The sequence below is a fragment of the Stenotrophomonas sp. FBCC-B152 genome (assembly GCF_059134105.1).
Map to the genome: position 1 here is coordinate 782,898 of NZ_CP101442.1, position 55,682 is coordinate 838,579.

Below are 55,682 nucleotides of genomic sequence, written 5' to 3' on the forward strand. Positions count from 1 at the left end.
TCCGGCAAAGACGGGGACGAAGGCCTGCGAAGCGAGAATGACATCGTTGACCTGGTCCGCCGACTTCTGGACCGGCGCAAATCGGTAGACCTGCATTTCGAGTTTTAACCAACCCCATCCACCCACAAGCACCTGCTTAAGAGGCGCAGGCGTTTGAAAAAGATTTGAGGCAACACCCCATGTCAAAGTATTCCGATCTCATCCAGGCCACCGCCGAGCGCATGCTCGACCTGATGAAGCAGGGCACCATCCCCTGGCGCCGGCCCTGGAACGACCCCGACGCTCCGCAGAATGGCTTGATCAACGGGCCCTGGAACCCGACAACGGGCAAGGCCTATCGCGGCTCGAACACGCTCATTTTGCGCGGGGCCCAACTGGTGCATGGATACGAGGACAGCCGTTGGCTGACTTATAAGCAAGCGGCCGGCATCGGAGGGGCTCAGGTCAGGCGCGGCGAGAAGGGCCAGCAGATCGCCTACTGGGATTTCAGCAAGACGGCCAAGGCGGAAGACGGTGAGCAGCCCGCCGTTGGAGGCGAAGAGAAGGGCTATCGCGGCCCATCAGTATTCGTCGCCACGGTGTTCAATGCCAGCCAGATCGACGGCATGCCCGAGCCCCCGCCGCCCTTCATCATGCCCGAGTCGGTCCGCAACTTGCGCGTTCGCGAGTTGCTGGATAAGCACCAGCCCAACGTCAACCACGACGGAGGCAACCGGGCTTTCTACTCCATCGCCGCGGATTCGATTCACCTGCCGAAGCACCACACTTTCAGCGATGACGTGAGCTACCAGGCCACGCTGCTCCACGAACTGGCCCATTGGACCGGCGCGAAGCACCGGCTCGACCGCGACCAGACCGGTCGGTTCGGCAGCCAGGACTACGCCAAAGAGGAACTGGTAGCCGAGCTCTCAAGTTTGTTCATTTCCGAGCGCCTCGGGATCGGGGTGGGCAGGGAACACGAAGGGCAGCACGCCGCCTATCTGCAGAGTTGGATGAAGGCCCTGGCCGACGACCCCAACACCCTGTTTCGTGCAGCGTCCCAGGCTGAGAAGGTCATGACCTTCCTGGATATCCCGGCATTCGAGCGAGAGCCCTTGCCAGTCGTCAGAAAAGAACAGGAAGCCGAAAAGCCCGCTTCAACCCAGGTGGCCGAGAGCTCGGCAAAGGGCGGGGCGCGTGGGCGAAAGAAGGAACGCGAGCGCGACGTGGCTTGAAATATTTTCCAAGCTCCGGACCGTCGACTGCTCAGACGGGTCACCCTTGACGGTGTAAGGATCTTTGCTACAAAGGAAGAGTTAGGACGAATCCTGGCCGGGGTGGAAAGAATACTTAGTTAAAAGACCTGAGAAATCACTAACTAAGCTGCGTTTTTTCTCAAGCTTCTTACGCTTGCATCAAAGAGGGAATGGCGAAAGGGCGGCTTAGGCCGCCCTTATCATCTCTTTTCTATCCCATCCCTTGCGCAACTCCATTTGTTTGTTATGGGTGTATCTACTTACACAAAAAAGGGGGATTCATGCGCATTGTTACTGTTTCGGCTATCGCCGGTGCTTTGCTTGTTCTGGCTGGCTGCTCGTCCGAAAAGACGGCAGGTTCGCCCCCTTCTGAAGACCCACAGGTTGGCTACGTGGTCCTGTCTGTGGAACCGGTAGAGAACACCACTGAAAGCGTGCGCTCGCACCAGGCCGTCGGGGTAGAGGGCGTCTGGCCGCCAGGTTTTGATGGCGGCTTGGTCCTTTACCGCCTTATTGGACCGAAGGATGTCGAAAGGGCGATTGTCCAGCCAGCCTTTGCTAATGGGCGGCCAGCGCTCCAACCCAATGACGGTGTCTTCGTCCATGGATCTGGCCCCTTTGCATCCGTCGTCACCGCACCCATTGGGCCGACCCCAGCGCCCTTCATCCGCACGGATCGGCCATCAGGCCCAGGGGCACTGGTGAAGGTGATGCGTGCAGAGGAAGCCGGTGACAAAATACAGGTCGCTTACCTGGATATTGATGGCGCCCGCGTGAAGGAGCTCGTTGTGAGCAAGTCCGGTCAACTGACCGTGGACTACTTTCGCTCCACATCCTTCGCCTGCGTATACGGCTCTGGAGCGTCGGCCAAGATCTATCCCCACTGGTCCAATCAGTTGAAGTGTGGCTGAAGGAGGGAGGCGGCGAAAGCCGCCTTTTCCCTGTCTGAGCCCTTGCGCAACTCCACCTCTTTGTTATGGGTATATCAACCCACACGAAGAAGGAGCATCCATGCGCGCACTCATCCTTTCCCTGGCCCTCGCCAGCCTGCTCCCGCTCACTGCCTCGGCCGCGGATAACACGTCGGCCCGCCGATACGGCACCAGCGAAACCTTGTCCGTTCAGAACGCCCGCCTGGGCGAGGTGTTGATGGTCCGCAGCGTGGACATCAAGAGCGACAAGCGTCTAAACGCCGGTTCCGCAATTGGCGCCGTCGTAGGTTACGCGTCCGTGCGAGACGTGAACAAAAACTATCGAAACGCTTCTCGTATTGCGGCCGGGACCATCGGCGGGGTGGCTGGCACTGCGATCCAGAACGGCTTGAGCAGTCGCCGGGGTGTGGAGGTATATGTCCGGGACGTGGAAAGTGGAAAGGTCTTTGCCATCGTCCAGGCAGACGACTTGCCGGTCCGCGCCGGGGATAAGGTGTTCCTGACTGGAAAGGGCAGCAAGACCCGGGTTGTTCCGGTTGAGGGGCAACGCTGATGACGTGGAACGCATTTTCTCGTAAGCGCTCCGCTGCCTCATTGACCGTCGAAGACTTCAAGCAATGCGGGCATCTAATCCTGGATGGCATGGACTGCTCCCCTGCGCAACCTCATGAGCCGCACCACCTGCCAATGGCGTGGAATCTGAAGCCCAGCCAGTGGGGCCAACCTCTCACTTTCCAGGCGCACCCGCTGAGGAGTCGCGGGGCAAGCCGCCGATGATGAGCGCGCTTCTGCTTGTGGTGCTGCTGGGGCTGATGCTCACGGTGCCGTATTGGACCCTCAATCGCTTCAGGAACGCGAAGGCTGCATGGATACGCGTGCGCGCAGGAGAGCGACACGGCCGAACCTACGGCCGCTTCGTTATCCAGGCCGGCTTATTTGGGGTGGGAGTCATCTTCCTGGCGATGGTTGCGGCGGTGGGCAACGGTGCGTGGCCGGTTGGCCTCTTCCTGCTTCTGGCCTGCTTGGGTGCATGCGTTGCCGCACGTGGAGCGAGGCAATGAGCCGCGAGCGCTCCACCTTGTTTGCGCCAAGCGCGCTGTCGAATAGCGGCGGCATTGAGTTGCTGCCCATGCCTCCAGACATTCAGGCCATCTACGACGCAGGCCAGCGCAACACGCCTTACAGCGCCGACGTGGACGAAGCCCTGGCCGCCCACCGCCGAGCCCACGGCGAGCCGGAGCAACTCCTGCATGCCCAGCGCGTGGACCCCTGCGATGCCATGCCCAGCCACCCGGCAGAGCGCTACCGGGCTTACGTGAGCCAGCGCCGTTACGCGGTTCGCGCCTACTTTGAGGCAGGCAAGCACCCTGAAGAAATGGCCCGGGTGCTGGCGGTGCCTGTCCACACGATCCGCAGCGACCTGGCAACCATGCGCTTGCGTCACCAACGCCTCCCGTCTCCTAGCCTCGCCAAGTTTTCACCTTCAGCAATTCAAGGCTTGCTGGACCAGGGACTCACACAAGGCAAGTTAGCGAAGCGTCTCGGGGTGTCCCATCAAGCAGTCAGCCAGTTCTGCTTGGCGAACGGCCTTACCAATCCTGCCCAAGCGCAACGCCGAAAAAAGAAATCCCAGCGGCAGAAAATGGTGCGCCTCTTAAGTGCCAAAGGCCTTTCAATCAGCGAGATGGCGGAGCGCTTGGGCGTTCCCACGCATGTGGTGTCAGGTGACCGCGTGAACTTGAAACTGCCGCGCCGCAAGACGCCGATTGACGAGTTCACTCTGCTCGGCTTGAGCCGTGCGGAGGTGCAAGGCCTGTTGGTGCGGTTTGAGACCGTCGGTGCGGTAGCGCGCCACTTGAAAACCAGTTCTGCCCAGGTCTCTCAATACCTGAAGCGAGCGGAGCTCAAGGCACCCCGCGATGACCGGGGAAAACACCGGTTGAAGCGATGACCTGGATCTTTGCCCCATGACCCCACGTAGCCGCGGCCTGGGTAGTCACTGCCCGCAGCACGTCCAAGCCCTATTGGACCAGGGCCTCACTCAGCGCGCCCTGGCCGAACGGGTGGGCGTCACGCACCAAGCCGTGAGTCGCTTCGTGCGCCGGCACAGCCTGCTCTGTTTGGGCCGGCAGGCCTACAGATCCCGTCTATCCCATCAGGTCGCCGAACGCAGAAGGCAGGTGCAACAGCTGCTCCAGGGCGGGCTGACGTCTACGCAGGTGGCGGCCCATTTGGGGATTTCCAGTGCCACCGTCAGCTTGGACCGCCGGACGCTCGGCGTTGGCCGCGCATTCAAGGGACCCGAGGGGCGGAGCTTGCGGGGACTGGGCCGCGCCCAGGTCCAGACGCGCTTGAGGGCCATCAGCAGGGCTCAGTTGGCTCGGGAGCTGGGGGTGAGCAGTTCGGCGGTCTACCGCTTTTGCCGACACGCCGACCTGCATGCCCGAGTGGACCGGAGCCGCGCCGCTAGCGCCTGTTCTAATTCTGTTCCGGCCCGAAAAGCTTAGAGCACAAGGAGGACGCCGCGAGTCAGCGCCTTAGGGGGTGCTCTCCGAGTCTCAGGCACTGGCCCCATCGGCTATCGCTGGCCGATAATATCAACCCAGAGGCAGCTCTCTCGCTTCCCCTGCAATCGGCGCCACCCAGTGGCGACACCAACAGAAGCGCGAATGAACGCAGTAGAGATCGAAGAAGCCCTATCAGCCTTGGCCATCGAGTCCTTCGATGGCGGAGAGTTTCCTTTCGCCTTCCTGATGGCATTCGGCAACAAGGACGCGACCATCAAGCGCCTGCGGAAGGGCGACAGCAATGCTTCGGACGTGCCCGGTGGGGTGCTTCAGCGTAACAACATCCACATTGCCACCTGCGCGCCGGGCGAGGTCCATGCAACCCTTCAGGCCCTGCGAGAAAGCCCAAAAAGCCAGACCGCCAAGCCCAAGTTCCTGCTGGCGACGGACGGGCAGACGCTGGAGGCCGAGGATTTGGCAAGCGGCGAGGTCTTGGCCTGTGAGTTCGAGCAGTTTGCGGATCACTTTGGGTTCTTCTTGCCCCTGGCTGGGATCTCCACCGTTAAGGAGATCAAGGACAACCCCGTGGACGTGCGGGCCACCGGGAGGCTGAACAAGCTCTACGTTGAGTTGTTGCAGAACAACAAGGACTGGGCGGACGAAGAAAGGCGTGCGGACATGAACCATTTCATGGCACGTCTCGTATTTTGCTTTTTTGCAGAAGACACCGACATTTTTCAGGGGACGAGCCTGTTCACTCGCACCTTGGAGCAAATGACCGAGCGCGATGGTTCAAACACCCATGAGGTCCTGAGCACCATCTTTCAGGCCATGAACATTGCGTTGGCGGATCGCCCAGAGGCCAAGCTCCCGCGATGGGCAGAGCAGTTCCCCTACGTCAACGGCGGCCTGTTCTCGGGTAGCACAGATGTGCCGAAGTTCACCCGCACCGCGCGCTCCTACCTTCTGCGGACCGGCGAACTCAACTGGAAGCAGATCAACCCCGACATCTTTGGGTCAATGATCCAAGCTGTAGCGGACGACGAAGAGCGCGGGGCGCTGGGCATGCACTACACCAGCGTGCCGAACATCTTGAAAGTCTTAAATCCATTGTTCTTGGACGACCTTAGAGGCCAGCTTGACGCCGCAGGTGACAACAAGGCAAAGCTACTGAATCTGCGGAAACGTATGGCGCGCATCCGGGTGTTTGACCCGGCGTGCGGAAGTGGAAATTTTTTGGTTATCGCTTACAAGCAGATGCGGGCGATCGAGGCCGACATAAACCAGCGAAGAGGGGAGTCTGACTTGCGCACGGAGATCCCCTTGACGAATTTCCGTGGCATCGAACTACGAGATTTCCCGGCGGAGATCGCACGGCTGGCGCTGGTTATAGCGGAGTTCCAGTGCGATGTCCTATTCAGGGGGCAGAAGGAAGCGCTGGCATCGGTGTTGCCTCTGGACTCAGAGAACTGGATCGTTTGCGGGAATGCTCTTCGACTGAACTGGCTTGAGGTGTGTCCCCCCGTTGGGGCGGCGGCTGTGTCTGCCGGCGTTGACCTTTTTGAAGATCAGCTGGGAAGCCCGAAGATAGGATTCGAAAATGAGGGCGGCGAAACCTACATTTGCGGTAATCCGCCCTATTATGGCAGCCGTAAGCAAGAGGTCGCTCAGAAGGCTGATATTCAGGCTCTTTGTGGAAGGAGCGTCAAGAAGTGGAGGTCGCTTGACTACGTGTCTGGCTGGTTGATCTGCGCTAGACGTTACATGAGAGTCGCCAAGGCTGATGCCGCATTTGTGGCGACAAGTTCTATTTGCGAAGGCCTTCATGCGTCAATACTTTGGCCTGAGCTTCTCGACGATGGGGTATACCTTCACTTTGGATTTCGTCCGTTCCGATGGGCAAATCTAGCGGCCAATAATGCCGGCGTAACTGTTGTGATTGTTGGATTTACGAATGTAGAGGGTCGGCGGCGTCGCCTATTCTTGGAGGGCGGCGTGGTGCAGCAGGTCGAGTCGTTGACGCCATATCTTTCGCCTGGAAAGACAATCTATGTTCACTCTAGCCCGCATCCGCTGTCTTCCATGGCGAAGATGGTCATGGGGGGGATGCCCCGTGACGGCGGAGGTCTCATCATGAGTGCTCATGACGCTGCGGCGCAGATAAGCAAGGATAGCAACGTCGCAAAGTTCATTCGGCGATACCTTGGATCGGATGAGCTGATTAACGGCTCTGTGAGATACTGCCTGTGGATTGAAGACCATCAATTGGATACAGCCCGGGCAATTCCTGCAGTTGCTGAGAGGTTAGATGCTGTAGCTGCGTTTAGGCGCGCGAGCACGCTTGACTCAACGCGGGAGTTCGCAGATAGGCCCCACCGATTTGTGTATTTGGCCGGTCGTTCGAGTGGTCATTCGATCGCTGTGGCAGCTATATCCTCTGAAAGAAGGGAGTATCTTCCGGTGGATATTTTCAATAGCAATGTAGTTTTATCGAATAAATGCTTTGTTTTGTATGATGCAGATATTTGGGTGCTATCTATTCTTGCTTCTCGCCTTCACCTGGCATGGGTGGCTTCGGTCTGTGGCCGCTTAGAAACGCGATATAGCTACTCAAATACATTGGGGTGGAACACGTTTCCGGTTCCGGCCTTGACGGCGCGGCAAATGGATGAGCTGACCGACTGTGCCAAAAGTATTTTGATGGCACGTGAGAACCATTTCCCTAAGACGATCGCTGATCTCTATGAGCCGGATGAGATGCCAGAAGACCTGCGTCGAGCCCACGAACGAAATGATGAGGTCCTGGAGCGCATCTATATCGGTCGTAAATTCAAGAACGACACCGAGCGGCTTGAAAAGCTGTTCGACCTCTATACCAAGATGACGGCCGCCGAGGCCAAGCCGAAGAAGGGAGCGACCCGCAAATGAGCACGGAAGCCAATCCGACCAACCATCACACCGTCCCGGCTGTCTCCATTGCCACGGCGCGGACAGGCGTTTCGAGCAAAGTTAACTTCTTGGGTATGCGCCCGATGCAAGAGCTTGCTTACGCCAAGCGCGGAGAGCAGTTCTTGCTGATCAAATCGCCACCCGCCTCCGGCAAGTCGCGTGCGTTGATGTTCATTGCGCTGGACAAGATCGAGAACCAAGGCCTCAAGCAGGCGCTGATTGTGGTTCCTGAAAAATCCATCGGCGGCAGCTTCGCTGACGAATCACTCACCGAGCAGGGTTTCTGGGCCGATTGGGTGGTGCGGCCCCAATGGAATCTTTGCAATGCGCCCGGCGAAGACAACGGCAAGGTCGCTAAGTCAAAGATCAAGGCGGTGGGACAGTTCCTCACCAGCACTGACAAGATGCTGGTCTGCACGCATGCCACGTTCCGGTTTGCAGTGGAGGAGTATGGCATCGAGGCCTTCGACGATCGCCTTATCGCCATTGATGAGTTCCACCATGTCAGCAGCAACCCGGACAACAAGCTGGGTAACCAGCTTGGCCAGCTGATCACGCGCGATCGGGTCCACGTGGTCGCCATGACGGGTTCTTATTTCCGGGGTGACGCGGTCGCCGTGCTGTCTCCGGAGGACGAGAACAAGTTCGAAATGGTGACCTACACCTATTATGAGCAGCTCAATGGCTATACCTACCTTAAGTCGCTAGATATCGGCTATTTCTTCTATACCAAAAGTTATTTGGACGCGATCATGAAGGTGTTGGATCCTTCCTTGAAGACCATCATCCATATCCCCAACGTCAACGCCCGCGAGAGCCTGAAAGACAAGCATAAGGAGGTGGACGAAATCCTGGGGGCATTGGGTGAGTGGAAGGGGCGCGACGAGATTACCGGGTTCCACCTCATCGAGCTGGCCGATGGCCGCATACTCAAAGTTGCTGACCTGGTTGACGACAGCGACGCTGCTCGGCGTTCAAAGGTGCTTTCGGCTCTGAAGGACCCGGACCAGAAAAACAATAGGAACAATGTCGACATCATCATTGCCCTGGGCATGGCCAAAGAAGGGTTTGACTGGATCTGGTGCGATCATGCGCTGACCATTGGCTACCGCAGCAGCCTGACGGAGATCGTTCAGATCATTGGTCGAGCGACGCGGGATGCTCCTGGCAAGGAACGTTCTCGCTTCACCAATCTCATTGCTGAACCCACCGCGGACGAGGGGTCAGTGGTCGATGCAGTGAACGACACATTGAAGGCCATTGCTGCCAGTCTGCTCATGGAGCAGGTGTTGGCACCTCGGTTTGAGTTCACGCCGAAGGACCAAGGGCCCAGAGAGGGCTTCGACTATGGCGATGAGGGCTATCAAGAGGGTAAGGCGAACGTAGGCGTCAATGCAAAGTCCGGGCAGGTCCATGTAGAGGTTAATGGTTTGGCTACGCCCAAGTCCGCCGAGGCCTCTCGCATCTGTCGGGAGGATCTGACTGAGGTCATTACGGGCTTCCTTCAGAGCACGGCGCTGGAGCGCGGGCTGTTTGACAAAGAGAACACCTTGCCTGAAGAGCTCACCCAAGTGCAGTTAGGCAAGATCGTGCGTGATCGTTACCCGGAGCTGAGCGACGACGACCAGGAGGCGGTGCGCCAGCACGCCATCGCTGCGCTTAACCTCACCCAGCAGGCCAAGTTGGTGCTGGCGGACTCCGACGCCAAGGGGGAGCAGGGCAACACCTCCCTGATCGAAGGAGTGCGCAAGTTCGTCAATGTGAGGGACTTGGACATCGACCTCATTGACCGGATAAACCCGTTTGATGCGGCCTACGCGGTTCTGGCCAAGGCAATGGATGAGAAGGTGCTGCGACAGGTGCAAGCAGCCATTGCCGCCAAGCGCCAGGCCATCTCTTATGAGGATGCCATGGACTTGGCCAAGCGGGCGGTGGCGTTCAAGAACGAAAGGGGCCGCCTACCTAATATCGGGTCTGCCGACGCCTGGGAGCGCCGGATGGCAGAGGGCGTGGCTGCGTTGCAGACGCACATCGCCAAGAAGAAGGCCGCTGAAGCGCGCGGAGGGTCCAATGGCTGACATGGAAGGCGAGGCGCTACTGGCGGCACTAGGCATCGAGGCTGCGCCCGTCAAGGCCAGCCACCACACGCCTCAAGAAGAACGCCTCATAGCAGGGTTCGAAGACATCCTGCGCTTCGTTCAGGAGCAGGGCCGTGCGCCGCTGCACGGCGAAGATCGAGGCATTTTTGAGCGGCTCTACGCGGTGCGGCTTGATAAGTTGCGCGCATTGACTGCCGCACACGCGTTGTTGGCGCCCCTAGATACGGCGGGGTTGCTGGCGGCGTCTGGCAGCAGTGGCGCGTCAGCTTTGGAAGACGGGCTCAGCGACACTGACGTGCTCGCCGAGTTGGGCTTGAATGATAGCGCCGATGACATCACTCAGCTAACCCATGTCAGGTCCTACGAAGAGCGCAAGGCTGCCGAGGAGATTGCGACGCGGCAACGCTGCGAGGACTTCGAGCGTTTCAAGCCGTTGTTCGATCGCATCCAGGGCGACTTGGAGACAGGACTGCGCAAGACGCTCCGGTTTGGCAGGGATGGGAGCGTCGAGCCCGGGAACTTTTTCATCCTGGGCGGGCAAGTCGCCTACGTCGCGGAGATGGGCCAGGCGGTTCGGACGCCGAACGGAGAGTCCAACGCGCGGCTCCGGGTGATCTATTCAAATGGCACGGAGAGTGACCTGTTGCAGCGGTCGTTGCAGCGAGCGCTCTACAAGGACAAAACAGGGCGGCGCATCACCGATGATGAGGCGGGGCCTCTCTTTGGCGAAACGCTTGAGCCTGATGACATCGTCAATGGCACGATCTACGTTTTGAAAAGCCTGTCCGATCATCCCTTTGTCGCTGAAAACCGCGACGTGATTCATAAGATCGGTGTGACCGGCGGGAAGGTGGAGACCAGGATCGCGAAGGCTGAGAGAGATCCCACCTACATGCTGGCGAAGGTGGAAGTGGTTGCTACCTATAAGCTGTCCAACCTCAGCCGGACGAGGTTGGAGAACATTTTTCATCGCATCTTCCAGTCTGCCAGGCTAGATCTGACCATCCCTGATCGATTCGGTGCTCCAACAAAGCCGCGCGAGTGGTTCATGGTGCCCTTGTTCGTCATTGATGAGGCGGTCCGTCGCATTCAGGACGGTTCAATCACTGAATACGTCTACGATCCGGGATCCGCTCGGCTAGTGAAAAATCGATAGTCGCGTTTAGATCGCAGGAGGGAAAAGTGGCTCGCAAGGGAACGGGGCATCACAAGGGCCGGGGGATCCCCTAAAGGTGAGTTTCCTCAACCGGCTGTCGTTCTACCAGGCTCGACCAATCAACCGTGACGCCATGCGAGTGGTCGAGCCGCACGACGCGTCCCGCAAGCGGGCAGCGGAACCGGCCAAGCGAGATAGCGTAATTAAGCCGAGTAGGACGGCCAGAAACAGTTCGGGCTTGGCCATGCAGCACGTCCAGCGGCAACTTTTTAAGGCGGGTGGCACGATTGTTCCACTAAAGGGAAGCTCGCGGCAGTAGCCAGTCCACAAGGAACTTCATTGCCACGAGTGTCCTCAGGGAGGGGGTGGCATCGGCGGATCTTCCCGGAGTCTGTGACGAGGCAGTGGGGTCAGGATGGGCTCCCGCGGCGGCCGGCGCGCCGTTCGGCGCTACCTCACTCGGACCAATTGATCCCATCGCGTGGTGTAGGCAGGTGACAGCGCGGTCTGGTTCATGGCCCATACTTGCCTGCGCTGCTCGCCTCCGCGCACGCGCTCGGCAGACGACGCAAACGCCATCGCGCCACGACCAAACTTGGCGTTTGCGCGATCCATGACGTCCATCAATGCTTGTGACCGCGGGTCCACCTGGGCGAACAGATCGCCTTGGTGGACATCCCTTGCAGTCAGGTCCAGCAGCCCGATGCCCGCCTTCTTGTAATGGTAGCCTTCCTGCCACATCGCCTTGGTCAGGGCTTGAACCACCACGAGCACCTCGCGGGTGTCCGTGGTCGGCGATATGAAGTTAAAAGCCTTGCTGGGATGGAGTTGGGGTGCCCCGGGCTTGAACGGGTTTGTATGGAGAAACACCCAGACCCCACCGGCCTGCAGCGAGCGCCCCCGGAGCTTCTCGCAGGCCCGCTGGGCGAAGGTGGCGACGGCTTGTTGGAGGTCTTCCAAGGCCACGACCTCTTTACCGAACGAACGGGACACGACGATCTGCTGCCGGTCCGGCTCCACTTCTTCCAACGATGAGCAGGCGATGCCCAGAAGCTCGCGCTGGGTGCGGGCCAACGTCACGCCATACCGCGCCCGCAACGTCTCGCTGTCCGCGTGGACCAGGTCAGCCGCGGTAAGCACGCCCTCAATCCCCAGCCGGGCAGTCAGCTTGCGGCCCACGCCCCAGACATCTTCGACGGGAAAGCGTTCGAGCAGCGCGGAGCCAGGCAGGGCGGTCACGACGCCGTGCACCGTCTTCTTGGCGGCCTTGTTGCCCAGCTTGGCCAACGTTTTCGACGGGCCGATGCCAACGCAGCACGGAATCCCGGTCCACTGCAGAATCCGCGCGCGGGCCTCGGCAGCCACGCGCTCGTGGTCGGCTCTGGGGATGCCATCGAACGAGACGAACGATTCATCGATGCTGTAGACCTCAACGTGCGGAAACAGGTCCCGGAGGATTGAGACCACGCGCCCCGACAGATCGCCGTAGAGGCCAAAGTTGGCTGAAAGCACCTTCAGCTGGCGACGGACGTCGGAGGGGACTTGGTGGATCGGCTGACCCATCCCGACCCCCAGATCCTTGGCCTCTTGGCTGCGGGCAATGGCGCAGCCGTCGTTGTTTGACAGGATGACCACGGGCCTGCCGCGGAGGGATGGGTTAAAGACCCGTTCGCAGCTGGCGTAAAAGTTGTTGCCGTCGACGAGACCCAGCATGTCAACGTGTCCTCGGATCCACGTCGTGCCACTGCCTGATTTCTTGCTCCAGGCCATCCCAAGTAGCTTGGAGTTGTTGTGTGTCGCCGTTGAAAAGGGGCTGGTCCAAGTGTGCGAATTGGTCGAAGGACGGGTGCGGAAGAACGCTGCCAATGCCGCTGAAGCAAAACCACTCGCCCACCAGTTGCGCGATCTCAGCCAGCTCCTTGATGGCATCTTTTGCGTCGTCCAGATTCCAGCGCGGAAGCACTCGGCCCGTCCGGCTGAACTCTGTGGCCGCGTGGGCGATCTCTACGTTAACGTGTTCCACGACACCATCCAGGCGCGCTAAGCGGCGCTCCAACGCGTCAAACACGTCTTCTCGAATCAGGTCATCAGGAGTTGACGTGCCGGGCGTGGTCCCGCTAAGCCAGTCAAACACTGCATGCCGTTGCGCAGAGGGCTCGTATTGATGCTCCCGCGGAACCAGATGAACGTCGCCTGGTGCTTGAGCGCGCACGAACTGCCAATACTGTTCTTCAATGGCGACGTAGTTGTAGCCGAGGCCTGCGATGTCCTCTACGAACACCCGGCGCGTGATGCGTTGTCTAATCGCCTTCGCGTCCACCAACAGGCCCCCAACCGAGCACACCCCATACGCGCCGTGGATGGTGTCTCGCTCAGCCAGACGCCGAACGCCTTGCATGGTGCAGCTCCAGAAGCCCGAAACGAGCAGCTCCAGCACCATGGCGTTGAGTTGCTTCCCTTTCTCGCCGTCGGGCGCGTGGCGGACCATTTCCACGACGCAAGTGAACGCGGTCAGGTCCCACGCCAGCTTGGACAAGGCCTTCGAAATCGCGTTGTCGTCGGTGTCGTAGACACGCTTCCAAAGAGCTATTCGATCGCGCATCACGGCTCCTCGAACAGCGTCACGCCGTCGAGTGCGCCGAACCCGCTCTCGCGGCGCCACACGAGGGACAGCACCCCTTCAAAGCGTTCGAGCTCCCCTTCATCCGTGGGCGCTCGCCGGTAGGCATTTTCATCGTCGAGCACGTTCAGCACGCCAATTGCCGCCGAGCCGTCGACGGCGAACAGCAACTGGGCCTCGTAAATGCACGAGCCGGTCGAGGAACGCCAGCATCGCAAGGTGTCCCTACCGTCCATCCAAACCGCCCACCGGTCGTCCGTATCGCGGGGCCAAAGGCCCTCCCGCAGCAGCGCGAGGTCGTCGGCGGAGAATGCATGGCCGCAGCGGATAGGCCAGCGCGGGCCCTCCATTGCTGTGAGGTGACTGCAACGGGTTCGTAAGTCTTCCATGTCAGCGCCTGAGTTGTTTTCGGAAGGACCAGGTCACCACGCCCCAGACGTCCAGCTCAACGTCTTCTGGCACCAGTATTGCAGCATTGGCCGGGTTGCCGGAATGCAGCTCAAAGCGGCCGGCCCGCTGACGCAGCTGCTTGACGGTGAACCCTCCCTCCCACAACACCATCACCACATCACCCGGCCGCGGCCGTTTGCTCCGGTCGACCACTAGCGTGTCGCCTGGTCCGATGCCGAACCCTTCCATGGATTCGCCGGTATCGGCCTCGACAAAGAACGTGGCAACCGGGTTGTCGATACACCGCTGGTTGAGGTCCAGCAGGTCCGTGACGCCGAAGAAGTCCTCGGCTGGACTGGGGAAGCCACACGTGACGCGCACCGGCAGCACAGGGAGTGCCAGGACTTCGGCGGCCAGGTCGGCGGCGCCAAGGAAGCCGGGAGGGAAGGAGGAGGGGGTGAGCATGGCGGGAGTTTCCTGAAAGGCTGGCTCATCCAGTGAGACCACAACGGGGCGTCAGTCTAGCGGGCTGTTAGTAGTATTGCTAACGTGCCGTGTTGGATTTCCTGAATGCGCTTACGGCAAGGGCGCTCCCTTCTCTCGACACGCCGTCTCGGGCCGCTTGGGTAGGATTGCCTGGACCGCGTGCTGGGAGGACCAGATGTGCTATTCCGCTGAAGTGTGGGCCGATTACCACAAATACGTTCGCGCCTATGGTGCGGACATCGACATCGATGCATTCGTCGAGCTTTACCTGCGCCGGGCAGCGGATCCCAAGATCAAAATCCCCAAAGGGATGGACCAGGGGTTCCTCCATCCGCAAACGCCTGGCGCGACGGAGATTCAGGCGCTGATCCAGTCCTACAACACCACTTTTGTGCAAAACAGCGAGCAAGAGCTGTTCAAGCAGGCCAAGCGGCTGGCCGACGCAGAGCGGGTGTTGGCCGGCTCCAAGCCGACGAAGAAAGCCGCGAACGATCAACGCATCGCGGGCAACAAGGTCAAGCAGCTGAAACGCTGGATAACGGACGGCATCCGCACGGTGCCCGTTCCCGAGCGCGACGACCGCATCTTCCCGGACTGGTATGCCCCCGTTCTCACCGTGGAGGACGGCAGGCCGATCGTTCGGCCGATGCGCTACCACTGCCGACCGGCGGGCATGGACCCCGGCATCGACAGAACCAAACGCGGGCAGGTCTCGGGCACCTACAACGCCCGCCGGGACAACCTCACTCGGTTCTGGCGGCACCAGTTCGGGCATACGCACGGCTTGATGGTGGCGCGTGTGTTCTACGAGAACGTCGATGATGGGGCAGGCGGCAGCCAAGAACTTCAGTTCATCCCGAGCACCGCAGAGAACCTGCTGATCGCGTGCCTGGTGTCCCACTGGACCGATCCGGCCGGCCTGCTGCCCGATCTCTGGTCCTATGCGGCGGTGACCGACGACCCAGAACCTGAGGTCGCGGCTGCGGGGCACGATCGCACCATTGTCAACCTCAAACCGGAGAACGTGGACGCTTGGTTGACCCCGGAGGGCCGCAGCGTCGAGGAGTTGCTCGCTCTCATGGACGACAAGCAGCACCCCTACTACGAGCACCGCAAGGCTGCGTAAGGCGCTGATCTCCAGGGCTGTCGTGGTCGAAGAACTTCCCCAAGGCCTTTGTTACAGCCGTATCGCTTCCATGAGGCCCAGAGCTCATCTCGGCCTCGGCCTATTCAGGCTTCCTGTGTTGCACAGCGTGGGGCCCGAAGACAGAATGAGCCATCCTGCTCCTGGAAAAGCCGTCATGGGCACTCAGAAGCCTCCGGAGTCTTTACATCGGGTATTTCTCTCTTTTGACGGTCACGAGTATTCGGCCACGATCTGGCGCGGCGGAGGGTTCCAATGGCGCCTGCTGTCCGTTGAGGTTCCGGCAGCGGGGTGCCAGGAAGTGGTGCTACCGGATTTCGAATCGTGCCGCCTGGCGCTGCACGCCGCTGAGGAAATCGCGCGAAAGATAGTGGAAGGCCGATCCGGCGCTTAGGGGTTACCTAAACGGGTAACATTGGCTGGAGATCCAACGTCACATGCTCTAGGGGGAGCGCACATGGCGATTCGAACGTTGATTTTTCTTCTTGGTTTCATCGTCCTGCCGTTCACCGCTACTGGCTCCCAGCTGTTCGCTGTGACTCCCATTGGCACACCCGAGGCGGTGTTCTCAGGGAAGGCATCGGCGGCGGTGTCACGCCTGTCCAGCAAATGCATGGATGTCCAATGGACGGTGGTGAGTAGCAGCGATACGGAAGTCGTTTGCGAGTCGCCGTTGAGCACGGGTCAGTCCATCATGGGTCAGATGCTGCTCGGGAACAGTTACTCCACGCCTCCTCGGCGCTTCTTCCGCTTCAACGTGAGTGAGCTGTCCGGAGTCTCGCGTGTGCAGGTGTCGGGCTGGATGGAAACCCAGATGGCCTTTGGCCAGATGCAGCGTGCTCCTTTCTCAGGGGCGGACTTCCACAACAGCATCATGAACTTCCTGATGAGTGCGGGAGGCGCGTTCCCCGCAGGGACGACCTTCCCCAACCACACCGTGCTGGGAGTTCTAGGGAAAGTCGCTCCGCGCGGCAGGGCTGCTGTCTACGAGGTGGCTGAGGTGACGCCTGGTGGAGCCGCGGACCGAGCGGGCCTCAAGGCAGGAGACGTCATCACCTCCGTGGCCGGAAAGAAGTTCAAGACCGATGGTGACTTCCTGGATGGCTTGGCAAAGGCAACCAAGGCGCCGACCTACCAACTCGATGTCACGCGCAACGACGCTGCAATGTCGCTCACCGTCGACCGGGTATACCGTCCCACGGCCACTCAGGTCGTCGGCGTCGCGGAGGAGCCCGCCCCGGTGCCCGCTCCCCTAGCAGCAGCCCTTTCGGTTGCCGATGAGTTGGCCAAGCTTCTGAAGCTCAAGGAGCAGGGTATCCTGACGCAGGCCGAGTTCGATTCGCAAAAGAGCAAGCTATTGAACCAATGAGCATTCCGTCCGCCCATTCCGTAGCCCGGGCCGGACGGTGGTTCCGATCATCAGAACCCTGACGCGAAGCGATGGACCATTTTGAAGGCGTGGTGTTGGACTACTTACGGGCTGATCGGGCGCTGTTCGTCAACGGCCAATGCTGTATCCAGCTCAACGAGGGAAAGAACCCCGACACCAGCGGGCCGCATTGGTATTGCGACGCCCTCGCAGTGAGTTTCAAAGAGCAAGCAGCCTACCTCTGTGAGATCACGTATGCCGCCCGTGCGCCGTCCCTGCTGGCGCGCTTGAGGGCTTGGGACGAACACTGGCCAGGCTTGCGCGCAGCGCTTTTCCGGGACAGCGGTGTGCCCTTGGCCTGGACGGCAAGGCCTTGGCTGTTTGTTCCGCAAGCTCATGCAGCTCGACTCCACGCCAGCGTCGAAGCGTTTGCCCACCTACCCAAACCTCGGATCACCTGTTTGGAAGAAGTGGTCCCTTGGCGATACCGCTCTTGGGATCGCGGGCCCTACGTCGACCCGGCGCCATAAAGGGCCCTCCGAGGAACGTTCGGCCGAGCCATTGCAGGGGGGCTCAGAAAGATGGGGGCCTGTCTCGCAAGCGCGTTATCGGATATAACCAAGGCGTCCTTTTCTGACCGAGTATCTCAATGGCCTTGACCACCCTCAAATCACTCGATGCTGAGATCAAACAGCTGGAAGCCCAGAAAAAACTGGTCGAGAAACGCGACGGAGAGGTGCCCAAGGCGCTCGCAGTGCTTCAGCAGTATGCCAAGGTCCTAAGCCCCGCCCAGCGGCGGCAGGTCGCCAAACTCATCGGGGAATCAATCGACGCCCAGCCGGCGCGTGCGCTCAAGGCGACCACTGGAGCCTTGAAGGGGCGCAAGCTCGGCAAGGTGGCTCCGAAGTATCGCCTTCCCAGTGGTGAGACCTGGGCGGGCCGTGGCCTGACCCCGAAGACTTTCAGCGCGTGGGCCAAGTCCGCCGACGGCAAAGCGTGGGCCAAGGCCAACCCGGGTGCTAAGTTCCCGCCGGCCGATGGCGCGGTGAAGAAGGCGGCGACAAAGGAAGCCAAGAAGCCGAGCAAGGCGGTCAAGAAGGCGAGCAAGGCCAAGCCGATTCGGAAGCCCGCCAAGAAGGGCTCGGCCAAGGCTGCTGGCTAACCCCATGCGCAAAGGCCTGGCCAATGCCGGCGCCAAGGCGGTGGTTGCGGCGCAGGCATTGCTGGATATCGCCAATGGAACGCTCTTGCAGGAAGAGGCAGGAGCGCGCCTGCGCACCCAGCTGGGACTCCATTGGTCCGCCTTGACGTGCGTCCAATACCTGTCAGGGAAGGAGGCCGTCGGCGCATTGACGGCCCTACCGGACGATTGGAACGAGCAGGGACGGACGAAGTCGGACCTCCTCCAAGCCGTGGTAATGGCCTTGGGCGTGGTCAGCGAGGCACGCGGCAGCCGCGGAGGAATGGCGTCTGGCAGCAAACTGGCCCTGCGGCTTCGGGAAGTGCGAGACGCGGCCGTGGGGGAGGGGGCGTGACACTGACTCTGACCCTCGCTGCCCCAAGCTATGCCCTCCTGCAGGCCGACACCACGTGCTGGAAATGTGGCGAGAGCACCCGGGTGGCGACGATATGGGTGCCGTCATTTACTGATACGTCTGATGTCGAAGGCCCGGAGGACGAGCCGGAGATTGGAGGGGCGGCGACCTTGCGCCACATAGAGGATCTGGACGACAACGTTACTGATCACGTGCGTGAAGTGGCGACTTGGCTCAAACCCGGGCACTCTGAAACCGCAGAGGCTACCTACTGGGCCAACCACTGCCCCCATTGCGATGCCCTTCAGGGGGACCACTTCGTGATGGGCGTCAACGGGCCGTTCTTCTTCCAGCACCGCGCCGAAGCAGATGCCTTGGAACTCATTCCCGGGCGGGGTCCACTGACGGCCAACGCCTCGGCTTCGCAGTCGGAGTGGATGGACTGGATTGCCTTGCGCCTGGGCCTGTAAATGGCACTGATGGTTAGCGCTCGGGTGGGGGAGCGAAGGTGGGGCGGGGCAATAGCACCGCTGCCCTTGGGCCCTACAGGCGCTTAAGTGTTATAGAGGACGCAGTGACCTCTCCAATCCAATCTTCCTGCGATGGAAGAAGGTGCGAAGGGACCCTGTTGGTGGCCCTGACGTTGTGGATCGTGGCGGCCAAGTGGACATGGGCAAGACGCTCCTTCGAGGGTGCAAGGAGGGCGGCTTCCTGCAGGTCCAATGCCCATACCGCCGAAACCGGATCGTAGGCAGGGTTGAGGAAGCTGTCTGCGGGCACACCCACGCATCCGCCCGCAGGCTTGACCTTTTGCAAGAGGGGCCGATGGGAGTGGTCGGCATGAACAACCTTTCCTGTAGCGGCGCTTAGGTGGAGCTGCTGTGGCCCGATGGCGTAGACCACTTCGCCCGCGACGGGCACCTGACTGATGCCTCCAAGTGAAGGACAGCGTCCATGGAGCAGATGCTGATTGATCGCGATGACGTAGGGTTCTCCCTGACGGACGATGCCTTGGGTCAAGTAACCAGGCTTGTTCCCATCCCTTCCAACGAGCTTCTCGTGCTTTTCCTTCAGCGCGCTCGTGTAGCGAAGAGCGATGGCCTCGTGCGGATACGTCCACACTCCCTCTTGATGAGACGGGCCTAACCAAGCCGGATCGATGCCCTTAGGTTCCGGCGTGACGAGCTCGACCCATACGGAGTAGCCGTCTTTCGATGCACGGAAGTCTGGACCAGCCCGGCCGCTGGTCAAAGAGAACCCGTGATCCCAGAGGTGCTTGGCCAGCAGCATTTCCGCAACCCTCTGCAGGTGCTCCAGGTCTGAGCCTTTAGCAAGCCGTTGAGCGCAGTGGGGATCGGCAAGGCCGCGCTGATGAAACTCGTCAAAAAGGTCCGACAGCGCGTTCAGGATGTTCAGCCGGAGCGCAGGCTCGGCCTGCGCCCACCGGTTTCCAGCACGGGCGAGAAAGGCTGTCTTCAAGGAGGCCGGCGGCTTACTCATGGTGCAGAGTATCCTTGGTGGAACATGGGTCGGAGGTCTTAGAACGGTCGTCGGTGGACGGATCGGTAGTTGAACTGTAGCTACTGGGAAATGGGTGTTGCGGACTTGGTTGGAAGGCTGGCAGATGCATGACGACCGCCTAGGTCATGGCAAATTTAGTTCCGATCCACCCAGGTGGTCGTCAGGCGTCGCCCCGCAGCGCTTGGCGCTCTTTGGTCAGTGCGATTGCCTCTTCATAGCTGGCGGCCTTGCCACTAATCAGAAGGTCCAAAGCGACCCAGTGCCGGGCGGTGTAGTAGATGTTTCCAAGTGGGAGCGGAGTAGCTGGCCGCATTGCAGGTCCCAGCGTGTAGACAAAGTGCGCCGTGGTCGTCGCGGGCCAAGTTGGATCGATCTCCTGAAGGTTATCAACCGTGTCAACGCGTTCAATGAAATGAACACTTTTGAACTCTGAGAGGTATCGGAAGCCGATATAGGCTGGAGGAATCAATGGCCAGCCATTTCCTCCGACGGGATGGAAATACCGTCCTTGATTGACCACCACATCGATCCACGTGGCATCAGGCGAGTTGGGCAGCAGTTCGCGACTGAGGGACACCACGTAGGCGAGCGAATCAAAGGCGTTTGAGGTCATTCCATACTCCGAAAGATGCAAGTTGAGTTGATGAAGCCATAGGCGCTCGACTTGGCTTTTGCTCGCCGCGTGCGCCCTTCTCGCCATCGCCCTAATATCTGTCCAGGAGAGGTGCTCAACAGGGATGCCATCCACGTCGGGAGGAAGGTGCCGAATGGCCCAATCCTTCCGAGCTGCGCTGATCGAAACAAAGCGCCTCTGCTGGACGTTGGAGCCAGTAAGACGTCCCGCATACCTCTCCAGTTGCTCCCTCGAAGCGACCTGCCAAAAGCGTTTCGCCTCGAAAATCAGGTGAAACGCGGTGCCTGACCGCACCTCTAGATCCGTGAATCCCCGGTCAACCGAGCAAAAGGTTTGACTCGACAACTCGATCTCCGCACACGGATCCAGGCCCATAGAGCAAAGCAGCTCTGCACAAAGCGCTGGCGATTGCTTCAGGCACCATCCCAAGGCATAGGTTCCGGCGTTCTCATCGCAACCAGCGAGTCCAAAACAACTGGCGGGCGTTTTTCCCCTGATCAGCATCCGTGCTTCCTTTCCTGATTGTGATTCCTAAAGGACCTGCCGATGTTGCCAGAACGGCAGGTTCTGAGGCCACCACTTTCCTCGTGCGACCCTTCGCATCACCAGCGTCCTGAACGCGTCGGGAGATGGTGCCTGGCCGAGGCGCTTGTGGCGGCCCTGGTTGCACCGGGCATGCGCCGCCACGACGTTCTCTGGCACGTGCTGCCCTCCGTCCTGTTGGGCCGTTAGATGCTCGGCAGTGCATTGGACTCCGCGCCCGTTGCTGCCCTTGAGCCCCAGCTCGTTTGGAGAGGCCAGCCACATCGGCAGGCCGCAGTAATAGCAGCGGCCGGACTGGGCGTGAAAGGCGGACGTGCGGATGGATTTGAGGCGCTTGGTCGTCATGGAAGGCTCCGGAATCGAAAGAGATTCCCGCGCCCCCATTGGGTGGACCTCGGGCACCCGGAGCCTATCGGCTATGCGGGCACAACACCGGCGCTTCTGCGACCGACATCCGCTTTATAACCGACCTTCGCCGACCCGTGCAATCCCCAACGTGCTTCGGAAATTGCCAGTTTTAGCAAGCCGCATCGGCCTAGCAAGCGCCATAAAAGGAGAGTTCCGCATGAGGGGCGCCAGATCGAAGATCCTCGATCCGCACCGCCCAGTAGAAGGGCATGGCGGTTGAAATAGCAGCCGCGGCCGCCTTCCCAGCCAAACCTACACACGACAGGGCTCGCTCAACTTTGATCCCCGCCGAGCGTTCACGTTAATCGCCATCTAGGGCGTAGGCGGCATGCACCAAGGCCAAGTGACTCAGGCCCTGCGGCGTGTTGCCCAGCCCCTGTTCCGCCTGCGGGTCCCACATCTCCGACATCAGCCCCAAGTCGTTCTGGACGCGGGCCAACAACGATTCGAACAACCGAGTGGCCTCGCCAGCCTCGCCCAACAGGCCGTAAGCCTCCACCATCCAAAACGCGCAGCTGATGAACGTGCCTTCGCACTCCTGCATGCCGCTGTAGCGCCAAAGCAGGTCCCCGCTCTCATCCGACAGCTCGCGCCGGATCGCCTCCCGCGTGGAGACGAATCGCTCCCGGCGCACCTCGGCAAGCCCGAAGCGCGACGCCAACATTATGCTGGCATCCAGCTGGTCACTGCCGGCGTGCATCACGTAGCTCTGTCGGCCCCCGTCCCAGCAATGCTCGTCGATCCATTCCAGGACGCGCTCCTTCTCGCGCTGCCAGCGTGGCAGACGTGCGGTGGTGATGTGTCCCTGCTCGGCCAGTTCGCAAGCCCGGCGCAGGGCCATCCAGCACTCCACTTTCGACATCGTGTAGTGCTGCGGGTCTTCCAGCTCCCAGAAGCCGTGGTCTTTCCGCATCCAGCTGTCGGCGCACTCGTCTGCCAGTTCGAACAAGAGCCGGGCAGTTGTGGGGTCGAGGATGTGGCCTGCTTCGATCATCCGGCTGGCCATTTCCAACACGTCGCCATAGGCGCACGTCTGCAGCTGGTCAGTAGCGGTGTTGCCGATGCGCACCGGTTGGCTGCTACGGTAGCCGGGCACATCAATGTAGCGCTCATCCTCCACGCGGTCGCCGCGCAGCGTGTAGCAAGGAGCAAGGCCCGGGCGATGGCGGCCAATGGTGGTCATCAGCCAGCTGAAACCGGCCTTGGCGTCCGGCAGGGCGCCCACGCGAAGGAAGGTCTTGATCACGTAGGCCGCGTCGCGCACCCAGGCATACCGGTAGTCCCAGTTCTTGTCCCCGCCGATGCGTTCGGGCAGCGAGGCGCTTACCGCTGCGGCAATGGCGCCGGTCGGAGCGAACCACAGGAACTTCAAAGCCAGCGCTGAGCGGATGACCTCGGCGTGGCGGCTTGCATGGCAGTGCAGATCATCCACCCACTGACGCCACTCTCGGTCGGAACGATCAATACGGGTATCGATGTCCTCCAGGGGCGGGACGGGGAGCACTTCGTCCTGGGAGACCAGCAGTGCCACGATTTCCCGTTCGCCGGCACGGAGGGTAAGGCTGCCGCGCACTTGGCGGTCGTCGCAGTGATCGATCTTGACCTGTTCGGAATAGCGCAGCATTGTCATTACGGGGCCGGCGTGATGAACACACCCATTGGGAGTGTCGCTCATCCATGGCGTGCAGGTTCCGGCACGTGTGCCAGGCTGGTAAAGCAGGTCAAAGGTGATCTCTCCATCGAGGCCTTCCAGTCGACGGGCCAGCTCCGACCAGGGTAACCGTCCGGCCGGGCCGCTGTTGAGCGACTCGGTCAGCCGGGCCAAGCCGGTTGCGGTGTGGACGAGGGTTTCCAACACGTTGCTTTGGTCGCGATAGCGCCGCTGGACCTGCTGAACGTCCCGGGCTTGCAAGACAAAGCGACCGCCAGCCGGGGCATCCAGCAGGCGGTCGAGCAAGGGTGGAGCGTCCATGCAGGGGGCGCACCACCAGTCAATGCTGCCATCTGGGGCGATGAGCGCGCTGGACCGCCCATCGCCAACGGCGGCGTAAGAGTGGATGGGGGCATACCCGTCCGCGTCGCGCTCCACAGGCAGGTTGTCGATATCTTCGGCCCCAGCGGTCACGGCAGCAGCATGCCGCCGGTGGCGCCGATGACCTCACCGGTGATGTAGCTCGATTCCTGTGTCGCCAGCAGCACATAGGCTGGGGCCATTTCCACCGGCTGGCCTGCCCGCTTGAGCGGGGTCTTCGAGCCGAACTCAGGGATGGCCTCCGGCGGCTGTCCGCCGGCCGGCTGCAGCGGGGTCCAGACCGGGCCCGGAGCCACGGCGTTAACGCGAATACCGCGCTCGGCCACCTGCTGCGCCAAGGCTTTGGTGAAGTTGACGATAGCGGCCTTGGTGGGGGCGTAGTCCAGCAGGTTGGGAGAGGGCTGGTAGGCTTGGATGGATGCTGTGTTAATGATGGTGGCGCCGGCAGGCAGGTGCGGCAGAGCGGCCTTGCACACCCAGAACAACGCATGGATGTTGGTGCGGAAAGTGGCGTCGAACTGTTCGGTGGTCAGATCCTCGATCTTTTCCACGGCCAACTGCTTACCGGCGATGTTGGCCAGCACGTCCAGTCCGCCGAGACCTTTGACTGCCTTCTCCACCAGGTCACTGCAGAACTGCTCATCCTGAAGGTCTCCAGGGATGGCGATCGCCTTGCGGCCTTCGGCTTCAATCAACGCCACCACTTCGGCCGCATCTTCTTCCTCTTCGGGCAGGTAGTTCAGTGCCACATCTGCGCCTTCCCGAGCAAACGCTATTGCTACCGCACGTCCAATGCCGGAATCCGCGCCGGTCACAAGCGCCTTTCGGCTCTTCATGCGGCCCAGGCCCACGTAGCTCTTCTCCCCATGCTCGGCGGCAGGCGTCAGCTTATGAACGGTGCCCGGCGGAGTCTGAACCTGCGCCGGGTAGGTGGGCTGCGGGAACTGGGTCAGCGGGTTCTGCATGTCGTATTGGTTGCGAGAAGTCATTGGAGTCCTTGGGGGAGGAGGGAGCCAAAGGCGTTATAGGGTGACAGCGCCGCCGGAGATGGTGAGCAGTGCGCCGGAGGTGTAACTGGCGCTATCTGCCGCGAGCATCACGTAAGCCGAAGCGAGCTCGGCTGGCTGACCTGGTCGACCGAACGGCGTCTGGCTGCCAAACTGCTCAACTTCTTCCGCGGCCATGCCGGCGGGAATGAAGGGTGTCCAGATAGGGCCGGGCAACACCGCATTGACACGAATCCCTTTCTCGGCAAGAAGACCGGCCAGGCCGATGGTCAGGTTGGCGAGCGCGCCCTTCGTGGCCGAGTAGGGCAGGATGTTGGGGGTGGGCTTTTTGGAGTTGACCGAGGCAGTGTTGATGACCGAACCGCCGTCCTCCAGGTGTGGGACGCACAGGCGGGTGAGGTTAAATACCGCATGCACGTTCGTCTCGAACGTCTTGCGCCAGTCCTCCAGAGTGATGTCGTCGAACGACTCGTAATAGCGCTGATACGCAGCGTTGTTGACCAAGATGTCCAAGCCGCCAAGGTCGGTCGTGACCTGCTTGATGAGCGCCTCGGCTTGGGCGTCATCGCTGATGTCGCAGGGGCAGAGGACGGCCTTCTGACCTGCCGCTTCGATCAGGGCGCCAATGCTGGCGGCATCCTTCTCCTCGCCCTCAAGGAACGCAATCGCCACGTCGGCACCCTCGCGGGCGTAGGCGATGGCCACTGCGGCACCAATGCCGCTGTCCCCGCCGGTGATCAGGGCCTTCTTGCCCTTCAACAGGCCGTGGCCGACGTAGCTTTTTTCCCCATGATCTGGCCGAGGGTCGAGCTTGTCGGTCTTACCGGGAAACGACTGCTGCTGGGCCTTGAACGGCGGTTTGGGATAGTTGGGCACGGGCATCGGCTGAGCCTCTATGGCGTTGGAGGAAAGCCAGTGTGCGTTGGGGCTGGTAAACGTCGCGGCCCAGCGGTGTAGATGCGATGTGCAGGTGCCTCACCAACGGACTGGTTAAAGCGGGTAGGCAATGGTGGTCATGATGCTGTTCTCAGCCTGGCGTGAATCAAGCCGCGTGTGCTGCACCACTACTGGGACATCTGATTCGATCACGCACGAGAACCCCACGCCGAGCGGCACCTTGGCGGGACTCTCAAGATCATTGAAGCGCTTGTGACACGTCCGCCGGGCTGGCACGGTGAAGCGGTAAGGTCCCTGCGGTTCGCGATCCTCGAAATACAATGTCAGCGTGACCTGAGCATCAACCGGGCCCGTGTTGAGGACGCAGCAGGTTTTCGTGGCTTTGCAGCTCTGGCTCCGGACCGTTGCTCCAGGCAGGAATGTAGCCTTCTGCGATTGCCCAGCACCGCCGACCGATCGATGTCTGCTCATCTTGTTTCATCAGCGACGTCCTCTCCGCTTGGGTCCCCTTGCAGCCTGAGTGATCAGTGCCGCACTTCCCACGGCGATGGCATCTTCCACGGCCCCGGTGCTGGTCTGGCCATAGCGGGCAATCGCGCGCATGCGCAGATCGAAGGTCACATACGCCATTCCCACCGCTGCGCCGGCGCCTAGCAGCGCGCCTAGCTTTCGCTGCCGATAGGGAGCCATGGCCGCACCGGCAATCATCCCTGTGGCAATGCGCGCCACCATGCCCGCGGGGACGATCCGGTCGGGGGCCGTCTTCATCTTGTCGCCAATAAGCTCACCTCCTGCCAATGCAAGCATGCCTGCCGAGGCGAAGTTGTTGGACAAAATGCGTGGCGCACCGTTATCGGAAGGAAGGTTGCCACTCCGTGCGGCGTTCGTCACCGCAGCCAAGGGCGTGATCGCGCGCATGCCGGCTACTGCTCCCATCAAAATCGAATGGATTAAGGCCATCTGGCTCTCCTAAATTGGAAAAGGGCGGCGGCTTGCGCCCCTCATGGCTTCGCCGGCCGCTCGTAGTCTTCGGGCTTAGCGGTGTGCTCCGCCTCCGGCATATCCTTGTCCTTCCAGCTGGCGTCATCGTTCCGAAGCTTGTCGGGCGTGTGTGCCTTGTCTTGGTCAGCCACGTCGGCAGCGGGGTTGAGAGGTAGCTTGTTCACGGGTCGCTCCAGGGTCTGAGGGTCATGGGCATGCTGGGCCTGTAACCATGAGCACGGTGTCTTGGTGGAATCCACATTTTCACTACACGCCGGTCACCGACCGGGGACGCAGCGACCGGTATCTCTAGGCGCACCGATCACGTTAAGAGGAGCCGCCAATGCGCGCGTTGACCTACCACGGCAGCAAAGACGTCCGGGTGGACACCGTCCCGGATCCCACCTTGGCGGCGCCCGATGACCTGATCCTGCGCGTCACCGCGACAGCCATTTGCGGCTCGGACCTTCACCTATACCGTGGAAAGATTCCCGATCTTCACACCGGTGACGTTCTGGGCCATGAGTTCATGGGGGTCGTGGAGGAGGTAGGAAGCGGCGTGACCGACTTGAGGCCTGGCGACCGCGTGGTGGTGCCCTTCGTCATCGCTTGCGGCGAATGTTTCCACTGCAAGTTGGCTGAACACGCGGCCTGTGAGACCACCAATACCGGGAAGGGCGCGGCGGTGAACCAGAAGGGCATCCGCCCGCCCGCCGCTCTGTTCGGCTATAGCCATCTATACGGCGGGGTGTCCGGCGGCCAAGCTGAATACGTAAGGGTTCCGAAGGCAAACGTGGGCCCGCTGCGCGTGCCGGATGCGCTGCCCGACGAGCAGGTGCTGTTCCTGTCGGACATCTTGCCTACGGGCTACCAGGCCGCGATCAATGCGGGCGTCAAACCGGGGTCTACTGTGGCCATTTTCGGCGCCGGCCCGGTCGGACTGATGGCTGCCGCGTGCTGCCGTTTGCTGGGGGCCGAGACCATCTTTATGGTCGATCACCTGGCCTACCGGCTGGCCTTCGCCGCGCAGACTTATGGCGTAACCCCAGTGGATTTCAGTCAGATCGAAGACCCGGCTGAATACATCATCACGCAGACCAACGGGCGCGGCGTTGATGCCTCCATCGAAGCAGTCGGCTTCGAAGCCGAAGGAAGCGCACTCGAATCAGCACTGACCACGCTGAAGGTGGAAGGCAGCAGCGGGGTGGCGATCCGCCAGTGCATCGCGGCCACCCGCCGCTGCGGCACGGTGAGCATTCCTGGCGTCTACGCCGGTTACCTGCATGGCTTCCTGCTTGGCGATGCGTTCGACAAGGGCCTGACCTTCAAGATGGGCCAGACCCACGTGCAGGGCCTGATGCCCGAGTTGCTCGACTACATCGGGGAAGGCGCGCTCAACCCGGGCGTGATTATTACTCACCGCCTTCCCCTGGAAGAAGCCGTCCGCGGCTACGAACTCTTCGACCGTAAGGAGGAGGACTGCCGCAAGGTGATCCTTATCCCCTGACAAATGAACCGTCATCTTTGCCGCGGCCCTGCGCACGCTCTGACCGGCCCAGACGTCGATCTGCCACTGATTGGCTTGAGCCCCAAACCGAGCAGAGCGGCCCACCCTGAGGGCATGTGGTGATCGCGGTTATCGTGCCGGCGCACAACGAAGCCGATGACATTGGTCGCTGCCTTGAGGCGGTCAACGAAGCTGCAGTGCATCCAGGTTTGGAGGGCGAGCCGGTAGTAACCGTGGTCGCGCTGGATGCCTGCACCGACGGCACAGGCGGCGTGTGCGCTCTCCACGGTGCAGCGGCAGTCGCGCTCGATGCGCGCTGCGTAGGTGTCGCGCGTGCGGCGGCGGCCCGTTATGCGCTTGATTTGGGCGCACGTTGGATTGCCAGCACCGACGCCGACACGGTCGTGCCTGCGGACTGGCTGTGGAAGCAGGTAGCATGCGGCGCTGACGCGTTCTGCGGGGTGGTGGACGTGGCCGAATGGCGCGACTATCCCCCCGCTGTGCGTGAAGCCTTTGCCGGCCGCGAGCTGTCGTGCGATGGGCACCGTCATATCCACGGCGCCAACTTGGGCCTCAGTGCCGCAGCTTATGAGAAAGTCGGCGGCTTCCCGCCGTTGGCAACGGGTGAGGATGTAGCACTGGTGCGGGCCCTTGAGTGTTCGCGAGCAAGCATCGCTTGGCGTGCGCGGCCGGTGGTATTCACCAGCGCCCGACGCTCATCAAGGGCACCACAGGGTTTCAGTAGTTTTTTACAGGCCTTGGAGCGCGAGGTTTTGGGAACCCCTGCTGCGCTGCCACCAGCGCAGGCACTTGTGCGATGACCGCGATGCCGGCAGACCTACTCGGATGGGCCGCCACGGCCGTGCTCATTGCCACGTTGTCTCGACAGATCTACAAGCAACACCGGGCAGGGTCGGTGGAAGCGGTGTCCACATGGCTCTTCGTCGGGCAAATGACCGCATCGGTGTTGTTCATCGCTTACAGCGCCCTGATGGGATCGACGGTCTTTGTGGTCACCAATAGCCTGATCCTCGTTACCGCTGTGGTCGGCCAAATCCTTGCTCTCCGTCGGCGACACCGACGGTGATCGGCGGAAATTTGATGGGCGCCTGACGATGGCTACGAGAGCTGTTCGTGGATAGCGGTGATCAGCTGCTTGAAGCGGTAAGGTTTTGGCAAAAAGCGCACGGCCGCAGGAATGGGCGCGAGTTGGGAGCGTTGCAGGCCTGAAACAACCATCACGCGCGCGTGGGGCTGTGTCTGAGCGACCTCCGCAGCGACCTCGAAGCCGGATATGCCGCCTGGCATGCTCACGTCGGTGACAACCACGGCATATCGTGTGTCACCCCTAAGATGAGCGATCGCTTCCACGCCATCTGATGCAGGGGTGACCACGAATCCTTGATCGGCCAACGCTTCAACCACCACGGTGCGCAGATCTTCTTCGTCTTCAACAAACAAAACGTTGATGGGCATTTCAAGGCTCATAGATTGGAAAGCAGAGCGTGATGCGGGTGCCTTCGCCCGGAACGCTGCTTAGTTGGGGAAATCCCCCGGATTGCGTAGTAAAACCAAAGACCTGACTCAGACCAAGACCGCTGCCCCGTCCTACCGGTTTGGTCGTAAAGAAGGGCTCGAAAACCCGTGCCTGCTTGTCAGGTGGGATGCCCTCGCCATCGTCCTCGACCGTCAGGCAGACGTGGGGCTCGGGCGCATGGTTTGTCGATGCAGGGTCTTGGGTATCCTGCGCGCGCGCTGTGATGGTGATGGTGCCGCCGCTGGGCATGGCGTCGCGGCTGTTGCACACCAAGTTGAGCACTGCCGCTTCCAGCTGAGCCCTGTCGACGAACACCAGCGGAAGATCGTCATCGAGATTGAAAACCACGTTGACTGTGTCACCCGCAGACCGTTGCAGGAGCTCTTTCGACTCGCGCAGGGCGGCGGTGACATCCAACGATTCGGGGGACAGCTTCTGTCCTCGGCCAAACGTCAGCAGTTGTCTGGAAAGGAGGGCGCCCCGTTCGGCCGCGCGAAGGGCCGTCTCGATCAGCTTGGCAGCGGGCCCGTCCTTCACGCGGACGCTGATGAGGTCGAGGCAGTTGACGATGATCGTCAGAAGGTTGTTGAAGTCATGGGCAAGACCGAGAGTCAACTTGCCAATCGCTTCCATCTTCTGCGCCTGTAGAAGGCTGTGTTGAACCTGCTGCAACCGTTCTTGAGCGTCGTGGCGCTCGGTGATGTCTCGGGTCACTTTGGCGTATCCAACCAACACGCCACCAACCCAGCTGGGATCAATCACGACGCTCGCCAAGAACCGCGAGCCGTCTTGCCGAACCCGCCATCCGTCCTCAATACAACGGCCTTCGGTAGCGGCCGTTCGCAGGTTGCGTTGCGGCACGCCGGCAGCCGCATCCTCCGGCAAGTAGAAGCGAGAAAAATTGGTTCCAACGACATCTTCGGCCGTGTAGCCCTTGATCCGCTGACCACCAGGGTTCCAAGTTCGGATCACGCCATGCTCGTCCAGCATATAAATCGCATAGTCAGTGACGGAGTTGACTAAGAGAGCGAACTGCCTGGATTCGTCATTCAAGACATCTTTGGGGTGCTGCAACTCTGTCACGTCCATCCTCCCCGGGATCGCGTGACCCTAAAGGATGGCTTGTAAAGAAACCGTAAAAAGGTGTCTCGGTGCGCAGTTTGACTTGACCTTTACACAACCCTGCGGGTAGTCGTTCACACTGTCCTTGCATGGATAAACGACGGGCGTGGGAGGGTGAGGGCATGCCAGATGGGACTGAATCGGTGAGTGTGTTCCTGGTCGAGGACGAACCCAGCTTGATGTATGTGCTGGAAGAGTCGCTCAAGAGCTTGGGCTATGCGGTGGGGGAGAAGGCGGAGTATCTGCCTGAAGCGTTGGAGCGAGCGCAAAGCGAAGCCTTTGACGTGGCGATGTTGGATGTCAACCTGCACGGCCAAGAGTCCTTCCCCGTCGCAGATGTGCTGATGGAGCGCGGGATCCCGTTTGTGTTCACCACGGGCTTTGGGGCTAGGACCCTTCCCGAGCGTTTCCAACGAACCCCGGTCATGGAGAAGCCATTCCGACTCAAGGACATTCGGCGCGCCATCTCTGAGCTCCACCCGGCGGCGTCTGTCTGACCGGCGTTGAGGGTCGGATTCGCCCGGCCGTCACTTCTACATCGCGTTTCGTCGATGCTTGTCTGGATAGGGTGCGGTTTCCCCTGATCCAAACGAGGAGTTGCACCATGGCTGAAACCAAAGAAAACCTGCTCGATTGGCTCCGCGATGCTCATGCGATGGAGCAGCAGGCGGAGACCATGCTGAAGGGCCAGGCGTCCCGCATCGAGCACTATCCCGTCTTGAAAGCGCGAATCGAAGAGCACATCCAAGAAACGATCGGCCAGCGAGAGCTGCTGGAAGGGTGCATCAAGCGCCTGGGCGGTTCTCCTTCCACCATCAAAGACGTGATGGGCAAGATGGCCGCCTTCGGTCAAGCGCTGGGCGGGATGACCGCCTCGGATGAGATCGTGAAAGGCGCGATGGCCGGCTACGTGTTCGAGCACTTCGAAATCGCGTCTTACACCGCGCTGATCGCGGCCGCCAAGACCGCCGGCGACCCGGAGACGGCCCGCGTATGCGAGGAGATCTTGGGCCAGGAAGAAGCAATGGCCGATTGGCTGGCCTCGCACTTGCCCGAAGTGACCGAGGAATTCCTGGTGCGCGACGCGACCCCAGGCGTCGAAGCCAAGAAGTAACGGCTGGATCGTCATCAGTGCCCTGTCGGATGCGCTACGACGCTCCGACGGGGCCTCGACTTGCCATGCGTCTCAGGGCGCGCGGTAGACAATGCAGCGTCGGAACTCAATCAGGGCGGGAAGCACCGTAAGGAGGAGCGCCGGCACGATGGCAAACAACCACAAGGCGATGGGAGCCAGGTCAAGTGCCAGGCCAGTAGCGACATGCGTATCAGGCATAGACCAGTAAACGGCGCCGATTGCGATCCAAGGGGCCAAGTCCAAGATGCTATGAACGTGCTGCTCCAAGGGGCGAATGGCTCGCGTGGGATAGGCCACGCGGGTGTCCCAATAGCCTGTGATGGCGTGCAGACACACCAGCGCCAGAAGGATCAGGAAAAGCGGTTGAGACGCTCGAAAGGAGAGCCATAGCAGCGTTGCCGCCCCCAGGATCGCGATCTGCACCAAGTGCAGCCCGGATTCTTTTAGCCCCGACGTGGTTTCGATGCTACTGGCTCTGTGAAGCCAAAAGTCGATGGCCCCTGCAGTAAGCCAAAGCAGATAGAGGCCATGCCAAATCGTCACGTCCATCGCTGAGTTGAACATTGTCGCTCCCGGAATCAGTTGCAATCACTTCTCACCGTGACTCCCGCGTAATGGGTGCAAGCTTAGCTCTACCGAAAATACTAGGGAACTACCGCTTACGACGGCGTGTTTTTTCGTCGCGCGTGCGAGCGTTCGTGTATGAATGGCGACTCGACTAGAGCTGCCCAGCGGCTTGACGTCCCCTTGACGCCTTGGTGACACGCCGTGCTCTCTCTGAAGCGGATATTTGTCTCCAACCTTATTAGGAGAATCGTATGAGCGCTTATCCACAGTTTCTGGCTGCGACGCCGCGAGTGACCCGAATGGAAATGGCGGATCTCTACGCGGGCGATGCCACCACCGTGGTCCAGCTGGACGCGACCCCCTGCGATACGTGGATTCAGAACCTGCAAGGGCTGGTGAGCCGGTCCCCAGAGCTTGCCGGAACACGCGTGGAAGTGGACGGTTCATGGGTCCACTTTATCGGCGTGCGGAAAACGCGAGGCCCCGTCGCAGCTCACCTATTGGAAGTGATTGCTGCTGCAGGCGAGATGGCCTACGGACCTGTCGCTGTTCGGCCAACAGCGTTCAGCGCGACCCCATCTCCCGCTATGCAGTGACCTGAAGCCGGCAGTTGCTTGGGCCCAAACCATTTAGGACGAACGGAGGAGATCACCATGACCGACGACAAAAAGAACACTGGCAGCCCGGACCGCGACCGCATCAACGTCAACGAAGATTACGAGCTCCAGTATTGGACCAAGGCGCTGGGTGTCAGCGCCGAGGAACTGCGGGCGGCGGTGAAGGCCGTAGGTCCGACGGCGGTCGCGGTGCGAAAGCACTTGCACAAGTAACCGGGGAAGGGCATGTCGCTTACGGAATACCGCCGCAAGCGGAGCTTTGACAAAACGAAGGAGCCGGAGCCCGGCAAGGCGTTGCCGCAGGGGAAACGGGCGATTTTCGTGGTCCAGCTACACCACGCCAGCCGCCGGCATTACGACTTCAGGCTCCAGGTCGGGGACGCGCTGAAGAGCTGGGCCGTTCCCAAAGGGCCCAGCTACGATCCGACGGTCAAACGGATGGCCGTAGAGGTGGAAGACCATCCCGTGGACTATGCCGGCTTCGAAGGCGACATCCCCAAAGGGCAATACGGCGGCGGGCACGTCGCCCAGTTTGACCACGGTGTGTGGGCGACGACGGGCGACCCGGAAGCCCAGCTCGCCAAGGGGCATCTTCGGTTCGAGTTGTTTGGCACGAAGCTGAAGGGTGGATGGCACCTGGTCCGGTCGGGTAAGCCCGCCAAGCAGCCGCAATGGTTACTATTCAAAGACGACGATGCCTTCGCAAGCGACGTGGAGGCGGACGATTTGCTTGGCGATGTGACCGCACCGCCCGCCGAAGATCTGAAGCGCGCGGGCGCGGGGAAGGCCGATAAGAAGAAGCTCACCGCCGTCGCGTTGCCGAAGAAAGGACGGCGCAGGGACTGGGCGAAGAAAGCCTCGGCGCTGACCAAAGCCAAGAAAGCCAAAGCGCCCGAAGGCCCGTTCGAGCCGCAGCTGGCCAAGCTGGGAGACGTGCCCCCCAAGGGAGACCAGTGGATTCATGAGATCAAGTGGGACGGTTACCGCATTCTGGCCACGATCGCTGAGGGCCAAGTGCAGCTATGGTCCCGCAATGCGCTGGAGTGGACGTCGAAGATCCCCGAAATCCGGGACGCTGTGGCCGCCTTGGGGCTGAAATCAGGCGCATTGGACGGCGAACTCATCGCCGGCAGTGGCACCAAGGAGGACTTCAACCTCCTCCAGGCCACGTTATCCGGGGAGCGCCAAGGCACGTTGGCTTACGCCCTGTTCGATTTGCTCCACATCGACGGAATCGACATCGCCGATGCGCCCCTGCTGGAGCGCAAGGAGCTCCTGCAAGAGCTCTTGGAAGGGAGTTTAGGGCCCTTGGCCTACAGCTCGCACATCGAGGGGGACGGGGAATCGGCCTATCAACTCGCCGGCGACCGCCACTTCGAAGGGATTATCTCCAAGCGAGCTGATCGGGCCTATCGCGGTGGCCGAAGCGAGGACTGGAAGAAGACCAAGCAGTTGGCCAGCGATGAGTTTGCGGTGGTGGGCTACACCGCCCCCAAGGGAAGCCGCGCCGGCTTTGGGTCGCTGTTGTTGGCCAAGCCGGATCCCAAACACGGGTGGCTTTACGTGGGGCGAGTGGGCTCGGGCTTCTCCGACACGCTCATCAAGGAGTTGAGCCAGTTGATCGGCCGGGCGGGTGGAAAGACGCCCACGGCCCACGTGCCCACCAAGGATACCGACCTTCGGTCAGCGACTTGGTTTGAGCCGCGCTTTGTCGTGGAAGTGTTCTACCGGGGCATTGGTGGGCAACAACTGCTGCGTCAACCCTCGCTCAAAGCGGTTCGGCGAGACAAAGACGTGGCCGACCTGGCCGACTCAGACAGGACACCTCCAGCGGACAAGGCCACGGATGCAGTCCCGTTAAAGCCGTCCCGGAAGGCGACCAAAAAACCTTCTGCGGGGAGCTCGGCCAAGTCGGTAGGTGAAGCGCGCACTCCGCCCAAACTGTCCAGTCCCACCAAGGTAATCTTTCCGGACATAAAGGCGACTAAACAGGACGTGTGGGATTACTACACGGCCGTGATGGATCATTTGCTTCCCGAGATCATCGGCCGTCCGTTGTCGATCATTCGCTGTCCCAGCGGGACAGCCAAGCCCTGTTTCTTCCAAAAGCACCACACGGCCGGCTTGGAGCTGGTGGATTCGGTTCGCCTTAAAGAGGACAGCGGCATCAACGCGCACTACCTGGTGGTTCGCGACGCGGCCAGCCTGCTGGAGCTGGTGCAGTTCAACGCGCTGGAGTTTCACCCTTGGGGTAGCCACGCAGAGGACCCGGACAGGGCTGATCGCGTGGTCTTCGACTTGGACCCGGGCCCGGATGTTCCGTTCTCCGAGGTCAAAAAGGCCGCCGTGGACATCCGGAAGCTGCTTGAGCAACTGGAACTGGAGTCGTTCTTGCGGGTGTCGGGAGGGAAAGGCTTGCACGTGGTGGTGCCCTTGAACCCCGGGTGCGATTGGGACCTGACCAAGCGGTTTGCCAAAGGGTTCGCCGAGGCCTTGTCTCAGTCGGAGCCGACCCGCTTCCTGGCGACCTCGACCAAGAGCCTTCGCAACAAGCGCATCTTTGTCGACTACCTGCGAAACGGCCGCGGCGCCACGGCTGTGGCCTCCTATTCACTGCGTGGTCGGCCCGGCGCGCCTGTGGCCGTGCCCATCGCCTGGAGCGAGCTCTCCAAGCTGACCCGTGCGGATGCTTTCACCATGAAGGAGGTGCCCGAAAAGCTGAAGCGGCGCCGAAAAGATCCGTGGGCGGACATCAACACGATTCAGCAGAACCTGGCCCGGTGGGCACAAGACGACTGATCTTGGCCCCTGCGTTGGAACCCATTTGCCGTATGCACGCTGACGGGCCGAGCGCAGGGTCACGGAGTCCATCTGACCACGACAGAACGCGAAGTCCAAGGGCACGACCGAGTGGCAGCGGAACTTCTTCCGAGGGGCATGACCCACCAAGAGCCCGCTCACGCTCCACTCGCATAGCATTCGCACGCGGTTGATCTGGGCCGTCTGATGATTCAGGTCCTGGTTATCCTTGGACTAGAGCCCATGAAACGGACCCTCGTATACGCCGCTCTGCTGTGCGTCTTAACTGGCCCCGTGCTTGCCCAGCAGGGCGATGGGACGGACGTTCCCGCCCGGGTCAACACCTTCAAACCCGACAAAGTCCCCGCTACTGACCAGCGCATTGCCGCGCTGAAGGTGCCGCAGGGATTCGAGGTCGAGGCCTTCGCCAAGGACCTGAAGAACATTCGGATCATCGCCGTTGCTCCAAACGGCGACATTTACGTCTCCCGTCGGGAGCAGGGCGACGTGTTGCTCTTGAAGGACGCCAACGAAGACGGAGCCCTGGACGAGGCGCCTAGGGCGGTAACGCACCGACCCAACGTCCACGGGTTGGCAATCGGAGGCGGACAGCTCTACATGGCTACCCCGACCGAGGTCTTTCGAGCGCCCATCAATGCAGACGGTTCCCTGGGTGCCGTCGAGCGAATCATCAACGATTTGCCGGACGGCGGACAGCATCCCAACCGGACGATGGCGTTCGGCCCAGACGGTATGCTCTACATCAGCGTGGGCTCGTCCTGTAACGCATGCAACGAGACCAACCCGGAGCATGCCGCCTTTTTACGGTCAACGCCTGATGGCAAAAGCAGGACGATCTTCGCTAGTGGGCTGCGAAACACGATCGGCTTCGCGTGGGACCCCAAATTTGGCGAGTTGTGGGGCATGGATCACGGCATCGACTTCCTGGGCGATGACGTCCAGCCGGAGGAACTGAACCACATCGTCAAAGGCAAGCAGTATGGCTGGCCGCACATCTGGGGGAAGGACGGACAAAACCCGCAGAGCACCCCGCCGGGGGAAATCACGAAGGCGCAGTGGGCTCAGATGAGCGAGCCCATGACGCTGGGCTATACCGCCCATGCCGCCCCCATGCAAATGGTGTTCTACACGGCCAGCCAGTTCCCGGCGGAATACCGGGGCGATGCGTTCGTCACCATGCGTGGCTCATGGAATCGAAAGCCCGCCTCTGGTTACGAGGTGGTTCGGGTCCGCTTCCGCAACGGGCAGCCCACCGCCTTTGAGCCGTTCTTGACCGGGTTCCTGGTCGATGGGGGCCAGAAGCATGTGGCCCGGCCGGTGGGGCTGGCCATCACACGTGGCGGAGCCCTGTTGGTGGGCGATGATGCCAATGGCACGCTCTATCGGGTGAGCTACAGCGGCGGCACCCCTGCTGCAGCGCAGCCCACCGCGATTCCTTCGCAGTCCCTTGAGCGGCAGGTCACCGCCGGGACGGGTGTCCCGTTGGTCTTGGAGCGCACCCCCGAAACAGTGTCCATCGCGGTGCGGTCCCCGGCTTTCCAGGATGGCAAACCCATGCCCAAGCGGTTCAGTGCGTATCACGAAGGCGTATCGCCCCAGCTGACGTGGAACCCTGTCCCAAAGGCGGTGACCTACGTGGTGATCGCCGAGGATCCCGATGCCTCACCCATCAAGCCCTTCGTCCACTGGGTCGCCTGGAACATTCCCGGATCCCTGACCGGTCTACCGGAAGGTCTCCAAGCTCAGCCCCGGCTGACCGATCCCGAGGGCGTGCTTCAAGGGGCAACGAGCCGCGGCTCGATCGGCTACTACGGGCCGAAGCCGCCAGTGGGGGATCCCCCGCACCACTACCATTTCCAGATCTTGGCACTGGACGCCCGATTGGAGGTTCGTCCTGGGGCGACCCGCGATGAAGTGCTCAAGGCAGCCAAAGGCCATGTGATTGGCAAGGGCCAGCTCGTGGGGACCTATCAGCAGACCGATCCTCCTCTGAAGTAAACCCGCTCCGTCGCTGACCAGGTCGGCGTATAGGTAACCGATGGCCAGACCGCAACCGGTCACGAGCAGCCCTAGGGAATGCCGCTCAGATGTTCTGGGCGGCCGACGTCTCACAGAAGCGCGGAGTCGCGTAGAAGTTACGCGTAGATCAGGAGCGCGTGTGGAAAAGGGCGGATTTTTCGTCACGGTTTTCTACGGGACGTCGATGCCCGAGCAGGCACCATACCCATGCCGCAGAGGAGATGACGACTCTTCCATAAAGGCAAGCCATAGCCAGCCCCAAGGAGACGCGCAAATGTTTCTTCACCACAAGAAGTTGATGTATACGGTTCGGGTCAAAGAATCCAATCCCGCCCTGGCGGCGTTGATGCTCGAGCAGTTCGGAGGTCCGCAGGGCGAACTGGCCGCAGCGATGCGGTATTTCACGCAGGGTCTCGGCGAGGCGGATCCGGGCCGCAAGGATCTCCTGATGGATATCGCGACCGAAGAGATCAGCCACCTTGAGATCATTGGCACGATCATCGCGATGCTCAACCGGGGCCCTAAGGCCATTCAGTCTGAAGGCATGATGGAAGCCGAAGACATGCGTCTGATGGGCCAAAACAGCACCAGCCACACCGAGCAAATCTTGTATGGCGGTGGCCCGGCGTTGGTCAACTCAAGCGGCGTGCCCTGGACAGCCGCCTACATCGACAGCATTGGCGAGCCCACGGCGGATTTGCGATCGAACATCGCGGCAGAAGCACGCGCGAAGATCGTCTACGAACGGCTCATCAACGTGACCGATGACCCGGGCATCAAAGACGCCCTTCGGTTCCTCATGACCCGTGAAATCGCACACCAGAAATCGTTTGAAAAGGCGCTTTACAGCATCCAGCCCAACTTCCCTCCGGGCAAGCTGCCCGGGGACCCTGCATTCACTGACCTTTACATGGACATGTCGCAAGGCGAGGGCGATGTAGAGGGCAGCTGGAACAGCGGCGAGCTTTGGGAGCGGGTCACCGACCGTGACGCTCAAGCGGCGTTGGACGGCGGGGATGGAAGCTGCGACGTGGACCTCAGCGAAAGGGAGCAAGTCGCCTTGGAAACCATGGCTGCGAGAACCCTTTCTGATCCCGACGCGCGCCCGGCGACCGGGGCTGAACTGGGCGCAGGCCCTGGTGCCGGGGCTGTCGACGTCAATCCACGGGAGCCGTGACCAGATTCACGTAACCCGGTTCAAATGAAGCCCGCCAGCCGACGGGCTTCCTCTCAGAGCCCCTTCCTTGGCGCGAGTTTTCAAGCACATATGTGCGGTGCTTTCACCATCAAGGACCTGCTTGAAAAAAACGGCGCCGCAAGGGTCCTTGGGTGGACAACAGATTCAGCAAACCTGCATGGTGGGCAAACGAGCCTTACCCCCCTTCAAGGCTCCTCAATGAAGGCGCCGGCAGGACGACGTCATTAAGGCAGGGGCTGGAGCCTTCTCCCATGCAGTGACGACACGGCCTTTATCCGCAACGGTGTTCAATTGCCTCATGCCGTCCGATCCGCCTGCCCCGCACCCGCTGACTATCTGGACCATCGGCCACTCCACTCGGCCTTGGAGCGACTTTTTGCAACTGCTGTCTGCGCAAGGGATATCGGCCATTGCGGACGTGCGGCGTTTCCCGGGGTCTCGGCGCCACCCTTGGTTTGCATCGGAACAGATGGCAGACACGTTGCCGGCCCATGGTGTGATGTATGAGTGGATTCCCGAACTTGGTGGCCGGCGAAGGACGCAGCCCAATTCTCCCAACGGGGCATGGGACAACGCCGCGTTCCAAGGCTATGCAGACCACATGGCTTCCGCAGAGTTTGCCAGCGGATTAACGAAGGTTCTTGCGCTGGCGGGTGCACATCGAACCGCGCTGATGTGCGCGGAGGCGCCATGGTGGCGCTGCCATCGTCGCCTGATCTCCGACCTTTTGACGCACCGGGCCCATGAGGTGTTGCACATCGTCTCCAACGCAAAACCCAAGCCCCATCCGCTAAGCCCGATGGCGAAGGCGGTGGGGCAGGACCTGATCTACCCCGCGCCGCAGGTTGAGTTGTTCTGAGTCTGCCTACGCCGGCGCGGAGGCGAATACATAAAATCCTGTGCACACCAGAACATCATTTCTCCATCGACGGTGGAACAAAGCACGATGATCAGCCCCAGCAGCACAACGTCACAGGACCTGCCTCCCTTCGACGCAGTGGTGGTCGGCGGTAGCTATGCGGGCATGTCCGCAGCCCTGCAGCTGGCCAGGGCTTGCCGCACGGTGCTGGTCATTGACCACGGTCAGCCGCGTAACAAGCGTGCTGCAAAGGCGCACGGGTGCTTGGGCTGGGACGGGGTGGCCCCGGTCCAGATCCTTGAGCTGGGACGTCGGCAGCTCCTCGCCTACGACCGAGTGCAATGGGCGACCGATCAGGCCATTGATGCCACCGGCTCTCTCGAGATGGGCTTCGCTGTCCACTGCGCATCCGGTGACCGCTACCACGCCAGGCGAGTAATCCTTGCCCATGGGGTGGTGGATCGGTTGCCCAACATTCCAGGGCTCGCAGAGCGTTGGGGCGAAACGGTCCTCCATTGCCCTTACTGCCATGGCTATGAAATCTGCGGAACAAACATCGGCGTGCTTATTGCGTCCAAAGCGGAGGCAATGGACCAGGTCAAGGCGCTCTCGCAATGGGGCGCTGTCACGGCCTTCCACGCCGCAACGCTCTCAGCGGCCGAGATCGAAGAGCTTTCAGCGGAGCTGAAGGGCATTGGCGTGACGTTAGAGGAAAGTGCCTTAGCGGGTGTGACCGGCAAAGCGATCTTGAACCTCGCGGACGGAAGCGTGCGGGACGTGGAAGCCTTGTTCGTTCACCCTGAGACCCGTTTGGCGTCGGACTTGGCTACGCGCATGGGCTGTGAGACAGAGGACGCAGGATGCATCACCACCGATTCGGCCAAGCAGACCACGGTCGCGGGGGTGTTTGCGTGCGGGGATGCGGCCCGGTTCGCTGGGAACATTGCCTTGGCGGTGGGTGAAGGGGCATTGGCAGGCGTGGCTGCTCACCGTTCCTTGCTGGGGTTGCTTCCCTGACAGATCGCTAAAGGCTCACGGACGTTCTTGTTTCCGACGAGCGTAGAGCTTTATGTCTGCACGATTGATGGTGTCGCCGACCGACTCATGAGGTCGGCTGACGGCGCAACCGCCGGAAAATCGGATTGGCGCTTCATCGGCGTGATCCCGGTAACAGGCTTCCAACTGATGCATTCGCTCAGCCGTCGCGCCGGGAACGAAGACCAGGAATTAATCCCCTCCAAGGCGGATGACGGCCTCGTTGTCTAGCAGCTTGGACACTAGGAACGCAACAAACTTGATCAACACTGCGTCCCCTTCTGCGTGACCCTGGGTGTCGTTGATCTCCTTGAAGTGATCCAGGTCGAACACCAGGCAGCCCCAAGCGTCCAACTGACGTTGAGCGAGCTCGGTGAGATAGCGTCGGTTGAAGCATCGGGTCAACGGGTCCCGGATGGCCAGCTCTTGGAGTTGTTGCTCTTGCAGGTGTTGCGTGGTGATGTCCTGGGCGTGCCCCAGAACGTAGGGAGGATCCGCCTCCGTATCCAGGACGTTATGGTAGGCCCAGAAGCGCTGAGACCCATCGGAGGCAACAAGTTCCATCACTCCTGAGTCGCTCTGATCTTCTTTGATCTTGGCCAGGTAGGCATGGAGTTGCATCCGCCTGTCCGGCGGAAGGATCGCTGACAGCGGCTGGCCGATGAGCTCTTGCTCTTCCCGACCCAGTGAAAGGGAGGCGGCCGGGTTGATGGACGTGATAGCGCCCTCAAGGGTGTGTGTGCAGATCAAACCCATGCTGTGCTGAAACAGCCGACGGTATTTCGATTCGCTCAGCGCCAACGCGTCGCTGGCGGAGCGCTGAAGCGACACGTCTTGAACCGCCCCGATCAGGCGCGTGCCACGGTCGTCTTGGAGGCGCTGTCCGACGACATGAACCCATATCCGCTCTCCGTCAGCCTTGGTGGACGGCACCGTCAGGTCGATCAAGGTGCCGTGTTCGGCGCAGCTGGCGAGAGCGGTTTGTATGCTTCCGTGTGCCGATTCAGGGTAGAAGGAGAGCGCCGACTCCAAGGAGGGAGACGCATAGGTCACCCCATGGATCAGGCGGGTCTGTTGGGTCCACTCAAGCTCGTTGGTATCAACGTTGAGCTCCCAGCCACCCACCTTGGCCACGGCGTTGGTCTGTTCCAGCAGCGCCTGGCTCTTCTGTAGGTCGCCGTGCAGTCGAGTTGCGTCGGACACCCGATCGAGCAGCTGTGCCCGTTGTTCCATCCCCACGGCAGCGGCTTCTGCCAGGCACTGAAGAACTGCCCTCTGGGAGGGCGTCAGCTTGCCCGGCGTCTGGCTCAACAGACACAACGTGCCGACCCGATGGCCGCCGGTCACTTGAATCGGTGCTCCCACGTAGTGCCGGACGTGAGGAGCGCCCAGCACCAATGGGTTTTTGCAGAACGTGGGGTCGATGGAAGCGTCTTCCACCTCAAAGATCTCTTCTGAAAGGATCGCCCACGTGCAGAAGGAGATGTCACGTTGGGTCTCACGGACGTCCTCCAACCCGGTTTGGGCTTTGAACCATTGACGGCCCTCGTCCACCAGTGAGACCAGCGCGATGGGCATCTCTGCTGCCGATCGCGCAGCCCGGGTGAGCGCATCAAAAAACGGCTCGGGGTCTGAATCCAGGATATTCAATGAGTGCAAGGCAGACAGACGGGCTTGCTCGATCACTGGAGTCCCTCTTTGGCTGGAGGCAGACACGACGATATGGGTAGGGACATGTCAGCCAGTGCTTCGTGAGCGGCATCGACTTCCGTCCCTCGATGGCCTGCAGAAGACCGGCCAGAGCGCCCGTTGGTCAATGACCCTTTCCCCTCTCGTGGGAGCGCAAAAACACCTGGGCCGTGCGAACCTCTACGCCCCCTGTGGAGCGCAGCACCTTCAAAGCGGCTTGCCTGCGTTCCGGCACGCAGGCGGTCGCATCAGACACCACCACCGTGGAGAACTCGCGGGAGTTTGCGTCGATGGCGGTGGCAAGAACGCAAGAGTCCAATGCCATGCCGACGAGCACCAACTGGCCGACGCCGATCTTGGCGAGAAGCACCGCCAAGGGCGTGGCGAGGAAGGCCGAGTGCTTTGGCTTGAGCACCGTGTAGTGATCCGGACCGGGGAAAAGCAGTTTGGCGATGTCGCCCGACGGGCCTTCTTCGTGGCGACAAACCTCCGCAAGCTGATGGAAGCCACACTTCCAATCCCCGAAGTTATCGTTGGCGTAGATCACTGGCCACTGTTTTTCGTCAAAGACGTCTCGGATCTGCTGGACCTTCTTGGCGGCTTTAAGCGCCAGTGGCGCCAGTGTTTGACCGTCGGGGAAATCGAAACGGGAGAAGAGATCGATGATGAGCAGGGCCGGGCGTTGCATGTCAGTCCCCCGTCTGGGCGTGGGGTGCCTCCACTGCCTTGGACTGTGGCGAATCTTTCTGACGCAGGAAAATGGTCAACACGACCAGGGCCAGAACGGCCAAGAACTCGCTTTGCCAGTTCTGCATGGACTCGAACCAGAAGTCGCTGCTGAAAAGGTGTTCAAAGAATCCAGGGACGGGCAAGTGATCCAATCGGGCTTCGTCGCACCGCGCTCGCCAGCTGCCGAGGGCGTGAAGAGCAAAAGACATCACAAACAAGCTTAAAAAAGCGATGGCCAGAGAGTGGCCATAGATTTTCTTCCAAATGCCCCCTCGGCGGACGGGCCACGGGGCAGGGCCGGCGTCGAGCTTTTGATCTTCCTCGTCGGGGTCAAGCGGGCGGGACTCCGCCGAGCCACGCTGGCGTAGCCGAACGGTGAGCAGCACATACATCCCCATTTGCAGGAACTCGCTCTCCCAGTTCTCAAACGTCGCGCTGCTGAAGTGCCCTGTGGTGAGGTAGGCGCCGAATCCCAACGCGGCTTGGCCGTGCTGTGCCAGCTCCTCGTTGTGAACGTTCCACCCCGTCACCGCTTGCGCGCTCAAGAACAGCACGGTCAGCACGACGAGGACGATCGATAACCCGTTTCGGCGCACATGGTTCCTGTCCAGATCAAGGGCGGGCCCGAGAGCCCGTCCATCATTTCACTTCTTGCCGGCGACGGCCTTTTGGTTGCCGCCCTGCTCAGCCAGCAACGTCAACTTTTCGTCCGTGGACTTTTCTTCCTGCAGCGTCTCCAAGAGGTAGGGCAAGGCATCCTTGTAACCGAGCTGCTTGGCCAGCGCTGCAATGGTTCCGTAGGAGGCGATCTCGTAGTGCTCGACCTTCTGGGCACCGCCGATCAGTGCGGCGTCCCGGACGGGGCCCTTCTCAATGGAATCGATCACTTCCTTGCTTTCTTCCACCAGGCCTTCCATAGCGGCGCACTTGATGCGCTTGAGTCGAATTCCCAGGACTTCTACCACCTGGTCAATCCGCTCGATTTGGCCTTGCGTTTCTTCCAAGTGGGTTTCGAACGCGGCAGCCAACTCGGGATTCTCCGCGGCGCGTGCCAGGCGGGGCAGGGACTTGGTGAGCTGCTTCTCAGCGCTGTAGATGTCAGAAAGCTCGTGCACAAACAGTTCTTCTGCGGTTTTGATCGCCATGGGAGGTCCCGTTCTCAGCGTTTAATGGAGACGCAAGCATGCGCGTTTGTCCACGCAAAACGACGTGAAGAATCGCGCAACTATGAGGGGAACAGCAGAAGGCGGCTGGCGGCACATCGGATCACGACTTTTGGGCACTTCAGCGTTTACCGCCGGGACTTCGCAATGACCTTGTCAGGAGGCCGATGAGGCCCATTCAGGTGTGACACCTCGGATGCTAAGGGCGGCCTGGAAGGACTGGCCATCCCTGAAAAGAGGCCGGATCCCAGGACTGGGAAGTCCCGTTAACCAATCACGTCTCGGAGCGAATCACTGAGGATTCGGCCCTCGCCTCCGGGCGCTGCGCGCTCACGCGGCCCCCACGAACCAGCTTCTATCGTCTTGACTGCGCGACCTCGGGAAGCGCTGTTGGAGGATTAGCTCTAGGTTGCGGCCAGAGTCCCTGTGAGAAAGGGTGACGCATTTTTGCGTTCCGTTTGTAGAGCAGCACAAGGCTAACTGCGGTATCCACCGTGGAAGCCGCAAGAACTGGGCGATCAGCAGACATGTGGAAGAGAAATGGCTTGTCGATAGTTCTGCTCCTGCTTTTGGTCGCGTCCCTGGTGGGGCAGATTTGGAGCGGGTTCCTCACCCACAACGATGAACTTCGGGAAGCCCATCGACCAATCTTAGATCTATGGAGCTACCTCCACAGCGGTCATTTCGTCAGCGCAACTTTCGAGAACTGGGAAAGCGAGTTTCTACAAATGGGGATGTATGTCCTGCTGACGGTTTCGCTGCGACAGAGGGGTTCGGCCGAGTCTCGGCCAATGCCAGAAGACGGGGAGCAAGCCCGCATTGAGGAGGGTCAGACGCCTTGGCCCGTTCGCAAGGGGGGCATCTGGAAGATGCTGTATGGACATTCCTTGGCCATCGCGTTCACCGCGCTCTTCGTCGTGAGCTTTTCCCTGCACCTTGCCGGCAGCTGGCGCAGTGAGGTAGATGAGAGCGTTTCCAGAGGCCTCCCTGCGCCGACGGTCCTCGAGCACCTCTTCAGCAGTAGTTTTTGGTTTGAGTCCTTCCAGAACTGGCAGAGCGAATTCTTGGCGGTTCTCTCGTTGGTCGTGCTCACGATCTTCCTTCGCCAGAAGGATTCGCCGCAGTCCAAGGCGCTGGCTGCACCCCACAGCCAAACCGGGGATTGACCGCGAAAGGTCCCGCCATGGCCAAACCAGCCTCCGCCTTACTCATCGTAGATATGTTCAGCAAGTTCGACTTCCCTCAGGCGGAGGCGCTTGAGGCCAGCGCAATTGCTGCGGCGAAAGCGATCGCACAGCTGCGGGAACATTTCCAGGTCTCCGGCCGACCGGTGATCTACGCCAACGACAATTTCGCCGATTAGCAGCTGGATTTCAAAGAACTTGTTCAGGTGTGCCTCCGATGCGAGGGCATGCCTGCAACAATCGCACGGATTCTTGTGCCGTCGCCAGGAGACTATTTCGTTCTCAAGCCGAAGCACTCAGCCTTCTTGGCTACGCCACTTTCAATTCTATTAGCCAAGCTCGGCTGCAATCAACTCGTGATCGCAGGCATGGCGGCCGAGTCCTGCATTACGGCCACTTGCCATGACAGCAATGCCAGGGAATACGACACCATCGTTGTCAGGGAAGCGGTTGCCGGCATGGGCTCAAACAAGGCCCGGGCGCTGCGGTTGTTGGAGGACGCTAGCACGGCGACCGTAGTGTCACTTAAGACGATTCTCGCTAGACGGCTCTAGGAGCGGAGGTTAGCGTGCTCATTCCCCCACCATTCGTCTTCCATGGCACATTGTCTTAAATGGTCTCCAGCACTTTTCCGGCAGCTGTCGATGAGCCAGCTTTCGCCAGCGTATTGATCTTCGCCAGAGCCGGTGGCAGATTGATGCGATGAGTGAGCGGCATCCTTCGTCCCCTTCAGAGCATCAGCTTTGCCTGCTGGCAGATCTCTGCATGGTGGCGCAGGGTTTTCATCCAGCTCCAGATAGAACGGCGGCTCTTATCGCCGAAGGCTACGTTTGGGTGATGGTGGCAAAGCCTCCCAAGCACGGGCTAACTGAGCTGGGAAAGAGGCAGCTCGTCTGCCTTGTCTGCGAAGGGACTTCTCTCACACCCTCGGCGTTCTCTGATGCCGCCAAGCAGGTGGACTCTTCGGTTACCGGGTTCGCCGCCGCCTCTGCGTTTCTAGACGAGGTCGAAACCCAAGCCCGTTGCGGGCATCGAGTGGCGCCGACAGCCGAGCAGGGCGGATGCTTGTCCTGGTTGCTCTCCACGCAGCCTAGTCAACCTCCGAAAGCCGTAGCTAAGGCGAGCGGCGGCGAGAGCTCAGCTCAGCATTGATCAGTTCCCCATGTGCCCGACGTCTGATTAAAGACCGGTGCCTCACACTTCTTCACGCTTCCTCACGCGGTCTCACGATGCTTGGACTGCCTTGAGCCACCTCTCACCGCGCCAGCTTCCCTGCGCAGTTGATGTGGCGCTTGGGCGGAGGCCTATCGGCCCCGGGGATGCGCTGAGTGGCCTTCGCGTGGAATTTACCGATGCCGCCTGACGATGCGAGCTTTCCTGGAAGGAGGAGATGAGCCCATGACACCGGCATCTTTAAGGCTTCTTAACCAGTGGGCTTCAACGGAGGGGTTTGGCCTTCAGACGGCCGCGGAGGCAGCCGTGCGCCTGGCGGAGCTGCTACCGCACTATCCGCACCCAAGCGACCAGCCCGTTGAAATCTGTGCGAACGGCTATCGCTGGTTCACACATGAAATGGAAGCGGTGGCAGATGCTCTCCATCGACAGCACAAGCGTCCTCTTCGACAGGGTGCGACAATGGCCAGCCCGGATTGGATCACCGAGGCTAATAGAGATGGATTATGGGCAGTTGCCGTGCCGGTCCGTTTGAAGGCCGGGCAGGAAGCGCTCTGCGGCGACATTGAGCCTCATCCCCCAAGTTGGACTGAGCTGCCTCTAGCATCGCCTTGCTCGATCTGAGGGCGGTAGAGGAAGGATGCAGCCCGCTCTAGGGGTGGACCGCATCCTCTGGGAGCTAGTCTTACTCCTCCTCCTCGCCGCCCTGCCGCCCCGGGCGCTGGTTCTGCTGATCCTGCTGCTGCTGACCCTGCCGCTGCGTGTCCCGGTCCTGCTGCCCTTGCTGACCAGGCTGATTCTGCTGGCCTGGCTGGTTCTGCCCAGGATTAGGGTTTTGCTGGTTCTGGTTCTGGTTGCCCATGGCATTCTCCGTTCGCGGCCCCACAACGAGGCCGGTAAGAACACCCTAAGCATCGTGCAGTTACAGCGCTGTCGGGAGACCAAACGTCCGCTACACACGTCTGGCACCTTGCTAAACCGTTCAGTGGGTAGGCTCTCTTGTTCCTGGCAGGAAAAGCGGCGGACGGCCGACCGTGGGTTGGGACGACGAGGTAGGGGCTCTGAGAAGGGCGCAAGCTGGCCACAAAGCCCCCTAGGTCATTGATGGTTCTATCTTGGTGCGTTGACACCGCTTTCGCATGTGCTCTGGATACTCCGCAAAGGACTGACCAGAGCGCGCGCCATGGCGACTACGACCGCTTTTCCCGAAATTCTTCGCATTGAAGTGATGGACTTGGACGCTGGGGAGGTGGCCGTCGTGGCCCAGCTCGACCGGATGCCATCCAAGGTATGGGTGGATCGCCTTCGCCAAGGTGTTGGTTCGACGCCTGGCTTGGAGGAGGTGGTCGTCCGCCCAGACGGGTATTGGCTTTTCTTCGTCGGATTCGGCTCGGCCCTGGGTCCAGCTATGCACAACCGAGTGGCCCAACTGATAGCCCAGGCAAGCGTATCCGGACGCAACTCGCCCACTTCCAAGCCAAGGGCGGGCAGCAGAAACACCTCGCCCACCAAGAATGTGAACCAGCCTTTCCCCTCTGGTTCGCAGGCGCACGCTGCCCAGTTGTAGGACGGAGTGGTCACCGGTCGTGGTCTATGGGTAGGGGGCACTACAAGCTTGCCGCTATCGCACTTGCTATGAGCGGATATGCAGCTTGCTTTCGGCTTGCTCGGCATCGTGGCTCGTGAATACTTCAAGCAAGGCTTCTGCGCTTACTGCTCTGGAGAGAACGTAGCCCTGTATCTGATCACATCCATGTTCCCGGAGGAACTGGAGCTGAGCAGCCGTCTCTACGCCTTCGGCGACGGTATGGTATCCCAGCTCCCGGGCCAAATTGATGATGGCGACGACCTTAGGCTTGGCTTTCGGATCCGACTCAAGATTGTCGATGAGCGTCTTATCCATCTTGATGGTGTCAATCGGCAGATCCGACAAATAGCCGAAGTTGCTGTAGCCGCTTCCAAAGTCGTCGATCGCAACCTTGATGCCGGCGTCTGCCATGGCCTGTATCTGTCTGCCTGCGACAGAATCGGCGCGGAGCCATTCACTTCTGTAATCTCAATTTCAATGGAATCAAACGGGAGAAGACGGGCTTCTAGCTTCGAACGTATCCGGATCCAAGCATCGTCAGAGGAAAGGTCTGCCCCGGATAGGTTGACGGACAGCAGCATGTGGTGACCGGCGTCCCGCCACGCGACCATCTGATCGAGTGCAGCGTCAAGCACCCACGGGGTGACCGTTGCCATCAAGGCCGTTCGCTCGAAGATTGGAATGAACTCGCCAGGGCTAACTGGACCCAGGCGAGGGTGTGTCCAACGAAGCAACGCCTCCGCGGAAACCGGTTGCAGATCCGACGCGCGGTAGCGCGGTTGGTATTCCAAGTGGAACTCATCCTTTCGCAGGCCACGTTCCGCGTCTGCGGCCAAGCGATATGCGCGGCGCATGTCGTGGTCGCGTTGCTCGGAATACCAAGCGAAAGCCTTTCGCGCTTCGAATGATTCGTGCAGTCCAATCAACATTTTTCGAATCACGTCGTCACTTGTGTCCTCCCCCAGCGTCACAGCGCAGATTCCCGCGTGAAATCGAGGGGACATGGGAGCGGCAGCAGCCATGAGTGGGCGGGACATACGCTGCCGAAGTTCGTCTACCAGCCCTTCGATATCCTTTGCACTCGGCAGGGCCACCATGAATGCAAAACGCGTCACGCCCACGTGGTAAACGTCCGCCAAGCCCTCCAAGGCTAGCTTGAGCCGGACACCTGCCCGCCGTATCAACGCTTCCAACGGCCGCATGCCAAGGGCTTGGCCGGCCTCGTTTGCGCGTGGGATATCAAATACGTCCAACAGGACCGCGAACACCCGCTGCCCGCCGCGCCGCTGAGCCAGACCAACATAGTCAATGTGGAACTGGTGGCGGTTAGGGATGCCGCTGACGGGCTCTAAGCGCCCCGACATGTTTCTAAGCTCGAGCTGGGCCATGACCAACTGCGCCAAGGTGGAAAGCTGAGCGCAATCCGACTCTGAAAACTCACGCACCTGGGTGTCCATGATGCACATGGCCCCTATGGCCACGCCGTTCTTCGCCACAAGGGGGGCTCCAGCATAGAACCGGAGGTGCGGTGGCGCGACGACTAATGGATTGCGCTGAAAGCGCGGGTCTTGGCGAAGATCAGGGACGACCATCACCTCGTTGCAGGCGATCGCATGAGCGCAAACCGAGACGCGAATATCGGTTTCGGCAACTGTAGACCGATCCGGGAAATGAATCGTTGTTTGTCTTCCCCGACGATCGAGACGAACGCGACCGGGGCACCAAACGCGAAGGCAGCTAGTGCGGTAATGCGGTCCAAGGAGGCGCCGGACTCGGAGTCCAGGACGTGCATCGTGCCCAAGACCGCCATCCGTTCTTGCACTTCGGTAACAGGCACGTTCATAGCAACTGCGCGACAACGAGGGGGATAGCTAGCTCTATATCACTAATTCGAACCACATCCCATGAAAGCGTGGGGAGATCGTAGCGAGGCACTCGCAACTACCGCGTCGCCTCATCTTGAAGTGCCCGCTCTGGCACCGATTCTGCTGCCCCGCATTTCGGGCAAGAGACCATGAGCGCGGCTCCATAAGTCTCAACGCCGGCCAGTAACGCTACCCACCGGCCGTGGCAGGTCAGGCACTCAACGTCCATGCTTTCCACGCCCCGCCAGACGAGGTCCTCGCTCGGCGAGATGAGCTGCAGACGCTTGGCTTCAGTGACGTTGACGATGATGAATCTGTCAGTGACAAGCACTACGGTAGCTCCTCTGTTTGCCTTCAGCTGCGCACCAACCGGCCCGGCTAGCAACCATGATCCCCCACCCAGAGCCTGAATCAAACCAGGCTAATTCGTTAAACCGTTCAGCCCTTCGCCGCGACGCCCCCGGGTCTCGCCGTGCCGGGTGATGCCTATCGTGCGACCCCTTGACTAGGGGCGCGGACACCAGTTATATAGGTTACATGAAGCCAGTGAACGGGTTTGAATTCATTGCCGGGTGCATTGCCTTGGATTTCGTCGACACATTGGGCGAGCGCGCCGATCGGGGGAGGGAGCGTTTAGAGGACGAAAATGCCCTTGCTGCGTGGCTAGGACAGGCGGAGCTTGCGCCGGCCGGTGTCGGTTTCTCAGCCAATGACCTGGCCATTGCGCGCTCCGTTAGAGAAGCGATCTATCGCTGCACGACGTCGATCATCGATGGCAGGGCGCCACCGGGCGACGACGTCACCTTTCTCAACCTCACGGCGAGCAGGATGCCGCTCAGACCTCGCCTGCAGGATGGTGTGCTGGTGCGGGTCGGCGACCAACCGTTGAACGCGGCAATGTCCGTCTTGTCGGAAGACGCCCTAGGTCTATTGGCGGTGCCGCGCCGGGATCGACTTAGGCGTTGCCCCGAGTGCGCCATGGTCTTTGAGGACACCTCGCGGCCAGGAAAGCGGCGGTGGTGCTCTTCGGCCAGCGGCTGCGGAAACCGGGCAAAAGTTCGAGCACACAGAGCACGACGCGACACTGAGACCTAACGGAGGCGCCAACCAATGCAGAAGAGAGCGTGTTTCGATTTCGAAATCGAGTTCAGCAACGGGGGCGGCATCCAGGGCCACGGCTTCCGCTTGGATATCCCGGGGGACGACATCGACGATGAGTCCCTTGCCGCTTATGTCATCCGCGACATGCGGCTGTTGATGGTCGGCAAAGCGCACATCCTTAACAAGCGCATCATCCAAGAGCCCCACAAGCGCTCCACGAGTCCAGCTCCAAGGGAGGCCGGCGAAGCTAATGCTCCGGCGTTCATTGATCTTAGCCACTCCATCAGCAGCGGCATGATGACAGTGAAAGGCCTACCCGCCCCAATGATCTGTGACCACCTTTCCAGGATCGCTTCCCGTTCGTTGTATGGCGCCGGCACGGAGTTCCAAATTGACCGTCTTGAGATGGTCGGCAACACCGGGACCTACATCGATGCGCCGTTCCATCGCTACGCAGACGGATACGACTTGGCCGGCCTGCCGCTCAGCCACGTTGCGGGCGTGCCTGGGATCACCGTCAAGGCGCTCGGCGCTGCCGACCGCGCCATAGACTGGCACCACTTCGTTCCCTACGAGTGTCGGGGACGTGCGGTCTTGGTTCACACGGGTTGGGATCAACACTGGGGCAGCGAGCGCTACTTTGATGGGCACCCTTACCTTACAGAGAAGGCCGCTACATACCTGCGCGACCAGGGTGCCGTGATGGTGGGGATCGACTCGCTCAACATCGACGACACAGCAGGGACAGAGCGCCCCGTTCACTCGGTTCTGTTGGCAGCTGGCATTCCCATCATTGAGCACATGACGCGCCTTGGAGACCTGCCGACGGAAAACTTTCGCTTGCACGCTGCACCGCCGAAGGTCGTGGGTATGGGGACCTTCCCGGTCAGAGCCCACGCCACGTTGCGTTGACGGCCAAGCTGAGCGGACCGTCAGAAGGCTTCTGGTGATCGCGGCTCCGCCACGTCTCATTCTTCCGCTGCAGCGACTGCGCTCAAAATCGCAAACAGTTGCTTGAGTCGATAGGGCTTTGGGAGGAAGGCTACGCCGGGCGGCAACTGCGGCAGCTGCGCGGGCGCGAAGCCGGACGTAAGTATGACCCGAGCGTGCGGCCTCGTTTCCCTAATGCTTTCCGCGAGCGCGACCCCGCACACACCGTTGGGCATCCTGACGTCGGTAAATACCACGTCAAACTCTTCGTCCGATTCAATCAACGCTTGTGCCGCCACCCCATCTGCGGCAGTGGTCACAGCAACCCCATAGTCTCGGAGGGCGGAACCGATCAACTCCCGCAGATCATCTTGATCCTCGACCATCAGGACTCGAAGCCTTGCCACCATTGGCATCAATCAAGCTCACCCATTCCAACGCATCCCAGTATGCAGGACAGGGAAGTCGACCTCTAGCACTCCGACGTCAAAGATGAACGGTTCAGCCAAGCGTCGCTGTAGCTTGTGGACGGCATTCTGCAGAAGGATGGGTTCCAGGAAGGGTTTCTAGCTCCAGTCCTGGCACACGAACTCCGTTATGCGCCTCCGGGATCGATTGCAAACGGCCAAAGTGGGCATGACGCGAAAGGAGCCCGATGGCGTCTCAGAGGTTCCGCAGCGAACCTTCCAAAGCTCGAACAACTCGGTGTGCAGCTTGCGCATCCTGGCGAGTAGGTCACATGCGCACTTGGACACGCCGGGGTGTCCGATGGCGGTGGATTTGCAGTGAACTAGAGCAAGAGGGGCAGGGAAGACCAGTTTCATTAGCCACGCATAGGATGCGACGGGCGATGTTGCGCCAACGGACATTGTTTCGTAGCGGCCCCAAACGGCTCTACAGCCACCCGCGTCGCTTTCCAATCACGACAGCAGCCGTTCCGAGGCTGGCCATCAGAAGCACCGCCAACCAGAAGCCGAGGGTCTTCGCGCCGAAGAAGTTGGCCTCGAAGTTCATCCCCAGCGCCCCCGCGATGACCGCGAGCAACCCCGTCACGACTGTAACGAACGTCAGCAGTTTCATGCGCTCATTGGTCTGAAGCTCAGTTTGCGTGCTGAACAGCTGGAAGCTCCCGACCACCAGTTCCCGAGCATTCTCCACGACATCCATAGCGCGCTCGAACCGGTCGTCCAAGTCCCGCAGGTGACGGGCGACGTCTTCGTTCCCATCGGGGACAAAGTCGGCCCGCGAAAGCCCGTCGAAGACGATCCGATGGGGCGCCAGCATCCTTCGAAGCCGGGACGCCGCGCCTCGTAACGCGCAGAGCTGAGGGAGTGCCGAGCGGCCAGGCGGCTGATCCGACAAAATACGGCTCTCGAGCCGCTCGATCTCGACCTCGAACCTAGCGCACGCTGCAAAGTAGGTTGAAAGATGCCAGTCCAGGATGGCCGCTACAAAGCTTGCTTCGCCGAGGCAGCCGATGTCGCAGGCGGCGCCAGGATCTCGGTCCCTAATGTCGGATAGGAAGTCGATCTGCTCGTCGTGGTGCGTCACGACGAAGTTCGGCCCGGCAATGATCGTCAGAACGGCGCCACGAAACCCCAACTCCTCCGACGGGATAACCGCGACTACCTTGGCTATAAAGCAGCCCGCGAACTTTTCCAGACGCGGATTGGTTGAGCCCTGACAGGCGTCGAGCGAGTTGCCCTTTAGTCCGAGGGCGTCCCAGACCGACCGCAGCGATTCTTGTCCACTGCCACAGGCGTCCACCCACAGTAGTTCGTCATCCGCTAAGCGGAGTGAGGCCAAATTATCCAGCGGAAGTTGCTTGCTTCCGCTGTCTCGATACAGGGTAATGCATACGCCATCCGGACCATCAGGTGCCTTGTTCATGGCGACATTCTCCGACGGCTCTGCTCCAATGGTTGTGAAGACAGCGCCGCAGATCCAAGCTTAGGTTCGACTGCCGCCTATCCTTGAGCAAGGCCAGGATGCTTGTTCTTAACAAATGGCGCGCTAAGGTCTGACTTGAGGCCTTCACCAGCCTTCCGGGAGACTTTTTCGTCCCTTCCCGCCGCAACGAGAGGCTCTGTCATGCCCGACACCGGCGTTTTTTACCTGTTTGAGATCCAAAGCGACTTCAGCGCGGCGGTCCACCCAGACACCTTGCACGTGCACTGCGTTTACGCAAAATGCCTGTATTGCAGCCACCTGTTCCGAGCTTCCGAGGGGCCTTCTTTGATCCGGTTGCCCCGGGGCGGCGCTGTGCCCGAATGCCCCAAATACGCCGTGCGCCAAGCCATCGCAGGTCGGCGATTTGCTGAATTCATGGAGCGTTTTCCCACCGGGAGCAGCGCCCCTCGCCCTAAGGAGCTGGGCGGATAGCTTGCGCGAGTTAGGAAAAGGCGGATCACCACCTCCTCGCGCTCGAGTGTCCAGCAGGTTGTGAAGGCCCACACTGGGCGTCAACCACCCTTGGCCAGCAGTTTCCTCGTCCCTCAGACGCTGTCATCGTCCAGGATGGGTGACGTGGCGCTCAATGGAGGACGCCCTGTCCTTGAGAATGACCTTGGTCGGAGACCGGCCATCGAAACGCCCTCAGGTCCTCGACGAGGTCCGACTGTGCCTGGGAGCGACCGCTTGCAATGAGATTGCGTGTTAGCCAGCGCTTTTCTCTTGGAAATAACGGACGTCTTTCCGTATGTTCGCAATGCCTTCGCTGAAGGCGCGCTGATAATCGGCTGAGCAACCGCTTCCTGCCAAAGGGCCGAGGCCATCGCTGCCCTCTTCGAAGACATCCAACGCTGCGAGAAAGCTCGTCAGATCCTTGTGGGTGGCAATCGCCAGTCGGAGACCTACTTCCAATGCTTTGAAGTGGGCAAGAGACAGCTCAAGCTGTCCCTCAATGCCACGAATGCGCTCTTGAATGAGAGAGAGGTTCGCTAGTTCCATAATGCTCAATCAGGTTGGGGGCAGTTGATGGTAGCAGCGTGGAACGCTGCTCACCTCAAGCCTCATGGATCATCATTGCACGTGTCGATGGATGCCAAGATTCCCTCCGTGACTAGAGATGGTGCAGGGCGCGGTTGAAGCGGCGCTCTCCCTCCCAACAGAGCGTGCCGCTTGTCTTTCACTAGCCTGGCGGTCACCGAACCAGCATACTCGCAAGAGGACTCCATGCCGGTGGACGCGCTTTTTGCCAAACAGCCACGACAAACAGTGGCATTGTAGATTGAGCGGGCCATGCCGCCGGAAGCGTTGGGCAGTAGCGCGCGAGGGCAGCCAAGAACTACGGTGGGAGGCCGGTCCGCCACAATACCTTTACCTCAGCTTCTGAGATGATGACGATGAGGCTGGGGATCTGTTTAATTCACTCCGCAGCTGTGGACGTCAAATGCAAGG

58 protein-coding genes and 1 pseudogene (1 of these 59 only partly in view) are annotated in these 55,682 nt (G+C 60.7%); 32 read left to right on the top strand and 27 right to left on the bottom strand.

The window, feature by feature from the left end:
* The 10 genes from NMB40_RS03830 to NMB40_RS03875 all read left to right on the top strand — a co-directional run.
* Positions 1–108, top strand: the final stretch of a protein-coding gene (locus NMB40_RS03830) for a hypothetical protein (protein WP_421568861.1). It extends 138 nt beyond the left edge of the window; the window shows 108 of its 246 coding nt (coding positions 139–246); the start codon falls outside the window, past its left edge; the stop codon is at positions 106–108.
* Positions 109–179: 71 nt separating this feature from the next.
* Complete coding sequence (locus NMB40_RS03835; RefSeq protein ID WP_494360206.1) at positions 180–1,214, top strand: ArdC family protein; 1,035 nt, start codon at positions 180–182, stop codon at positions 1,212–1,214.
* A 302-nt stretch (positions 1,215–1,516) separates the two neighbouring features.
* Positions 1,517–2,146, top strand: a complete 630-nt coding sequence (locus NMB40_RS03840; protein ID WP_494360207.1) for a hypothetical protein — start codon at positions 1,517–1,519, stop codon at positions 2,144–2,146.
* Positions 2,147–2,246: 100 nt separating this feature from the next.
* Positions 2,247–2,720 carry an outer membrane lipoprotein gene (locus tag NMB40_RS03845; protein WP_494360208.1) on the top strand — a complete coding sequence of 158 codons (474 nt, stop codon included), beginning with the start codon at positions 2,247–2,249 and terminating at the stop codon, positions 2,718–2,720.
* 223 nt (positions 2,721–2,943) lie between these two features.
* On the top strand, positions 2,944–3,228 hold the full coding sequence (locus tag NMB40_RS03850) for a hypothetical protein (RefSeq protein ID WP_494360209.1): 285 nt from the start codon (positions 2,944–2,946) through the stop codon (positions 3,226–3,228).
* Positions 3,225–4,118, top strand: a complete 894-nt coding sequence (locus tag NMB40_RS03855) for a helix-turn-helix domain-containing protein (protein ID WP_494360210.1) — start codon at positions 3,225–3,227, stop codon at positions 4,116–4,118. The genes NMB40_RS03850 and NMB40_RS03855 overlap by 4 nt, the downstream gene beginning before the upstream one ends.
* A gap of 16 nt (positions 4,119–4,134) precedes the next feature.
* Entirely contained in the window at positions 4,135–4,674 is a 540-nt protein-coding gene (locus NMB40_RS03860; protein WP_494360211.1) for a helix-turn-helix domain-containing protein, read from the top strand.
* 162 nt (positions 4,675–4,836) lie between these two features.
* Positions 4,837–7,602, top strand: a complete 2,766-nt coding sequence (locus tag NMB40_RS03865; protein WP_494360212.1) for a class I SAM-dependent DNA methyltransferase — start codon at positions 4,837–4,839, stop codon at positions 7,600–7,602.
* Positions 7,599–9,701 carry a pseudomurein-binding repeat-containing protein gene (locus NMB40_RS03870; RefSeq protein ID WP_494360213.1) on the top strand — a complete coding sequence of 701 codons (2,103 nt, stop codon included), beginning with the start codon at positions 7,599–7,601 and terminating at the stop codon, positions 9,699–9,701. The genes NMB40_RS03865 and NMB40_RS03870 overlap by 4 nt, the downstream gene beginning before the upstream one ends.
* The gene (locus tag NMB40_RS03875; protein ID WP_494360214.1) at positions 9,694–10,878 is read left to right on the top strand and encodes a GIY-YIG nuclease family protein; all 1,185 of its coding nucleotides are present in this window, start codon (positions 9,694–9,696) and stop codon (positions 10,876–10,878) included. Before NMB40_RS03870 ends, NMB40_RS03875 begins: the two co-directional genes overlap by 8 nt.
* Positions 10,879–11,328: 450 nt before the next feature.
* Here NMB40_RS03875 and NMB40_RS03880 read toward each other — a convergent pair whose 3' ends face one another.
* The 4 genes from NMB40_RS03880 to NMB40_RS03895 all read right to left on the bottom strand — a co-directional run bounded on the left by NMB40_RS03880 (position 11,329) and on the right by NMB40_RS03895 (position 14,353).
* Positions 11,329–12,591 (bottom strand): Y-family DNA polymerase, encoded by a 1,263-nt coding sequence (locus tag NMB40_RS03880; RefSeq protein ID WP_494360215.1) that lies wholly within the window; start codon positions 12,589–12,591, stop codon positions 11,329–11,331.
* A 1-nt stretch (position 12,592) separates the two neighbouring features.
* Positions 12,593–13,480, bottom strand: a complete 888-nt coding sequence (locus tag NMB40_RS03885) for a hypothetical protein (RefSeq protein ID WP_494360216.1) — start codon at positions 13,478–13,480, stop codon at positions 12,593–12,595.
* Entirely contained in the window at positions 13,480–13,668 is a 189-nt protein-coding gene (locus NMB40_RS03890; protein WP_494360217.1) for a hypothetical protein, read from the bottom strand. The genes NMB40_RS03885 and NMB40_RS03890 overlap by 1 nt, the downstream gene beginning before the upstream one ends.
* A 220-nt stretch (positions 13,669–13,888) precedes the next feature.
* The gene (locus NMB40_RS03895; RefSeq protein WP_481474325.1) at positions 13,889–14,353 is read right to left on the bottom strand and encodes a LexA family protein; all 465 of its coding nucleotides are present in this window, start codon (positions 14,351–14,353) and stop codon (positions 13,889–13,891) included.
* A gap of 196 nt (positions 14,354–14,549) precedes the next feature.
* Between NMB40_RS03895 and NMB40_RS03900 the strand changes: the two genes are divergently transcribed.
* The 5 genes from NMB40_RS03900 to NMB40_RS03920 all read left to right on the top strand — a co-directional run bounded on the left by NMB40_RS03900 (position 14,550) and on the right by NMB40_RS03920 (position 18,892).
* Positions 14,550–15,500: an SOS response-associated peptidase family protein gene (locus NMB40_RS03900; RefSeq protein ID WP_481519365.1), complete on the top strand. Its 951-nt coding sequence runs from the start codon at positions 14,550–14,552 to the stop codon at positions 15,498–15,500.
* Between the two features lie 475 nt (positions 15,501–15,975).
* Positions 15,976–16,887 (top strand): SHOCT domain-containing protein, encoded by a 912-nt coding sequence (locus NMB40_RS03905; RefSeq protein ID WP_494360218.1) that lies wholly within the window; start codon positions 15,976–15,978, stop codon positions 16,885–16,887.
* Positions 16,888–17,536: 649 nt separating this feature from the next.
* The gene (locus tag NMB40_RS03910) at positions 17,537–18,049 is read left to right on the top strand and encodes an H-NS family nucleoid-associated regulatory protein (RefSeq protein WP_481519362.1); all 513 of its coding nucleotides are present in this window, start codon (positions 17,537–17,539) and stop codon (positions 18,047–18,049) included.
* A gap of 4 nt (positions 18,050–18,053) precedes the next feature.
* Positions 18,054–18,422: a hypothetical protein gene (locus NMB40_RS03915; RefSeq protein WP_394161539.1), complete on the top strand. Its 369-nt coding sequence runs from the start codon at positions 18,054–18,056 to the stop codon at positions 18,420–18,422.
* Positions 18,419–18,892 (top strand): hypothetical protein, encoded by a 474-nt coding sequence (locus tag NMB40_RS03920; protein ID WP_489988555.1) that lies wholly within the window; start codon positions 18,419–18,421, stop codon positions 18,890–18,892. The genes NMB40_RS03915 and NMB40_RS03920 overlap by 4 nt, the downstream gene beginning before the upstream one ends.
* A 73-nt stretch (positions 18,893–18,965) precedes the next feature.
* Here NMB40_RS03920 and NMB40_RS03925 read toward each other — a convergent pair whose 3' ends face one another.
* The 10 genes from NMB40_RS03925 to NMB40_RS03970 all read right to left on the bottom strand — a co-directional run bounded on the left by NMB40_RS03925 (position 18,966) and on the right by NMB40_RS03970 (position 26,630).
* Positions 18,966–19,922 (bottom strand): hypothetical protein, encoded by a 957-nt coding sequence (locus NMB40_RS03925; protein WP_394161535.1) that lies wholly within the window; start codon positions 19,920–19,922, stop codon positions 18,966–18,968.
* Positions 19,923–20,103: 181 nt separating this feature from the next.
* On the bottom strand, positions 20,104–21,081 hold the full coding sequence (locus tag NMB40_RS03930; RefSeq protein WP_421568875.1) for a hypothetical protein: 978 nt from the start codon (positions 21,079–21,081) through the stop codon (positions 20,104–20,106).
* 27 nt (positions 21,082–21,108) lie between these two features.
* On the bottom strand, positions 21,109–21,465 hold the full coding sequence (locus NMB40_RS03935; RefSeq protein WP_394161532.1) for an HNH endonuclease: 357 nt from the start codon (positions 21,463–21,465) through the stop codon (positions 21,109–21,111).
* A gap of 364 nt (positions 21,466–21,829) precedes the next feature.
* Positions 21,830–23,632, bottom strand: a complete 1,803-nt coding sequence (locus NMB40_RS03940) for a glycoside hydrolase family 15 protein (RefSeq protein WP_394161832.1) — start codon at positions 23,630–23,632, stop codon at positions 21,830–21,832.
* A gap of 17 nt (positions 23,633–23,649) precedes the next feature.
* Entirely contained in the window at positions 23,650–24,549 is a 900-nt protein-coding gene (locus tag NMB40_RS03945; protein ID WP_394161530.1) for an SDR family oxidoreductase, read from the bottom strand.
* 33 nt (positions 24,550–24,582) lie between these two features.
* A complete protein-coding gene (locus NMB40_RS03950; protein WP_217539291.1) occupies positions 24,583–25,449 on the bottom strand; it encodes an SDR family oxidoreductase in 867 nt (288 codons plus the stop codon).
* Positions 25,450–25,557: 108 nt separating this feature from the next.
* A complete protein-coding gene (locus NMB40_RS03955) occupies positions 25,558–25,785 on the bottom strand; it encodes a sensory rhodopsin transducer (protein WP_494360219.1) in 228 nt (75 codons plus the stop codon).
* Between the two features lie 19 nt (positions 25,786–25,804).
* Positions 25,805–25,945 carry a sensory rhodopsin transducer gene (locus NMB40_RS03960; RefSeq protein ID WP_494360220.1) on the bottom strand — a complete coding sequence of 47 codons (141 nt, stop codon included), beginning with the start codon at positions 25,943–25,945 and terminating at the stop codon, positions 25,805–25,807.
* The gene (locus tag NMB40_RS03965) at positions 25,945–26,424 is read right to left on the bottom strand and encodes a DUF4126 family protein (protein ID WP_394161528.1); all 480 of its coding nucleotides are present in this window, start codon (positions 26,422–26,424) and stop codon (positions 25,945–25,947) included. The genes NMB40_RS03960 and NMB40_RS03965 overlap by 1 nt, the downstream gene beginning before the upstream one ends.
* Before the next feature lie 41 nt (positions 26,425–26,465).
* Complete coding sequence (locus tag NMB40_RS03970; protein WP_217539389.1) at positions 26,466–26,630, bottom strand: hypothetical protein; 165 nt, start codon at positions 26,628–26,630, stop codon at positions 26,466–26,468.
* Between the two features lie 158 nt (positions 26,631–26,788).
* On the opposite strand from NMB40_RS03970, the gene NMB40_RS03975 reads away from it, so the two are divergent.
* The 3 genes from NMB40_RS03975 (at position 26,789) to NMB40_RS03985 (ending at position 29,039) form a co-directional block, all read left to right on the top strand.
* Positions 26,789–27,952, top strand: coding sequence for a zinc-dependent alcohol dehydrogenase (locus NMB40_RS03975; RefSeq protein ID WP_210131552.1), 1,164 nt, complete (start codon positions 26,789–26,791; stop codon positions 27,950–27,952).
* A 119-nt stretch (positions 27,953–28,071) separates the two neighbouring features.
* Entirely contained in the window at positions 28,072–28,773 is a 702-nt protein-coding gene (locus tag NMB40_RS03980; RefSeq protein WP_394161526.1) for a glycosyltransferase family 2 protein, read from the top strand.
* A 5-nt stretch (positions 28,774–28,778) separates the two neighbouring features.
* On the top strand, positions 28,779–29,039 hold the full coding sequence (locus tag NMB40_RS03985) for a PQ-loop repeat-containing protein (protein WP_210132181.1): 261 nt from the start codon (positions 28,779–28,781) through the stop codon (positions 29,037–29,039).
* A gap of 32 nt (positions 29,040–29,071) precedes the next feature.
* On the opposite strand, the gene NMB40_RS03990 is transcribed toward NMB40_RS03985, so the two are convergent.
* Positions 29,072–29,428 carry a response regulator gene (locus NMB40_RS03990; RefSeq protein WP_394161524.1) on the bottom strand — a complete coding sequence of 119 codons (357 nt, stop codon included), beginning with the start codon at positions 29,426–29,428 and terminating at the stop codon, positions 29,072–29,074.
* Between the two features lies 1 nt (position 29,429).
* Positions 29,430–30,578, bottom strand: a complete 1,149-nt coding sequence (locus NMB40_RS03995; protein WP_494360221.1) for a two-component system sensor histidine kinase NtrB — start codon at positions 30,576–30,578, stop codon at positions 29,430–29,432.
* 176 nt (positions 30,579–30,754) lie between these two features.
* Here NMB40_RS03995 and NMB40_RS04000 point away from each other — a divergent pair, with 176 nt between their 5' ends.
* Together NMB40_RS04000 and NMB40_RS04005 are read left to right on the top strand one after the other, a co-directional pair.
* A complete protein-coding gene (locus NMB40_RS04000) occupies positions 30,755–31,108 on the top strand; it encodes a response regulator (protein WP_210131546.1) in 354 nt (117 codons plus the stop codon).
* A gap of 107 nt (positions 31,109–31,215) precedes the next feature.
* Positions 31,216–31,725: a ferritin-like domain-containing protein gene (locus NMB40_RS04005; protein WP_217539222.1), complete on the top strand. Its 510-nt coding sequence runs from the start codon at positions 31,216–31,218 to the stop codon at positions 31,723–31,725.
* Positions 31,726–31,797: 72 nt separating this feature from the next.
* On the opposite strand, the gene NMB40_RS04010 is transcribed toward NMB40_RS04005, so the two are convergent.
* Positions 31,798–32,334, bottom strand: coding sequence for a hypothetical protein (locus NMB40_RS04010; RefSeq protein WP_394161519.1), 537 nt, complete (start codon positions 32,332–32,334; stop codon positions 31,798–31,800).
* Positions 32,335–32,564: 230 nt separating this feature from the next.
* Between NMB40_RS04010 and NMB40_RS04015 the strand changes: the two genes are divergently transcribed.
* The 7 genes from NMB40_RS04015 to NMB40_RS04045 all read left to right on the top strand — a co-directional run bounded on the left by NMB40_RS04015 (position 32,565) and on the right by NMB40_RS04045 (position 40,843).
* Positions 32,565–32,909: a hypothetical protein gene (locus NMB40_RS04015; protein WP_481442016.1), complete on the top strand. Its 345-nt coding sequence runs from the start codon at positions 32,565–32,567 to the stop codon at positions 32,907–32,909.
* 57 nt (positions 32,910–32,966) lie between these two features.
* A complete protein-coding gene (locus tag NMB40_RS04020) occupies positions 32,967–33,143 on the top strand; it encodes a DUF3606 domain-containing protein (protein ID WP_394161515.1) in 177 nt (58 codons plus the stop codon).
* A 12-nt stretch (positions 33,144–33,155) separates the two neighbouring features.
* The gene (ligD, locus tag NMB40_RS04025; protein ID WP_394161513.1) at positions 33,156–35,729 is read left to right on the top strand and encodes a DNA ligase D; all 2,574 of its coding nucleotides are present in this window, start codon (positions 33,156–33,158) and stop codon (positions 35,727–35,729) included.
* Positions 35,730–35,972: 243 nt separating this feature from the next.
* On the top strand, positions 35,973–37,748 hold the full coding sequence (locus NMB40_RS04030) for a YbhB/YbcL family Raf kinase inhibitor-like protein (RefSeq protein WP_494360222.1): 1,776 nt from the start codon (positions 35,973–35,975) through the stop codon (positions 37,746–37,748).
* A gap of 295 nt (positions 37,749–38,043) precedes the next feature.
* Positions 38,044–38,946 carry a manganese catalase family protein gene (locus NMB40_RS04035; protein WP_394161509.1) on the top strand — a complete coding sequence of 301 codons (903 nt, stop codon included), beginning with the start codon at positions 38,044–38,046 and terminating at the stop codon, positions 38,944–38,946.
* 319 nt (positions 38,947–39,265) lie between these two features.
* On the top strand, positions 39,266–39,826 hold the full coding sequence (locus NMB40_RS04040) for a DUF488 domain-containing protein (RefSeq protein WP_394161507.1): 561 nt from the start codon (positions 39,266–39,268) through the stop codon (positions 39,824–39,826).
* Between the two features lie 87 nt (positions 39,827–39,913).
* Entirely contained in the window at positions 39,914–40,843 is a 930-nt protein-coding gene (locus NMB40_RS04045) for an NAD(P)/FAD-dependent oxidoreductase (protein WP_421568895.1), read from the top strand.
* A gap of 210 nt (positions 40,844–41,053) precedes the next feature.
* On the opposite strand, the gene NMB40_RS04050 is transcribed toward NMB40_RS04045, so the two are convergent.
* The 4 genes from NMB40_RS04050 to NMB40_RS04065 form a co-directional block, all read right to left on the bottom strand.
* Positions 41,054–42,547, bottom strand: a complete 1,494-nt coding sequence (locus NMB40_RS04050) for a PAS domain S-box protein (protein ID WP_494360223.1) — start codon at positions 42,545–42,547, stop codon at positions 41,054–41,056.
* 127 nt (positions 42,548–42,674) lie between these two features.
* Positions 42,675–43,238: a cysteine hydrolase family protein gene (locus NMB40_RS04055; RefSeq protein ID WP_394161504.1), complete on the bottom strand. Its 564-nt coding sequence runs from the start codon at positions 43,236–43,238 to the stop codon at positions 42,675–42,677.
* 1 nt (position 43,239) lies between these two features.
* Positions 43,240–43,875 (bottom strand): DUF6766 family protein, encoded by a 636-nt coding sequence (locus NMB40_RS04060; protein WP_494360224.1) that lies wholly within the window; start codon positions 43,873–43,875, stop codon positions 43,240–43,242.
* A 48-nt stretch (positions 43,876–43,923) separates the two neighbouring features.
* Positions 43,924–44,424 (bottom strand): YciE/YciF ferroxidase family protein, encoded by a 501-nt coding sequence (locus NMB40_RS04065; RefSeq protein WP_343312212.1) that lies wholly within the window; start codon positions 44,422–44,424, stop codon positions 43,924–43,926.
* Between the two features lie 545 nt (positions 44,425–44,969).
* On the opposite strand from NMB40_RS04065, the gene NMB40_RS04070 reads away from it, so the two are divergent.
* The 3 genes from NMB40_RS04070 to NMB40_RS04080 are packed head-to-tail and all read left to right on the top strand — an operon-like array spanning position 44,970 to position 46,180.
* Positions 44,970–45,608, top strand: coding sequence for a DUF6766 family protein (locus tag NMB40_RS04070; protein WP_343312211.1), 639 nt, complete (start codon positions 44,970–44,972; stop codon positions 45,606–45,608).
* Between the two features lie 17 nt (positions 45,609–45,625).
* Positions 45,626–45,805, top strand: a complete 180-nt coding sequence (locus NMB40_RS04075) for a hypothetical protein (protein ID WP_494360225.1) — start codon at positions 45,626–45,628, stop codon at positions 45,803–45,805.
* Positions 45,806–45,808: 3 nt separating this feature from the next.
* Positions 45,809–46,180: a cysteine hydrolase family protein gene (locus NMB40_RS04080; protein ID WP_494361031.1), complete on the top strand. Its 372-nt coding sequence runs from the start codon at positions 45,809–45,811 to the stop codon at positions 46,178–46,180.
* Positions 46,181–47,484: 1,304 nt separating this feature from the next.
* On the opposite strand, the gene NMB40_RS04085 is transcribed toward NMB40_RS04080, so the two are convergent.
* The 3 genes and pseudogenes from NMB40_RS04085 to NMB40_RS04095 form a co-directional block, all read right to left on the bottom strand.
* Entirely contained in the window at positions 47,485–47,661 is a 177-nt protein-coding gene (locus tag NMB40_RS04085) for a hypothetical protein (RefSeq protein WP_282243739.1), read from the bottom strand.
* Positions 47,662–48,432: 771 nt separating this feature from the next.
* Positions 48,433–48,798 (bottom strand): EAL domain-containing protein, encoded by a 366-nt coding sequence (locus NMB40_RS04090; RefSeq protein WP_282243741.1) that lies wholly within the window; start codon positions 48,796–48,798, stop codon positions 48,433–48,435.
* Positions 48,799–48,902: 104 nt separating this feature from the next.
* Positions 48,903–49,979: pseudogene (locus tag NMB40_RS04095) on the bottom strand (sensor domain-containing diguanylate cyclase); the annotation flags it as partial.
* Between the two features lie 810 nt (positions 49,980–50,789).
* On the opposite strand from NMB40_RS04095, the gene NMB40_RS04100 reads away from it, so the two are divergent.
* Together NMB40_RS04100 and NMB40_RS04105 are read left to right on the top strand one after the other, a co-directional pair.
* On the top strand, positions 50,790–51,347 hold the full coding sequence (locus NMB40_RS04100; RefSeq protein WP_343312208.1) for a CGNR zinc finger domain-containing protein: 558 nt from the start codon (positions 50,790–50,792) through the stop codon (positions 51,345–51,347).
* A gap of 15 nt (positions 51,348–51,362) precedes the next feature.
* Entirely contained in the window at positions 51,363–52,265 is a 903-nt protein-coding gene (locus tag NMB40_RS04105) for a cyclase family protein (RefSeq protein ID WP_494360226.1), read from the top strand.
* A 56-nt stretch (positions 52,266–52,321) separates the two neighbouring features.
* On the opposite strand, the gene NMB40_RS04110 is transcribed toward NMB40_RS04105, so the two are convergent.
* From NMB40_RS04110 to NMB40_RS04120, 3 genes are all read right to left on the bottom strand, one after another.
* A complete protein-coding gene (locus tag NMB40_RS04110) occupies positions 52,322–52,693 on the bottom strand; it encodes a response regulator (protein WP_343312394.1) in 372 nt (123 codons plus the stop codon).
* Positions 52,694–53,177: 484 nt separating this feature from the next.
* Positions 53,178–54,173: a magnesium transporter CorA family protein gene (locus tag NMB40_RS04115; protein ID WP_343312206.1), complete on the bottom strand. Its 996-nt coding sequence runs from the start codon at positions 54,171–54,173 to the stop codon at positions 53,178–53,180.
* A gap of 765 nt (positions 54,174–54,938) precedes the next feature.
* Positions 54,939–55,232: a hypothetical protein gene (locus NMB40_RS04120; RefSeq protein WP_282243749.1), complete on the bottom strand. Its 294-nt coding sequence runs from the start codon at positions 55,230–55,232 to the stop codon at positions 54,939–54,941.
* Positions 55,233–55,682 lie beyond the last annotated feature (450 nt).

What these genes read in the sequence shown, in the direction of transcription:
- NMB40_RS03835 (WP_494360206.1), top strand. Translation starts at nt 180, where the DNA reads ATGTCAAAGTATTCCGATCTCATCCAGGCCACCGCCGAGCGCATGCTC.
- NMB40_RS03840 (WP_494360207.1), top strand. Translation starts at nt 1,517, where the DNA reads ATGCGCATTGTTACTGTTTCGGCTATCGCCGGTGCTTTGCTTGTTCTG.
- NMB40_RS03845 (WP_494360208.1), top strand. Translation starts at nt 2,247, where the DNA reads ATGCGCGCACTCATCCTTTCCCTGGCCCTCGCCAGCCTGCTCCCGCTC.
- NMB40_RS03850 (WP_494360209.1), top strand. Translation starts at nt 2,944, where the DNA reads ATGAGCGCGCTTCTGCTTGTGGTGCTGCTGGGGCTGATGCTCACGGTG.
- NMB40_RS03855 (WP_494360210.1), top strand. Translation starts at nt 3,225, where the DNA reads ATGAGCCGCGAGCGCTCCACCTTGTTTGCGCCAAGCGCGCTGTCGAAT.
- NMB40_RS03860 (WP_494360211.1), top strand. Translation starts at nt 4,135, where the DNA reads ATGACCCCACGTAGCCGCGGCCTGGGTAGTCACTGCCCGCAGCACGTC.
- NMB40_RS03865 (WP_494360212.1), top strand. Translation starts at nt 4,837, where the DNA reads ATGAACGCAGTAGAGATCGAAGAAGCCCTATCAGCCTTGGCCATCGAG.
- NMB40_RS03870 (WP_494360213.1), top strand. Translation starts at nt 7,599, where the DNA reads ATGAGCACGGAAGCCAATCCGACCAACCATCACACCGTCCCGGCTGTC.
- NMB40_RS03875 (WP_494360214.1), top strand. Translation starts at nt 9,694, where the DNA reads ATGGCTGACATGGAAGGCGAGGCGCTACTGGCGGCACTAGGCATCGAG.
- NMB40_RS03880 (WP_494360215.1), bottom strand. Translation starts at nt 12,591, where the DNA reads ATGCTGGGTCTCGTCGACGGCAACAACTTTTACGCCAGCTGCGAACGG.
- NMB40_RS03885 (WP_494360216.1), bottom strand. Translation starts at nt 13,480, where the DNA reads ATGCGCGATCGAATAGCTCTTTGGAAGCGTGTCTACGACACCGACGAC.
- NMB40_RS03895 (WP_481474325.1), bottom strand. Translation starts at nt 14,353, where the DNA reads ATGCTCACCCCCTCCTCCTTCCCTCCCGGCTTCCTTGGCGCCGCCGAC.
- NMB40_RS03900 (WP_481519365.1), top strand. Translation starts at nt 14,550, where the DNA reads ATGTGCTATTCCGCTGAAGTGTGGGCCGATTACCACAAATACGTTCGC.
- NMB40_RS03905 (WP_494360218.1), top strand. Translation starts at nt 15,976, where the DNA reads ATGGCGATTCGAACGTTGATTTTTCTTCTTGGTTTCATCGTCCTGCCG.
- NMB40_RS03910 (WP_481519362.1), top strand. Translation starts at nt 17,537, where the DNA reads ATGGCCTTGACCACCCTCAAATCACTCGATGCTGAGATCAAACAGCTG.
- NMB40_RS03915 (WP_394161539.1), top strand. Translation starts at nt 18,054, where the DNA reads ATGCGCAAAGGCCTGGCCAATGCCGGCGCCAAGGCGGTGGTTGCGGCG.
- NMB40_RS03925 (WP_394161535.1), bottom strand. Translation starts at nt 19,922, where the DNA reads ATGAGTAAGCCGCCGGCCTCCTTGAAGACAGCCTTTCTCGCCCGTGCT.
- NMB40_RS03930 (WP_421568875.1), bottom strand. Translation starts at nt 21,081, where the DNA reads ATGCTGATCAGGGGAAAAACGCCCGCCAGTTGTTTTGGACTCGCTGGT.
- NMB40_RS03935 (WP_394161532.1), bottom strand. Translation starts at nt 21,465, where the DNA reads ATGACGACCAAGCGCCTCAAATCCATCCGCACGTCCGCCTTTCACGCC.
- NMB40_RS03945 (WP_394161530.1), bottom strand. Translation starts at nt 24,549, where the DNA reads ATGACTTCTCGCAACCAATACGACATGCAGAACCCGCTGACCCAGTTC.
- NMB40_RS03950 (WP_217539291.1), bottom strand. Translation starts at nt 25,449, where the DNA reads ATGCCCGTGCCCAACTATCCCAAACCGCCGTTCAAGGCCCAGCAGCAG.
- NMB40_RS03960 (WP_494360220.1), bottom strand. Translation starts at nt 25,945, where the DNA reads ATGAAACAAGATGAGCAGACATCGATCGGTCGGCGGTGCTGGGCAATC.
- NMB40_RS03965 (WP_394161528.1), bottom strand. Translation starts at nt 26,424, where the DNA reads ATGGCCTTAATCCATTCGATTTTGATGGGAGCAGTAGCCGGCATGCGC.
- NMB40_RS03975 (WP_210131552.1), top strand. Translation starts at nt 26,789, where the DNA reads ATGCGCGCGTTGACCTACCACGGCAGCAAAGACGTCCGGGTGGACACC.
- NMB40_RS03985 (WP_210132181.1), top strand. Translation starts at nt 28,779, where the DNA reads ATGCCGGCAGACCTACTCGGATGGGCCGCCACGGCCGTGCTCATTGCC.
- NMB40_RS03990 (WP_394161524.1), bottom strand. Translation starts at nt 29,428, where the DNA reads ATGCCCATCAACGTTTTGTTTGTTGAAGACGAAGAAGATCTGCGCACC.
- NMB40_RS03995 (WP_494360221.1), bottom strand. Translation starts at nt 30,578, where the DNA reads ATGGACGTGACAGAGTTGCAGCACCCCAAAGATGTCTTGAATGACGAA.
- NMB40_RS04005 (WP_217539222.1), top strand. Translation starts at nt 31,216, where the DNA reads ATGGCTGAAACCAAAGAAAACCTGCTCGATTGGCTCCGCGATGCTCAT.
- NMB40_RS04015 (WP_481442016.1), top strand. Translation starts at nt 32,565, where the DNA reads ATGAGCGCTTATCCACAGTTTCTGGCTGCGACGCCGCGAGTGACCCGA.
- NMB40_RS04020 (WP_394161515.1), top strand. Translation starts at nt 32,967, where the DNA reads ATGACCGACGACAAAAAGAACACTGGCAGCCCGGACCGCGACCGCATC.
- ligD (WP_394161513.1), top strand. Translation starts at nt 33,156, where the DNA reads ATGTCGCTTACGGAATACCGCCGCAAGCGGAGCTTTGACAAAACGAAG.
- NMB40_RS04030 (WP_494360222.1), top strand. Translation starts at nt 35,973, where the DNA reads ATGAAACGGACCCTCGTATACGCCGCTCTGCTGTGCGTCTTAACTGGC.
- NMB40_RS04035 (WP_394161509.1), top strand. Translation starts at nt 38,044, where the DNA reads ATGTTTCTTCACCACAAGAAGTTGATGTATACGGTTCGGGTCAAAGAA.
- NMB40_RS04040 (WP_394161507.1), top strand. Translation starts at nt 39,266, where the DNA reads ATGCCGTCCGATCCGCCTGCCCCGCACCCGCTGACTATCTGGACCATC.
- NMB40_RS04045 (WP_421568895.1), top strand. Translation starts at nt 39,914, where the DNA reads ATGATCAGCCCCAGCAGCACAACGTCACAGGACCTGCCTCCCTTCGAC.
- NMB40_RS04055 (WP_394161504.1), bottom strand. Translation starts at nt 43,238, where the DNA reads ATGCAACGCCCGGCCCTGCTCATCATCGATCTCTTCTCCCGTTTCGAT.
- NMB40_RS04065 (WP_343312212.1), bottom strand. Translation starts at nt 44,424, where the DNA reads ATGGCGATCAAAACCGCAGAAGAACTGTTTGTGCACGAGCTTTCTGAC.
- NMB40_RS04070 (WP_343312211.1), top strand. Translation starts at nt 44,970, where the DNA reads ATGTGGAAGAGAAATGGCTTGTCGATAGTTCTGCTCCTGCTTTTGGTC.
- NMB40_RS04075 (WP_494360225.1), top strand. Translation starts at nt 45,626, where the DNA reads ATGGCCAAACCAGCCTCCGCCTTACTCATCGTAGATATGTTCAGCAAG.
- NMB40_RS04085 (WP_282243739.1), bottom strand. Translation starts at nt 47,661, where the DNA reads ATGGGCAACCAGAACCAGAACCAGCAAAACCCTAATCCTGGGCAGAAC.
- NMB40_RS04090 (WP_282243741.1), bottom strand. Translation starts at nt 48,798, where the DNA reads ATGGCAGACGCCGGCATCAAGGTTGCGATCGACGACTTTGGAAGCGGC.
- NMB40_RS04100 (WP_343312208.1), top strand. Translation starts at nt 50,790, where the DNA reads ATGAAGCCAGTGAACGGGTTTGAATTCATTGCCGGGTGCATTGCCTTG.
- NMB40_RS04105 (WP_494360226.1), top strand. Translation starts at nt 51,363, where the DNA reads ATGCAGAAGAGAGCGTGTTTCGATTTCGAAATCGAGTTCAGCAACGGG.
- NMB40_RS04110 (WP_343312394.1), bottom strand. Translation starts at nt 52,693, where the DNA reads ATGGTGGCAAGGCTTCGAGTCCTGATGGTCGAGGATCAAGATGATCTG.
- NMB40_RS04115 (WP_343312206.1), bottom strand. Translation starts at nt 54,173, where the DNA reads ATGAACAAGGCACCTGATGGTCCGGATGGCGTATGCATTACCCTGTAT.
- NMB40_RS04120 (WP_282243749.1), bottom strand. Translation starts at nt 55,232, where the DNA reads ATGGAACTAGCGAACCTCTCTCTCATTCAAGAGCGCATTCGTGGCATT.